Source organism: Paenibacillus sp. HJGM_3 (assembly GCF_045062745.1).
Lineage (GTDB): Bacteria > Bacillota > Bacilli > Paenibacillales > NBRC-103111 > Paenibacillus_AA.
The window spans coordinates 115,344-171,993 of the sequence record NZ_JBJGED010000004.1 but is presented as its reverse complement, the minus strand read 5'-3'; the positions used below and the strand labels follow the sequence as shown (position 1 = coordinate 171,993).

The 56,650-nt window shown below is 58.9% G+C and carries 52 protein-coding genes and 1 pseudogene (2 of these 53 only partly in view); 17 read left to right on the top strand and 36 right to left on the bottom strand.

All coding sequences use genetic code 11. From position 1 onward, the window contains the following. The 9 genes from ACI5FR_RS06470 to ACI5FR_RS06430 form a co-directional block, all read right to left on the bottom strand. Positions 1-1,876, bottom strand: the 5' portion of a protein-coding gene (locus tag ACI5FR_RS06470) for a polysaccharide lyase family 8 super-sandwich domain-containing protein (RefSeq protein ID WP_405451896.1). Its footprint begins 1,307 nt before the window's first position; the window shows 1,876 of its 3,183 coding nt (coding positions 1-1,876); it begins with the start codon at positions 1,874-1,876; the stop codon falls past the left edge of the window. Between the two features lie 98 nt (positions 1,877-1,974). After that, a complete protein-coding gene (locus tag ACI5FR_RS06465; protein WP_405451893.1) occupies positions 1,975-5,304 on the bottom strand; it encodes an FIMAH domain-containing protein in 3,330 nt (1,109 codons plus the stop codon). 293 nt (positions 5,305-5,597) lie between these two features. Continuing rightward, positions 5,598-6,152: a DinB family protein gene (locus tag ACI5FR_RS06460; RefSeq protein ID WP_405451890.1), complete on the bottom strand. Its 555-nt coding sequence runs from the start codon at positions 6,150-6,152 to the stop codon at positions 5,598-5,600. A 115-nt stretch (positions 6,153-6,267) separates the two neighbouring features. After that, on the bottom strand, positions 6,268-7,413 hold the full coding sequence (locus ACI5FR_RS06455) for an ABC transporter permease (RefSeq protein WP_405451887.1): 1,146 nt from the start codon (positions 7,411-7,413) through the stop codon (positions 6,268-6,270). Between the two features lies 1 nt (position 7,414). Next, positions 7,415-8,533, bottom strand: a complete 1,119-nt coding sequence (locus ACI5FR_RS06450) for an ABC transporter permease (RefSeq protein ID WP_405451885.1) — start codon at positions 8,531-8,533, stop codon at positions 7,415-7,417. Positions 8,534-8,551: 18 nt separating this feature from the next. Beyond that, entirely contained in the window at positions 8,552-9,496 is a 945-nt protein-coding gene (locus ACI5FR_RS06445; protein WP_405451883.1) for an ABC transporter ATP-binding protein, read from the bottom strand. 142 nt (positions 9,497-9,638) lie between these two features. Beyond that, positions 9,639-10,742, bottom strand: coding sequence for a sensor histidine kinase (locus tag ACI5FR_RS06440; RefSeq protein WP_405451880.1), 1,104 nt, complete (start codon positions 10,740-10,742; stop codon positions 9,639-9,641). Position 10,743: 1 nt separating this feature from the next. Continuing rightward, positions 10,744-11,400 (bottom strand): response regulator, encoded by a 657-nt coding sequence (locus ACI5FR_RS06435; protein ID WP_405451877.1) that lies wholly within the window; start codon positions 11,398-11,400, stop codon positions 10,744-10,746. Next, positions 11,397-12,044, bottom strand: a complete 648-nt coding sequence (locus ACI5FR_RS06430) for a TVP38/TMEM64 family protein (protein ID WP_405451874.1) — start codon at positions 12,042-12,044, stop codon at positions 11,397-11,399. The genes ACI5FR_RS06435 and ACI5FR_RS06430 overlap by 4 nt, the downstream gene beginning before the upstream one ends. Positions 12,045-12,251: 207 nt before the next feature. Between ACI5FR_RS06430 and ACI5FR_RS06425 the strand changes: the two genes are divergently transcribed. Further along, the gene (locus ACI5FR_RS06425; protein ID WP_405451872.1) at positions 12,252-13,283 is read left to right on the top strand and encodes an agmatine deiminase family protein; all 1,032 of its coding nucleotides are present in this window, start codon (positions 12,252-12,254) and stop codon (positions 13,281-13,283) included. Between the two features lie 25 nt (positions 13,284-13,308). After that, positions 13,309-14,184, top strand: coding sequence for an N-carbamoylputrescine amidase (gene aguB, locus ACI5FR_RS06420; RefSeq protein WP_405451870.1), 876 nt, complete (start codon positions 13,309-13,311; stop codon positions 14,182-14,184). A gap of 58 nt (positions 14,185-14,242) precedes the next feature. On the opposite strand, the gene ACI5FR_RS06415 is transcribed toward aguB, so the two are convergent. The 3 genes from ACI5FR_RS06415 to ACI5FR_RS06405 all read right to left on the bottom strand — a co-directional run bounded on the left by ACI5FR_RS06415 (position 14,243) and on the right by ACI5FR_RS06405 (position 16,678). Next, a complete protein-coding gene (locus tag ACI5FR_RS06415; protein WP_405451867.1) occupies positions 14,243-15,154 on the bottom strand; it encodes an NAD(P)/FAD-dependent oxidoreductase in 912 nt (303 codons plus the stop codon). A 78-nt stretch (positions 15,155-15,232) separates the two neighbouring features. Then, positions 15,233-15,637, bottom strand: coding sequence for an RrF2 family transcriptional regulator (locus ACI5FR_RS06410; RefSeq protein WP_405451864.1), 405 nt, complete (start codon positions 15,635-15,637; stop codon positions 15,233-15,235). 258 nt (positions 15,638-15,895) lie between these two features. Continuing rightward, entirely contained in the window at positions 15,896-16,678 is a 783-nt protein-coding gene (locus tag ACI5FR_RS06405) for a lipase family protein (RefSeq protein WP_405451861.1), read from the bottom strand. Between the two features lie 98 nt (positions 16,679-16,776). Between ACI5FR_RS06405 and ACI5FR_RS06400 the strand changes: the two genes are divergently transcribed. Together ACI5FR_RS06400 and ACI5FR_RS06395 are read left to right on the top strand one after the other, a co-directional pair. After that, positions 16,777-17,436 (top strand): Crp/Fnr family transcriptional regulator, encoded by a 660-nt coding sequence (locus ACI5FR_RS06400; RefSeq protein ID WP_405451859.1) that lies wholly within the window; start codon positions 16,777-16,779, stop codon positions 17,434-17,436. Between the two features lie 18 nt (positions 17,437-17,454). Further along, positions 17,455-17,571, top strand: a pseudogene (locus tag ACI5FR_RS06395) (helix-turn-helix domain-containing protein); the annotation flags it as partial. A gap of 20 nt (positions 17,572-17,591) precedes the next feature. Here the strand turns inward: ACI5FR_RS06395 and fdhA are convergent. Further along, on the bottom strand, positions 17,592-18,806 hold the full coding sequence (gene fdhA, locus ACI5FR_RS06390; RefSeq protein ID WP_405451856.1) for a formaldehyde dehydrogenase, glutathione-independent: 1,215 nt from the start codon (positions 18,804-18,806) through the stop codon (positions 17,592-17,594). 201 nt (positions 18,807-19,007) lie between these two features. On the opposite strand from fdhA, the gene ACI5FR_RS06385 reads away from it, so the two are divergent. The 4 genes from ACI5FR_RS06385 (at position 19,008) to ACI5FR_RS06370 (ending at position 23,105) form a co-directional block, all read left to right on the top strand. Beyond that, complete coding sequence (locus ACI5FR_RS06385; protein ID WP_405451854.1) at positions 19,008-19,940, top strand: DMT family transporter; 933 nt, start codon at positions 19,008-19,010, stop codon at positions 19,938-19,940. Between the two features lie 77 nt (positions 19,941-20,017). Then, positions 20,018-21,670 (top strand): GAF domain-containing sensor histidine kinase, encoded by a 1,653-nt coding sequence (locus ACI5FR_RS06380; protein WP_405451851.1) that lies wholly within the window; start codon positions 20,018-20,020, stop codon positions 21,668-21,670. Further along, positions 21,667-22,329 (top strand): response regulator, encoded by a 663-nt coding sequence (locus ACI5FR_RS06375; protein ID WP_405451849.1) that lies wholly within the window; start codon positions 21,667-21,669, stop codon positions 22,327-22,329. Before ACI5FR_RS06380 ends, ACI5FR_RS06375 begins: the two co-directional genes overlap by 4 nt. A 149-nt stretch (positions 22,330-22,478) precedes the next feature. Then, positions 22,479-23,105, top strand: a complete 627-nt coding sequence (locus ACI5FR_RS06370; protein ID WP_405451846.1) for an FMN-dependent NADH-azoreductase — start codon at positions 22,479-22,481, stop codon at positions 23,103-23,105. Positions 23,106-23,240: 135 nt separating this feature from the next. Here ACI5FR_RS06370 and ACI5FR_RS06365 read toward each other — a convergent pair whose 3' ends face one another. From ACI5FR_RS06365 to ACI5FR_RS06330, 8 genes are all read right to left on the bottom strand, one after another. Further along, the gene (locus ACI5FR_RS06365; protein WP_405451844.1) at positions 23,241-23,564 is read right to left on the bottom strand and encodes a hypothetical protein; all 324 of its coding nucleotides are present in this window, start codon (positions 23,562-23,564) and stop codon (positions 23,241-23,243) included. A 2-nt stretch (positions 23,565-23,566) separates the two neighbouring features. Further along, positions 23,567-24,763, bottom strand: coding sequence for a hypothetical protein (locus ACI5FR_RS06360; RefSeq protein ID WP_405451842.1), 1,197 nt, complete (start codon positions 24,761-24,763; stop codon positions 23,567-23,569). 558 nt (positions 24,764-25,321) lie between these two features. After that, the gene (locus ACI5FR_RS06355) at positions 25,322-25,966 is read right to left on the bottom strand and encodes a hypothetical protein (RefSeq protein ID WP_405451840.1); all 645 of its coding nucleotides are present in this window, start codon (positions 25,964-25,966) and stop codon (positions 25,322-25,324) included. A 569-nt stretch (positions 25,967-26,535) separates the two neighbouring features. Beyond that, complete coding sequence (locus ACI5FR_RS06350) at positions 26,536-27,825, bottom strand: TolB-like translocation protein (protein ID WP_405451837.1); 1,290 nt, start codon at positions 27,823-27,825, stop codon at positions 26,536-26,538. Positions 27,826-27,900: 75 nt separating this feature from the next. Next, positions 27,901-28,623 (bottom strand): amino acid ABC transporter ATP-binding protein, encoded by a 723-nt coding sequence (locus tag ACI5FR_RS06345; RefSeq protein ID WP_405451835.1) that lies wholly within the window; start codon positions 28,621-28,623, stop codon positions 27,901-27,903. Then, positions 28,616-30,049, bottom strand: a complete 1,434-nt coding sequence (locus ACI5FR_RS06340) for an ABC transporter permease subunit (protein ID WP_405451832.1) — start codon at positions 30,047-30,049, stop codon at positions 28,616-28,618. Before ACI5FR_RS06340 ends, ACI5FR_RS06345 begins: the two co-directional genes overlap by 8 nt. 97 nt (positions 30,050-30,146) lie before the next feature. After that, entirely contained in the window at positions 30,147-31,418 is a 1,272-nt protein-coding gene (locus ACI5FR_RS06335; protein WP_405451829.1) for an MFS transporter, read from the bottom strand. 63 nt (positions 31,419-31,481) lie between these two features. Continuing rightward, entirely contained in the window at positions 31,482-31,907 is a 426-nt protein-coding gene (locus ACI5FR_RS06330; protein WP_405451826.1) for a MarR family winged helix-turn-helix transcriptional regulator, read from the bottom strand. 191 nt (positions 31,908-32,098) lie between these two features. Between ACI5FR_RS06330 and ACI5FR_RS06325 the strand changes: the two genes are divergently transcribed. Then, entirely contained in the window at positions 32,099-32,962 is an 864-nt protein-coding gene (locus ACI5FR_RS06325) for an AraC family transcriptional regulator (RefSeq protein ID WP_405451823.1), read from the top strand. Positions 32,963-33,017: 55 nt separating this feature from the next. On the opposite strand, the gene ACI5FR_RS06320 is transcribed toward ACI5FR_RS06325, so the two are convergent. From ACI5FR_RS06320 to ACI5FR_RS06290, 7 genes are read right to left on the bottom strand one after another with little or no spacing between them, the layout of a single operon-like run. Further along, positions 33,018-33,644: a nitroreductase family protein gene (locus tag ACI5FR_RS06320; RefSeq protein ID WP_405451820.1), complete on the bottom strand. Its 627-nt coding sequence runs from the start codon at positions 33,642-33,644 to the stop codon at positions 33,018-33,020. Positions 33,645-33,681: 37 nt separating this feature from the next. Beyond that, on the bottom strand, positions 33,682-34,719 hold the full coding sequence (locus ACI5FR_RS06315; RefSeq protein WP_405451817.1) for an ABC transporter substrate-binding protein: 1,038 nt from the start codon (positions 34,717-34,719) through the stop codon (positions 33,682-33,684). Positions 34,720-34,767: 48 nt separating this feature from the next. After that, on the bottom strand, positions 34,768-35,100 hold the full coding sequence (locus tag ACI5FR_RS06310) for a 4Fe-4S binding protein (RefSeq protein ID WP_405451814.1): 333 nt from the start codon (positions 35,098-35,100) through the stop codon (positions 34,768-34,770). Beyond that, the gene (locus ACI5FR_RS06305) at positions 35,097-36,719 is read right to left on the bottom strand and encodes an FAD-dependent oxidoreductase (protein WP_405451812.1); all 1,623 of its coding nucleotides are present in this window, start codon (positions 36,717-36,719) and stop codon (positions 35,097-35,099) included. Before ACI5FR_RS06305 ends, ACI5FR_RS06310 begins: the two co-directional genes overlap by 4 nt. 44 nt (positions 36,720-36,763) lie before the next feature. Further along, positions 36,764-37,618: an ABC transporter permease gene (locus tag ACI5FR_RS06300; RefSeq protein WP_405451809.1), complete on the bottom strand. Its 855-nt coding sequence runs from the start codon at positions 37,616-37,618 to the stop codon at positions 36,764-36,766. Positions 37,619-37,633: 15 nt separating this feature from the next. Continuing rightward, a complete protein-coding gene (locus ACI5FR_RS06295) occupies positions 37,634-38,464 on the bottom strand; it encodes an ABC transporter permease (protein ID WP_405451806.1) in 831 nt (276 codons plus the stop codon). Continuing rightward, positions 38,430-39,218 (bottom strand): ABC transporter ATP-binding protein, encoded by a 789-nt coding sequence (locus ACI5FR_RS06290; protein WP_405451803.1) that lies wholly within the window; start codon positions 39,216-39,218, stop codon positions 38,430-38,432. The genes ACI5FR_RS06295 and ACI5FR_RS06290 overlap by 35 nt, the downstream gene beginning before the upstream one ends. A gap of 274 nt (positions 39,219-39,492) precedes the next feature. Here ACI5FR_RS06290 and ACI5FR_RS06285 point away from each other — a divergent pair, with 274 nt between their 5' ends. The 5 genes from ACI5FR_RS06285 to ACI5FR_RS06265 all read left to right on the top strand — a co-directional run bounded on the left by ACI5FR_RS06285 (position 39,493) and on the right by ACI5FR_RS06265 (position 45,281). Next, the gene (locus tag ACI5FR_RS06285; protein WP_405451800.1) at positions 39,493-41,058 is read left to right on the top strand and encodes a catalase; all 1,566 of its coding nucleotides are present in this window, start codon (positions 39,493-39,495) and stop codon (positions 41,056-41,058) included. A 161-nt stretch (positions 41,059-41,219) separates the two neighbouring features. Continuing rightward, positions 41,220-42,740 carry a spore germination protein gene (locus ACI5FR_RS06280; RefSeq protein ID WP_405451797.1) on the top strand — a complete coding sequence of 507 codons (1,521 nt, stop codon included), beginning with the start codon at positions 41,220-41,222 and terminating at the stop codon, positions 42,738-42,740. Further along, a complete protein-coding gene (locus ACI5FR_RS06275) occupies positions 42,737-43,939 on the top strand; it encodes a Ger(x)C family spore germination protein (RefSeq protein ID WP_405451794.1) in 1,203 nt (400 codons plus the stop codon). The genes ACI5FR_RS06280 and ACI5FR_RS06275 overlap by 4 nt, the downstream gene beginning before the upstream one ends. Before the next feature lie 6 nt (positions 43,940-43,945). Continuing rightward, on the top strand, positions 43,946-44,155 hold the full coding sequence (locus tag ACI5FR_RS06270; protein ID WP_405451792.1) for a hypothetical protein: 210 nt from the start codon (positions 43,946-43,948) through the stop codon (positions 44,153-44,155). Between the two features lie 13 nt (positions 44,156-44,168). Then, on the top strand, positions 44,169-45,281 hold the full coding sequence (locus ACI5FR_RS06265; RefSeq protein WP_405451789.1) for a GerAB/ArcD/ProY family transporter: 1,113 nt from the start codon (positions 44,169-44,171) through the stop codon (positions 45,279-45,281). 108 nt (positions 45,282-45,389) lie between these two features. Here ACI5FR_RS06265 and ACI5FR_RS06260 read toward each other — a convergent pair whose 3' ends face one another. The 3 genes from ACI5FR_RS06260 to ACI5FR_RS06250 all read right to left on the bottom strand — a co-directional run bounded on the left by ACI5FR_RS06260 (position 45,390) and on the right by ACI5FR_RS06250 (position 47,774). After that, entirely contained in the window at positions 45,390-46,736 is a 1,347-nt protein-coding gene (locus ACI5FR_RS06260) for a DEAD/DEAH box helicase (RefSeq protein WP_405451786.1), read from the bottom strand. Positions 46,737-46,910: 174 nt separating this feature from the next. Beyond that, positions 46,911-47,420 (bottom strand): SRPBCC domain-containing protein, encoded by a 510-nt coding sequence (locus ACI5FR_RS06255; protein WP_405451783.1) that lies wholly within the window; start codon positions 47,418-47,420, stop codon positions 46,911-46,913. Between the two features lie 3 nt (positions 47,421-47,423). Further along, positions 47,424-47,774 carry an ArsR/SmtB family transcription factor gene (locus ACI5FR_RS06250; RefSeq protein WP_405451780.1) on the bottom strand — a complete coding sequence of 117 codons (351 nt, stop codon included), beginning with the start codon at positions 47,772-47,774 and terminating at the stop codon, positions 47,424-47,426. A gap of 196 nt (positions 47,775-47,970) precedes the next feature. Between ACI5FR_RS06250 and ACI5FR_RS06245 the strand changes: the two genes are divergently transcribed. After that, a complete protein-coding gene (locus ACI5FR_RS06245; protein WP_405451777.1) occupies positions 47,971-49,011 on the top strand; it encodes an LLM class flavin-dependent oxidoreductase in 1,041 nt (346 codons plus the stop codon). Positions 49,012-49,098: 87 nt separating this feature from the next. Further along, positions 49,099-50,016: an aldo/keto reductase gene (locus tag ACI5FR_RS06240; protein ID WP_405451774.1), complete on the top strand. Its 918-nt coding sequence runs from the start codon at positions 49,099-49,101 to the stop codon at positions 50,014-50,016. Between the two features lie 67 nt (positions 50,017-50,083). Here ACI5FR_RS06240 and ACI5FR_RS06235 read toward each other — a convergent pair whose 3' ends face one another. After that, a complete protein-coding gene (locus ACI5FR_RS06235) occupies positions 50,084-51,544 on the bottom strand; it encodes a DHA2 family efflux MFS transporter permease subunit (protein ID WP_405451772.1) in 1,461 nt (486 codons plus the stop codon). A 120-nt stretch (positions 51,545-51,664) separates the two neighbouring features. Here ACI5FR_RS06235 and ACI5FR_RS06230 point away from each other — a divergent pair, with 120 nt between their 5' ends. Then, positions 51,665-52,204, top strand: coding sequence for a PadR family transcriptional regulator (locus ACI5FR_RS06230; RefSeq protein ID WP_405451769.1), 540 nt, complete (start codon positions 51,665-51,667; stop codon positions 52,202-52,204). Between the two features lie 70 nt (positions 52,205-52,274). Here the strand turns inward: ACI5FR_RS06230 and ACI5FR_RS06225 are convergent, their stop codons facing one another. The 4 genes from ACI5FR_RS06225 to cysI all read right to left on the bottom strand — a co-directional run. Further along, on the bottom strand, positions 52,275-52,790 hold the full coding sequence (locus ACI5FR_RS06225) for a hypothetical protein (RefSeq protein WP_405451766.1): 516 nt from the start codon (positions 52,788-52,790) through the stop codon (positions 52,275-52,277). Between the two features lie 174 nt (positions 52,791-52,964). Then, the gene (locus ACI5FR_RS06220; protein WP_405451764.1) at positions 52,965-53,480 is read right to left on the bottom strand and encodes a GNAT family N-acetyltransferase; all 516 of its coding nucleotides are present in this window, start codon (positions 53,478-53,480) and stop codon (positions 52,965-52,967) included. A 32-nt stretch (positions 53,481-53,512) separates the two neighbouring features. Beyond that, entirely contained in the window at positions 53,513-55,657 is a 2,145-nt protein-coding gene (locus ACI5FR_RS06215; protein WP_405451762.1) for an ABC transporter transmembrane domain-containing protein, read from the bottom strand. Between the two features lie 151 nt (positions 55,658-55,808). Then, positions 55,809-56,650: the final stretch of an assimilatory sulfite reductase (NADPH) hemoprotein subunit gene (gene cysI / locus ACI5FR_RS06210; protein WP_405451759.1), read on the bottom strand. Its footprint extends 880 nt past the window's final position; 842 of the gene's 1,722 nt are visible here — the last part of the coding sequence; the start codon falls outside the window, past its right edge; the stop codon is at positions 55,809-55,811.

Sequence of the window (56,650 nt, the reverse complement as noted above, 5' to 3'; positions counted from 1 at the left end):
CCTTGACCATTCGTTTGATCCTCAACTTTTCGTCGGCAGGAGCCCCTTCCGCTACACGCAATAGCCCGACCACGATATTGCGGCCAACGGTGTGATCATTCGTGTTGGGACGGGCAATTTCTCTCCCGCGCACCATGTCCATAATGGCTCCCCGGTAGATGAGCGGTTCGAAGGAATCGCGGATCCAACGAAACACATGGTTCAGCTGCGGATCGGTCACCTCCCATGGGGAACCCTGAAGCACATACATTAAATCCCCTACGCGGCTAATCAGCGAGAGTCCGTAGCCTCCGGTGTAGGCAACCTGTGTATGTTGAATAAACGAGCCATCCTCGTAAAAGCCGTCTCCGCTCTTCACATACGGGAGCACGGGACTAACGGCGTCTCTACCCAAAGCAGCCTTCACGCTTATACTGCCGATGATTCCGCGCAATGCCGTCACCATCACCTTGTCCAGCAAGTTCGCTCCGGTTTCTTGGGCGTTGTTGATCGTCCGATAATAAGGCGTGGGCACGAATCGGTCCACCGCTCGCATATAATTCTGGATTTGCGTATCCGACAGCTTGTCATACATGAGCACGACCACGTCATTCAAGTTTTGGGGCCCGCTGATTTCCCAATGAAACCAGTTGTCGTATTCGAGCGATCGTTCATTGTAGCGGTTCGCATACATCCAGTCCAATCCGCCGACAATATCCGCGGCCAGCTGTTCGTTCCTATACAAGCTGGACCCCGGAGTGTTGTACGCCAGCGCCATCGTTTTCAACCGGCCGTACCCTACGACAATATCGCCCGAGCGGGTGGTGCTGTCTAGATTGCTCCATAGATAAGCCCGGTCCGCGGAACGGTTGAACGTATCCCATAACCCGGTTCCCTCCGGATTCGTTACACTGTTGACCAAGCCGTCCACATAATTTTTCACATTGGGATTGTTCAAATCAGGCGACGCGTCTCCGATGAGCTTATCGAACCATTTGTGCCGAAGCTCGGCGAAACGGGTGAACGTCTCCGCGGGCTCCACGAACACTTCGGTCTTGGCGGATAGCTTGCCATCCGGTGTCGAGATCGTAATCGTGGTTGATCCTTCCTTCAGCGCGGTTACGGTTCCGTTGTTCACTGCCGCGACCTCAGGATTGGAGCTGGACCAGATCACCGTCTTATTCGTGGCGTTCTCCGGAATGAAGATCGGGTTAAGTTGCACAACCTCATCTTGTTCTACCGCCAAATAACTCCGATTCAGAAGAAGACCTGTTAAGCCATAATAAGGGACTAGCTCCATCCCGTCGTACCACGCGCGGCCCGTACCGGTCTCATAGAAAGGTTCGATTTTCAACTTGCTGGCATTCGCGGGCACTTGGATCACGATCTTCTTCTGTACCCAATCCTGGCTCCCCGTCAACATGTCCGTATAAAGGATATTTCCCACCCTTTTGCCGGTTGCGTCCTGGAGCTGAACCCGGGTAAAAACACCGCCCGTAGAAGACTGAATGTTGTCGGTCTTCATCCAGACGCTGAACATATAGGTTTGGCCGGACATCACATTCACCGTTGCCGATGCCGCCCCCCGGCCCCCCGTGGTCGACTCCAGCCGGAGCGCATGGCTACCCTCTTGGTAAACCGCCGTATCCACGGTTGCCTTCAGGCTTCCCGCTGCATACCACTCCGACCATCCCGCCGGCTCCACATTGCCCGTCCATTTATTCCGGGTCGTGACCAGCGTATCTTCAAATCCGCCATTCTCCATGATATTCTCGGCAACGGCTGTGCTCGTCTGAACGGTCCCCTCAGCCTCTGCCGATCTTGCATTCCAGAGCCCCGTCGGGAATCCTCCGATCATCAAGATCAGAATCATGACTAGCACCGTATTCTTCCGCATTGATCTTCCACTCCTTCCCGGAAATGTTGTTATTCCGTCCTCCTACCGGTTCAAAAGGCTGCCGAAAATTTCGGCAGCCCATTGGACCCGATTGCACCTTATTGTTGTTGCATAGAGTTCTTCCACTGCGTGATCAAAGCATTGGCATCCGAGGCCAAATCTCGTTTGACCTGCGCGGAGATGCGGCCGCTCAACGCTTCGTTATCCAGCGACTTCAGGAAATCCTCCAATTGTTTGATTCCTTGGTCGTAAAGCCCTTGATCCTTGAATTGCTCGGCCTGCCTCAACCGGTTCGTCAGTTGGGCGGCAAGCGGATGGTCGAGCTCTCCGTTCGATTCATAGGTCTGAATCAGTCCGGTCATCCACTCTGTATCCGTCGTCACCGTAATCGCGATTTTATTGGATTCGACGGTTACGCCGTTTAACGTCACTTTCACCCAAACGTTCGCCGTACCCGTCTCATAGACAGCAGATGTGACGCTGTGCGGGGAAATTACCGCAGGATTGCTGCTGAAGTACTCGATGGTTGCGCCGGTTAAATCCGCAGCTTCTCCGGTGTTCAACGTACCGTAGACGCCAAAGGTTACCGTCTCCGTCCGTTTAAGGCCGGAACGGTCGGCAGACAGGGTGACTTGCTCGAGTTCAACCGGCACCTCCACCGCAACTTTGTTGGTCTGAACGGTTACGCCGCCGAGGGTGACTTTAGCTGAAATCTGTGCCGTTCCCGGCATAACGGCGGTCATCGCCCCGTTTTGTACGGTTACTACATTCGGATTGCTGCTGACGTATTCGATGGACGCCCCAGCCAGAATGGCGTTCTTGCCGTTCACGAGCTTGCCGGTTACCGTAACCGGAGCCGTATTGCCTTTTCGCAACGACGCGGGCGCTTCCAGTGCCGCTTCCTTGAGCGGAACCCGCAGATGAACCAAGTACGCATCATTCGCTGTGGAGTAGTAGATGCTGCCGTCATCCGCCAACGTGAACAAATTGACGTAGCCGTTCACAAGCTGCTTGTATTCGAGCGTCTCCGGGTCGAATACGACCAGATATCGGCCGATCGTCGTATACAGAAGCCCGTCGTCACTCCATTTCATGTAATAGGGCCGCCACGTGCTGCCCGTTGCTCCGTTTTTGAACAGCGTGCTCTTCACGACCGTTTTCGTGGCCGGATTCATGGCAAACAGCGCATAGGCATTATTACCCGCCGCATCTTTGCCGTAAACAATGCCCCACAAAAGTCCATCCGGGCCGATGGACAGCGAACCGATCATGATCGGCGTTTGTACACCGGGCACCTTCAGAGCGAACTCTCCTGTTTTCTTGCCTTGGGCAACGTCGAATTCGAACATTTTAGCTTCTGTTGCAACAGGGTCGATACCGAGTCCGCCATAAATGGTAGTGCCGCCGTACAATTTGCCTTCTTGGTACGCGAGCCCGATGACGCTTTGGTCCTTTACGATATCCCGGTACACCGACCAGGTGCCGGCTTGCTCGTCATAGACCGTCAGCGCGCCCGCCAGCTGGCCGTAGTCGGCGATGGTTCCGATAAACAGCTTGCTGCCCGCCGAGGTAAAGGCAAACGGCCGGCTTTGTCCGTCATCGATATCATGGAGAATCCCCGGGTTCGTTTTGGCGTTGTAAGGCTGGCTGGGATCATACCGGTAAATGACGGCACCGCCGTAAATTCCGAAATACACCTTGCCATTCATGACGCCAATGCCCTCAATTTGGGCTGGCCCCAGCTCTTGACGTTCAAACGCGCCGGTCGCGGGATCGTAGATGCTCATGCCGGCCTGGTACCCGCCCATGTAGATTTTACCGTCGGGGCCTTTTTCCAGGCTTTGCACATTGGTCCCCTGTTTGCTGACGTTGAGCGGAATGTTCACAATCGAGTTGTCGGCCGGGTCATAGATGGAATAAGACACAGGGCTTTGGACGATAGCTAGGACGGTTCGCCCTGCCTTTTCCCCGCTGGCAAGCTTCATCCATTTGTAGCTTTTCACCCCGTTGTCGACCTTGACCCTTGGTTCAACAGGTTGGGTTTCATTCGTTCTCGTGTTATAGGTCCACAGTTCAGACGTATTCTTGTTGCGGAAATAAATCAAATCCGGATTAAAAGGTGAAGGGGAGGAAATCATCCCGTCAAAGGTGGCGGCGTCCTTCCAGCTCATCACCTTTTTCACGTCGTCGGTATTCTGTTCGTCCATAATCGCCAGGGAGGTTCCGTAAGCCATAAACAATAACCCGTTATAAGACCAGATGTTGGAGACGAACGTGTCCGCTCCCGTTGCGGGAGTTTGGATTTCCTGCTTCTCCAGCGTGTCCCTGTCGATGCGGATCAAGTGACCTACGGCACCGATGCCCGCATAGTAGTATTTATCTGTGACCCCGCCGCCCCGCACGTAGTCCTGGCCCGGATAGATCGTGCCCAAGTCTTGAAACGTCCCGGAAGCGATATCATACACGAACGCCTTGCTGTTCGGATACGTGGAGCCGAAAATTTTACCGTCGCTGCTCGCGTCCAAATCCCACACCCATTTGTTGGACGGGTTCAGCCCCAGATTCTCGACCTTCTTCTCTTTGGGGAGGTATCGGTAAAGAATCGCATTCTGCGTTCCCGAAAAATACACATTGCCGTCCGGACCCATCGTCATGGCCCACACGACATCCGAGCCCGGCAATGCCTCTTCGTGCTTCACTTCGCCGGTCAAGGCATCCAAGGCATAAAACATCGCGGGGGACCCGCTCGGCGCCACATAGATTTCGCCGTCCCCGACCGCTGCCGCGCCGGCATTGGAAGTGACGGTCGCAGGGCCCATCTTGACGGGAGCGCCGAATTCAAAAGGAAGCTGGAACGTTTTCTTCATCTGCACCGAAACCTCGTCATAATAAAGCGTGCTTTTCGTCGCTACCGAAACGTAAAGCAGAATCTCCGCCTTTGCTGCTGTGGCCGGAGCGACTCCTTCGGCGCTCAGTTGATTCCATTGCTTGAGGGGCGTTGTTACGGATGCGGTGGCGTCCGCTCCCGAGATTTGCCGGCCTGCGCTATCGTAAAAACGCAAATACATGATGGTGCCGCCCGACTCTAAGTACACATTGCTCTTGGCCGTATAGGTGCATCCAGGGGTAACCGCGAACCGGTCGCTCGTTACACCCAACGAGTTGGTGGTCGAGCTTTTGTCGATTTTGAGACTGGACGTTCCGTTGAGGCTTTTCTCCTTCGACACCTGAACGAGGTTTCCAGTCGTGTTTGCCGGACCGAAATAGCTCCAATTCGGAATTTTGGTCCCCGCGACGGGCTCTTCGAATCCCGGATTGGCTAAGGATGGAGAAAGGCACTCCGCTGCCGAGGCGGCGGATGAGAAAACCGGGACTAACCCTAGACTTAGACTTGCAATCAGCACAAGAGCAAATACTCTTCTGATCATTATGAGGGGTCTCCTTTTCTAAGGATCGTTTTTTCATTCTTTTGTAAGCGATTTCAATCTTGCGTGACGGATGGTTCATTTGCTGCTCGTTTGTTTTCCGCCTCGTTGTCCTCCTTCCTACCGGATCATATCCGGTTCATATCGTATGCCAAGTTCATCATAAAACGCTTCGAAATGACGCGTCAATGCTACTTTTGACCCACAAATGGAGCCCGCGCACACCGATTATTCGACACCACTCCAAACAAAAAAAAGCTTACCCATTTTAGGGCAAGCTTTCGGTTTGCGATGGATCAGCGTGGCGCTTCCATACCGAAGGCGCTGTATTCTTCCCTGGACGGGCCGTACATTCCGGCGAGCGGCAAACCCGCTTGACGCATCAACACGGTCATTTGACCGCGATGGTGCACCTCGTGCCGGATGAACACCTCGAGCGTTTGCCCGTACGTCCATTCCTGACCGAACATCTGGAACGACTTCGGCAGCATCTCGTCGGTCCACTGCTTGCGGACCGCTTCGATCAGCGCTGCGCTCGCGGCTGCATAAGTCTCCGCGATTACCGCGGCGGATGCAGGCGGCTCGCTCCCTTCCTCCGGAGAAGGGAATTCGAGTCCCGCCGAGTTGAGCAGGCCGCCGAACGGCACGATGTGCCAGGCGAGGAAGCCGAGCGTCCGGTGGCCCGCGTCGAATTCCTGCTTCAGGGACTCGTCGGTGAGAAGGTTCATCAGCTTCTGCGTGCTTGCGGATTCATTGCGGTAATCCTCGATGAATTGTTCGATGGTTGTGTACATAAAAGATAGCCTCCATTCGTGGGATAAGGATTCGATCAGCGTCGCCGCGATCTTCATGTCTCTACTATACCCCCTATCCACTGACAGCATTATGTCAGTGAAGATGGCTATCCATAAAAAAAACAGAGAATGTCTGCTCCTTTGAACTAGGGGCGACATTCTCTTAACTAAATCACCCAAACAGACGGGCGTCATTGTTTTTACTAAACCGATAGACGGCGAGCAGGAAGAATGCCAGGGCGAACGCCAGCAGCACGAGCAGGTTCAAGTATAGCCCCGAGAACGCCTCGCCTTGCTGCAGCCGGGTCAAGCCGTCGAGCAGCCAACGCTGCGGCAGGAACTCCCCGATTTTGCGCACGGTCTCCGGCATGATCTCGACCGGGAAGAAGCAGCCGGCCAGCAGGCAAGTCGGCGTGATAATCAGGTTCTGCATCGCGTTAGCCGCGCTCTTGCTCTTCGCGAACGCCACGATGGCGAGAGACAGACCGATCGCGGGCAAGGCGAACATCAGCATCAGCACGAACAGCTGCCACAGCGGAATGCCGGGATCGATGCGGAACACGTACCGAACCATCCCTAGCGTAATGACGATCTGCAGCGTCATGACGATAAAGTTCACGAGGACGTTCGAAGCGACGTACTGTCGGGCATGAATGGGCGTGGACAGCAGGCGGAAGTAGGTCCGCGACACCTTCTCGCTCAAGATGAGATCCGACAGGTTGACCGCCGAGAACAGCATGAACATGATCAGGAAGCCGATCGTCTGGTACGTCATCTCTTGGGTAGCCGAATCGTCCTCTACCGTAGTCGTCGTCAGCTTGAACGCGGACTGCCGGTACCCGGCATAGGCTTGATCGAACTGCGCGGCATTGCCGTTGGTCGTACGGCCGATCGCGGCGACGTTGTCGATATAGCTGTACAGGTAAGCTTTTACGAACGAGGTTACTTGCGCTCCCTTGATCGAGACGAGGTGGATGCCGGCCGGATTGCCGTCCCGCAGGCTTTGCGAGAACCCGGCGTCCAGTTGAACAACGCTGTCCAATTTCCCGGATGTCAATTGCTCTTCCGCCTCAGATGCTTCGATCACCTTCACCTTCGTGTGCTCTAGACCTTCCATGAAGCTAACGGTGTCCGCGGCCAACACATTCGAGTCGTGGTTCACTACCCCTATGCGGACGATATTCTCCTGGCCGCCTCCGTACAGGAGGAGCGACACCAGGATGCCGATGATCGGCAGGCCGAAGTACAACAGGATGCTGCGTTTGCTGGAGAAGGCTACCTTGCGGACATTACGCATGAGCCATACAATATCTTTCATCTTAGAGCCCTTCCTTTCTGCGCATGGAGACGATAGAGACGAGCAGGAACAGCGCGGCGAGCCCGAGGTTCAGGAGGATCGCCTGGAGCCCGGCCGAGAAATCATTGGAATAGACAATCTGCGTCACCGCCGTATTCGTCCATTGCAGCGGATTCAGCTTGCCGATCAGGGCGAAGATCCCTTCCGCATCCCCCATGGGGAAGTATGCTCCTCCCAGGAACGAGGCGACTTGCACGAACACCATCACGATCATGCGGGCGCCATTCTCGGCGATGTAGCTCAGGCCCAGGCCCAGGCTGACCGCCATGATCACTTCCGTCAGGAACACCGCGAACACTTGCCCCAAATGATCGCCCCAATAAGCGTTGAAGGCGTATTTGCTGAACAGCACGATGACGAGGATGCAGAGGAAGTTGACGGCCAAGCTGCCCAGCACTTTCCCTGTGAAAATCTCCGTCTTGCTGATCGGGGCGGCGATCAGGCGTTCGCCGGTCTTCCGCTGCCGTTCTCCTGTAATCAGGTGGCTGGACCCCATGGCGGCATACAGCGCAATCATCGTAGTCATAGCTATTGCGTAGTAGTCCATCGAACCTGGCTGTTTCGTTGAATTGAGCGAAGCTTCCTGAATGTAGGTGCGGTTGCCAGGTCCCGTGAACACCGCGGCCGCCGCCTTCGGATCGAGCTTGGCGAGCTCGGCCGCCACATTATATTGATCGATGAACGTGCTCAGCATCGCTTGCACGATATTGCTTTCGACCGTGCTTTGTGCGCTTCCGTACAGATGCGCGCCTTGCTCCGTGATTTCCAAGTACCCCGTCGCTTTATAAGTCTCCACTTCCTTCAGGGCGTCCACGTCCGGTCCAACCGCCTTGAAGTGCACGCCGGACGATTCGACTTCCCGGGCGAATGCTTGGAAGTAAGGCGAGAACGATCCTCCGTTGTCCTTGTAGAGGACTGTCATGTCACCGATCTTGATCTGCGAATGCGAATCGAAGGCGTTCGAGAGCGCCGAACCCAGCACGAGCATCAGGACGATCGGAAACAACAGCATGAAGAAGAGGGTGCGCCGGTCCCGAAAATCGGTCTTAAAGCCATTCTTGGCAATGTTCCATATATTCATCACGTTCGCGACCTCCTCCTATTGCGCCGTATCCCGCAGATTGCGTCCGGTCAGCGTCAGGAACACCGTTTCCAAGCTGGGCGCCTGCTCCTCGACCGATCGGATCTCGATGTTATTCGAAATCATGTATTGAATGATTTTGTTCAAGTTGCTGACGGCGACACTGGAATTGATCTTGACGCGATTCTCTTCCACGTCCACCGCGTTGACGCCAGGAATGGCCTGGAGGCGGCCCGTGTCGATCGCCTCGGTCGATTTGACCTCGAGCCAGACGTCCTTCGTGTTCGTGATAATCGCCTTCAGCTGCTCCTTCGTCCCTTCGGCGATGACCTTGCCGTGATCGACGATGGCGATGCGCGTGCAAATCTCCTCGACTTCCTCCATGTAGTGGCTCGTGTAGATGATCGTGCTGCCCATCTCGTTCAGCTTCTTCACCGAGCCCAGGATGTAATTCCGCGACTGCGGGTCGATGCCGACGGTCGGTTCGTCCATGATGATCAGCTTCGGCCGGTGGGCGATGGCGCAAGCGATGTTCAGTCTCCGCTTCATCCCGCCGGAAAAGTTCTTCGGGTAGCTCTTCGCCTTGTCGGCGAGCCCCACGAACTCGAGCGCTTCCTCGACGCGGTTGTTCAGCTCGGCCCCCCGAAGCCCGTACAGCCCGGCGAAAAATTTCACGTTCTCGTACGCCGTCAATTGCTCATAGATCGCGATATCTTGGGGAACGATACCGATATTCATTTTGGCGAACCGGCTGTTCTTCGCGATGTTCTGGCCGAGCAGCAGGATCTCGCCGTCGTCGATACGCAGCAGCCCTGCGATCATATTGATCGTCGTGCTCTTGCCGGCGCCGTTTGCGCCCAGGAACCCGAAGATTTCGCCCTCGGCCACAGACAGCGACATTTGATCCACCGCGATAAAATCATCGAATTTTTTCGTTAGCTTCTTAATATCCAAGACGTTCATGGAGCTTCCACCTCTTCGCTACTGGTTATGACGTAAGTATAAAAGAAAAAGACGAACCCGCGTCAGTGCAGAAGTTCATCTTTTGCGTATGAGAAATTTCATGTTGTGGGAATGAGAATGCGGGAGCCGGTTCATGAAGCGTTCATGAGATAGGAATCAATGTCGTGACGGAGAACCCGTTGGTGCCGTCCACGATGAGCGTACCGCGTACGGTAGCCGTCCGCTCCTCCATGCCGAGGATACCGAGTCCTTTCTTGATCTTGGCCGCGCTCTTGCCGTCATTGTGCACGACCGCCTTGATGAACTTGTTCAGCACATGGATCTCGACCGAGATCGTCCGCGGCTCACCGTATTTCATCGCATTGGTCAGCGCTTCGGTGACGTTCTCCTGAATGATCTTCCAATGAATCGGCATAATCTGTTCGAGATCGCCTTTATGGACGAGCGTAGCCTGCACCTGATTCCGGGCGGCGAACTCATTGATGAACAGCTGCAGTCGGCTGATGCCGAGCTGCTCGAGCGGCGGCTTCATGTTCTTGAGTGTCATCCGGATTTGCTCGAGCCCTTCCTTCGACAGCTGAATCGCGTTCTGCAGCAGCTGCGTCGCCTGCTCCTGATTCGTGGCCATGAGCCGCTTGGACGCTTCCATCTGGATCAAGGCTCCCGCCATCGTATGCCCGACCTGGTCGTGAATTTCTTGGGACACGCGGTTGCGCTCCTCCAGCTTGATCGTGTACTCCGACTGCTGGATGTACTCCTGATTCTCATTCAGGTTTTTGGTCAGCCTCTGCATGTCTCTTCGCAGCGTGGTCGCGATCTGCTCCCAGCGGCTCACCCGCGCCGAATACGTCTCCGCCATTTTGAAGATGAGGGAACAGAGCGCCGCCATAACGGCGTACAGCGCCATCTCGTCCGTAGGCAGGAATATGACAGGCAGCAGCGCCGATAAAAATACGATCCCGCTTCTCGAGAACCATGCCGAGGCGAGCTCGCAGATGTTGATCGGCAGGAGCAGGATGAACAGCGGGTGAATGTGCTGGTAGAACACGAGGACGAGCACCACGGAGACGAGGCTGATCGCTGTTTTCCACCTAGGCCGTTTCACAATGTATAGAGCCAGATTGAGGGAGAAATATAACAGCACGGCGAACACGACCCACGGCAAATCGGTCATCTGCAGCAGCACATACCGGAGCATAATGAAGAACAGCACGATCAGCTTCGTTATGATCATCCATAATTCCATGTCAATTCCTCGATGAATTCCCTTTCCCGGTGAGATAGTAGATCGCGATCTGCGTGCGATGCTCGAGCCCCGTCTTGCCCAGGATGGAAGTAATGTAGTTCGCGATCGTGCCCTCCGAGATGAATAGCTGCTTCGAGATTTCCTTGTTCGACAAGCCTTGGGCGATCAGTGCCATTATATCCTGCTCCCGGTCGGTGAACAGGCTTACGTCGATCTTGGCGGCCGGCTCCGGTTGCTTCTCTTCGGCCATGCCTACCATGAGCTTTTCGAGCACAGCGTCCTGCAGAACATTGTTCCCTTTATGCACGCTAATAATGGCATCGCGGATCCGCTCTGGATCGTTGTTCTTGAGCAAATAGCCCTTCGCGCCGTTCTTGATCGCGCCCCGGATGTAGTCGTCCTCGTCGAACGTCGTCAGGATGAGCGCCCTAGTCTTCGTCTCCTCCGTCAGCCGTCGGGTCGCCTCCACCCCGTTCATATTGGGCATACGGACGTCGAGCAACGCTACGTCCACTTCATGGGCCAGGCAATAATCGACCGCTTGCTGCCCGTCTTCGACCGTAGCGACCACTTCGAATTCGGTGAAGGTGCCCAAAATAATTTTCATCCCTTCCCGAATGAAAGAGTTATCGTCGGCGATCAGTACTTTAATCGTCAATGGCGGTTTCCTCCTGCTTGTTCGATTGTACTTGGTTCCTCAAGTAAAGGGTCCCTCCGGGAGAACCGGGCTTCGATGGCGCGAACGAGCCACAGGGACACCCCGACGAACGCGACCACATAGAGCAGCTCCCAGGGATTGCGTACGAATCGCGCCAAGTCATGCCCGATATAGGACACGAGCAGCACCATGATGCCCTTGCCGACGAGGACTGCGAGCAAGAATGAGCGCAACGGCATACGGGCGAGTCCGGCTGCTATGTTGATAATGACGAACGGTCCGACCGGAAACAGACTGAGCAGGAACACGTAGCTGAAAGCATTGCGCCGTATCCACCGCATGCTCTTCTGCACCTTCGGCTTTTCCGCCCACCGCCGCAAGTACCGGTGCTCCGAGACGCGCCGTACGACCAGGAACGTCACGAGACACCCGGCCACCATCCCGATCCAGGAGTACAGGAAGCCGAGCCATAGACCATATACCGCCGCGTTGACGCCTACGATCAGCAGGGTCGGCAGAGGGGGAATAAACGATTTGAGAAAGGTCAAAGCGATCCCAGGCAGCGGCCCGAACGATCGGAATTGATCGAGCACGTCTCTGAGACGCTCTTCCGTCATATAGGACATAAGGTCTGGGATGTCCATGCTTAATATTGCACCCGATTCCGTATCCCTTCCGGGAGTTCATAAATGGTATAGCTCTCCACCTTAGCATATCACAAATCTTCCGGCCCGTGACGTCCCGTATGGAGGGGAGTCCCGGTTGAGAATCGACGGGCATATAAGGTATGATGGTGAAGGGTCCGGGCCGCGCCCGGCTCTAATGTTACGACGAAGCGAGAGGATCCTTCCATGAAGCCAATAGAATTCAATTATTCGATGCCCCCTGAATGGGCTCCGCATACACGCACGTTCCTATCTTGGCCGGTTCAAGCGTCCATGGTGTTCCCGGACGATTATGAGGCCGTGTCCCAGGGCTACGCCGAGATCGCCAAAGCCATCGCCGAATTCGAGCCGGTCACGCTGATCCTGAATCCGGATGATGTGGGGAAGGTGCGCGCTTACTTCCCTGATACGCCGAATGTGGAGCTGCTGCCGATCGCTCACAATGACGCCTGGTTTCGGGACAACGGCCCGACGTTCGTTCTGGACGGGAACGGCCAGCTCGCGGGCGTGAACTGGCGCTTCAATGCGTGGGGCGGGAAGTACGCGCCCTGGGATCTGGACGACGGCGTGGCCCCGCAGGTACTGGAGCGTTACGGCGTACGCCGATTCGACGCCCCGCTCGTTATGGAGGGCGGCTCGCTGCATGTGGATGGCGAGGGCACGCTGCTCACGACCGAGGAGTGCCTCTTGAATCCGAACCGCAATCCGGACTTGTCCCGCGAGCAGATCGAAGCCTACTTGAAGGACTATCTGAACGTGAGCCGTATCATATGGCTGAAGCGCGGTCTCGACGGCGACGAGACGGACGGCCACGTCGACAACATTGCCTGTTTCGCCGCGCCCGGCAAGGTGCTCATCCAGGTATGCGACGACCCGGAGGATCCGAATTATGCGATCACGCAGGAGAACCTGCGGATTCTGTACGATGCGAAGGACGCGCAAGGGCGGCACCTCGAGATCATTCCGATCCAGCAGCCGCCGATGGCCACCTTCGACGATACTCGGCTGACGCTCAGCTACCTGAACTTTTACTTCGTGAACGGCGGCATCGTCCTGCCGGTGTTCGGCGGCACGGCCGCTACGACGGACCGGCTAGCGGCGAAGGTGCTGCAAGAATGCTTCCCGGACCGGCGCATCCGCACCGTGAACGGGATGGCGATTATCAAGGAGGGCGGCAACGTCCACTGTACGACGCAGCAAATGCCTGCGGGGAAATAATTCAATGTGGAAATGAGGGAATCGGATGCGTAAAGTCACCGTAGCGGCCACTCAGATGAGCTGCTCGACGAATATAGAGGAAAATATTGCGAAGGCGGAACAGCTCGTACGCCAAGCCGCCGCTCAGGGCGCACAGATCATCCAGCTGCAGGAGCTGTTCGAGACGCCGTACTTCTGCCAAAAGGAGAAATCCGACTACTACGTCTACGCGACCGAGCTGGAGCACAACAAGGCGGTGAACCACTTCCGCGGCATCGCGAAGGAGCTGCAAGTCGTGCTGCCGATCAGCTTCTACGAGAAGAAGAACTATGCGCGCTATAACTCGCTCGCCGTGATCGACGCGAACGGCGAAGTGCTGGGCCGCTACCGCAAGAGTCATATCCCGGACGGGCCGGGCTATGAGGAGAAGTTCTACTTCAACCCGGGCGACACCGGATTCAAGGTGTGGAACACGCGCTATGCCAAGATCGGAGTCGGCGTCTGCTGGGACCAGTGGTACCCGGAGGCCGCCCGCTGCATGGCGCTGATGGGCGCGGAGCTGCTGTTCTACCCGACCGCGATTGGCTCCGAGCCGCAGGACAGCGGGATCGACTCGAAGGACCACTGGCAGATGTGCATGCGCGGCCATGCCGCGAGCAACCTGATGCCGGTGGTCGCTTCGAACCGGGTCGGCGTCGAGGAGGACCTCGACTCGACGATCACGTTCTACGGCTCCTCGTTCATCGCGGGGCCGCAGGGCAACCTAGTCGCGGAGGCCGGCCGCACGGAGGAGACCGTGCTGGTGGCCGAGTTCGACCTCGATCAGCTGGAGGTACAGCGTATCGAGTGGGGCATTTTCCGCGACCGCCGGCCCGATCTGTACCGCATCATGACGTCGTACGACGGGGAGCAGATGATTTAGCGGCTCGCCGCCGCACGCCAAAAGGACCGCCTGGGCGGTCCTTTTTTTGGTTAGGCAATCATAGCCGTGGCTGCCACTCTTCTTCAATCAGGTCGGCCATAACGCCCATCGCCGCTTTGCTGCCGGAGGCTGCGGCATAAATCAATTGGGAAGGCATCACATAGGCCGAGTCCCCCGCTGCGTATACGCCGGCCGCCATGGTCCTGCCCATCGGATCGATAACAATCCCTCCGTTTTTTTCCGTTTTATACCCCAACGCTTCATCGAACTTGGCATTGGGTATCTGAGTGGGGTCGACAAATCCTCCGCTGCGCTCAATCTGCGTGCCATCGGTAAAATGCACCCGCTCCAGCAAACCGTTCCGACCGGAAAAGGCGGCGATCGGAGTATCCACGCTTCGGATGCCCCTGGATGCCAGCTGCTGCCGCTGTTCGGGAGTTAGAATATCGCTCCCGTTGGTGCACACGATGAGATCCCTGCTCCAATTGAGCAGCAGCTTGGTCTTATGGAATACGCCCGGATGCTCCGAAACGAGCGCCAGCGGTTGATCCCGCAGCTCCCAGCCGTCGCAGAACGGGCAGGCGAACAAGCTTTTCCCGTAAAAGTCGCGTATCCCCTCTATCTCGGGTAACACCTCCCGAAGCCCGGCAGCCAAAATCAGCTTGCGGGCGTGTATCTGCTCGTTCGAATCGCTGTAAAGGTTGAAGCCATGCTCCGTCCGCTGAATATCGATTACCTCGTTCTTCCAATGCCGGACCGAAGGGTAGCTCAGCACCTCCTCGTACGCGATGCGTCGAAATTCTGAAGGCTGGATCCCGTCCCGAGTAATGAATCCGTGGGAGGCGTGGGTCACCCCGTTCCTCGGCTGGCTGTTATCCAGCAGCGCTACGCTCCGTCTCGCTCTGCCGAGCACCAACGCCGCATTTAATCCCGCCGGCCCGCCGCCGACAATGGCACAATCGTAGTTCATAAGATCAATCCCTTCGTTTTTTGGAGACTTTATAGATATATAATATCTGTAATTAGACAAAGCTTTGAGTACTCTTTCTTAATTTCCAGATGATGTAGCTTGAGCAGCAAGCTCGCTTAATTTGGTGTTCTTCAGATGTTGCTCCATCGCATCCTCGGCCGTCAGCATTACCTGATGGATCAGGCATCGGGAATCCTCGCTGCCGCAGCATTCAAACAGAGAAGCGGTGCCTTCTACCGCATGAATGATGTCGAGAAACGAAATATCCTCTTTTCTGCCCTTCAGCCGGTACCCGCCGTTTGCACCCGAAGCCGACTCAATCAGCCCCGCTTTCACCAGCTTCGTGAGGATTTTGGAGAGGTATGTGGGGGATACGCCCTGCTTGTCGGCAAGCTGCTGTACGCCAACCGGTCGGTCCGGGGCAAAAGCAACCAAATACAGCATTGTGTGAAGGGCATAGTTCGTCGCTTTTGAGTATTTCATCTTTCCTGCCCTCCAATCGTAGATAATATATATCTATAATAGCCGTAATTTCTCCATCAGTCAAACTTGGAAAATTCAAAGACCCAGCCCGAATATGCGGGCCAGGGCGAAATTTGCGGGAGTAACCCAACGCCAAAACGGGTACTCCCCGTCCCGCCAACATAGAAAAATATTCCTCGCGAACCCACCAAACCCTTACTCCGCCAACCAAAATAAGCTATACTGAATTTAAAATATAGGTCTTTAGCCCCATAATCCCTACGGGCAAAATCCCGGGTTCGCGGCGCACATCGATTTGGCATAGGCTGGATCGAGGCTGGCCAAATGCTCGAAGTACTGCGCAATCACGTGGTTCTCCACGAGGGAATCGTCCTGGAATTGCAGCGGCTGCGCCTCCCGGACTTGCATGTAGTAGTAGACGGTGTCGTCCTGCGGAATCTTGAACACCGCGGGCGGGAGATGGGGCACCACATCGTTCTTGTTGGCGATGCGGTAGCTGCTCGGAACCGAGCCGGCGAAGCAGCGGGCAAAGCCCGGATCGCCTACCCGCGGAGAGCCGTACGTATACAGGCGCGGGGCCATGAACGCCGTATTCGCCGCTACGTCGATCGAGCAGAGAGCCGCCAACGCGCCGCCCAGACTGTGCCCGGTGACGTACAACGGTTTGTGAGCCGGCATCCGGTTGAGCGCCGACAGCACTTGCGCCCGCATCGAGCTGTAGATTTGCGTGAACCCGCGATGGGTCCAGCCGGCATCCTTCACGTACTTGTACTTAACCTGCCGCGCCATCGCGTTGGCCATCCAATCGGCGGTCGAGCTCGTGCCGCGAAAGGCGAGCACCAGCCGGTCGTCCGACTCGAGCAGGAAGCCGAACCACTCCTGAACGCCGTGAAACGACAGCCCTTTAAACGCCTCCACGAGGCGGTAACCCTGAGGGACGACGAACGAGCCGTCCGCATTCTCGAACTGTGTATATGTCTGCCCGCTCACCGCCGCCAGGAAAATCGCCGTTTTCAAATCATACGCCAAACGTTGCCGCATCCCGCTCGCTCCTCCCACAGATGCCTTATCCTATGAGCGGAAGCCGGGCTCTGTGCCTATCCCAATCCCTTATGTCCCGACAGGAGGAGCTTCTTTCCATGATCGAATCGCTGCGTGTCATTCCGCTGTTTTCCAACTTGGACGATTTTCAGCTCCAGAGCATCGCCAACAAATGCACGACCCGGACTTATAAAGCCGGTACGATCCTGTTTCGCGAGAACGAGCCGGGCACGGTGTTCTATCTCGTCGTGTCCGGCGCGGTTAAGATCTACACTTCCAACCGCCAAGGCGAGGATAAAATCATGTCGATCCTGACCGCCGGAGACAGCTTCGGCGAGCTTGCCCTGTTGGACGGAAAGCCGCGTTCGGCGACCGCGCAGGCGATCGAGGAGACGACGGTCATCTCGCTCGCGCTCCGGAGCTTTCAGAGCTTGCTCAAAAACCATTTCGACATCAACCTGAACATCCTGAAGCAGCTCAGCAGCCGATTGCGCGAAACGAACCAGCAGGTGCATGACTTGACGTATATGGATGCTAAACAACGGGTCGTGAAAAATTTGGTCAAGCTCGCGAACGACCATGGCAACCGGATCGGCACATCGCTCGTGCGCATTCAGATCAACCTGAACTATGATGAGCTGTCCCAACTGGCGGGGGTGTCGAAGCCTCTCGTGTTCCAGGTGCTGAATGAGCTCCAGACGAAGCGGATCCTCACCGTGTCGGGCAACAAATTCCTGCTCGATCTAACCCAGGTTTAACCCGCGGGCTGCATGCATGTGGGGTTCGAGGATGCGGCTTATTTCGCGAGGGTGTTCAAGAAGCTGGAAGGGATGACGCCAACGGCGTATCGCAACGGCGGAGTGCGGACTAAAAAACCGCTGACGCCCGGCTAGCAGGCGCAGCGGTTGAGGGGTTAGCGTACCATGCCGTGCGGGTCGATGACGAACTTCTTCGACACGCCGCGGTCGAATTCCGTATACGCGTTCGGAGCTTCCTCAAGCGAGATGACCGTCGCGTTGACCGCCTTCGCGATCTGGGCGCGGCCGCTCAGAATCGACATCATCAGCTCGCGATGATACTGCATGACCGGCGTCTGTCCCGTGACGAACGTATGCGATTTCGCCCAGCCGAGCCCGAAGCGGATCTTGAGCGTCCCGACCTTCGCATCGGCGTCGATGGCGCCGGGATCTCCCGTCACGTACAGCCCCGGGATGCCCAGACGACCGCCGGCCCGAGTGACCTGCATAATCGCGTTCAGTACCGTCGCCGGTGCTTCCGTATGATCGTGCCCGTGGCCGTGCGCTTCGAAGCCTACGCAGTCGACGGCGCAGTCGACCTCCGGCACGCCCAGGATCGCTTCGATCTGCTCGCCCAGGTCGTCGTGCTCGGCGAGGTTGATCGTCTCGCAGCCGAAGCTGCGCGCCTGCTCGAGCCGTGCCGGGTTCAGGTCGCCGACGATGACCACGGCGGCCCCGAGCAGCTGCGCGGAGTGCGCCGCGGCGAGCCCTACCGGACCGGCACCCGCCACGTAGACAGTCGAGCCCGGCCGGACGCCGGCGCTCACCGCTCCATGATAGCCGGTCGGGAAGATGTCGGACAGCATCGTCAGATCGCGGATCTTCTCCATCGCCTGGTCCTTGTCGGGGAACTTCAGCAGCTGGAAGTCGGCGTAAGGCACCATTACATACTCGGATTGTCCGCCGACCCAACCGCCCATATCGACGTAGCCGTAGGCGGAGCCGGGCCGATCCGGATTCACGTTCAAACAGACGTTCGTGTTGCGTTCCTTGCAATTGCGGCATCGGCCGCAGGCGATGTTGAACGGCACGGAGACGAGATCGCCCTTCCGGATGAACTCGACGTCACGCCCCACCTCGATCACCTCGCCGGTAATCTCATGACCGAGCACCAGCCCGGCCGGGGCGGTCGTCCTGCCGCGCACCATATGCTGGTCGCTGCCGCAGATATTCGTCGTCACGACCTTCAGGATGACGCCATGCTCGCATTTTCGCCCGACATTCAGCTTGTTCACGCCAGGGCCGTCCCGCAATACCAAATCCGGATAAGCGATATCGCTTATCTCCACCTTCCCGGGCTGAACATACACAACCGCTCGATTCCCAACCATTCCACTCGTGCTCCTTTCAAAATGCCGATTTTTGAAAGCGCTTAACAGGTTCGATGTGGGCTCCCTTATGTATGTGTTTCTCTGGCTCAAGTATAGCACCGCCCGCTTCCGTCTGCCTAGTCGAGTTAAGCAGGAATCGAGACGCCGGGGACCGAATATTTTCATGAACAAATGGACCGGCGCCCCGGAGAAGGAATGTGAATGGTGAAACGCGATGGTAGCCGTTGGACCCGAAATCCCTATGTGCTCATGCCCCTCCTGCTCCTCGCGTGGGGATCGTTCGCCGCTACGAACAAGCTGCTTTTGGCGAGCATGGACAGCTATCTCGTCCTGTTCTACATGTACGGATTTGCCCTGATCGTGTTCCTCGCCATTCTGATGGTTCAGGGCAAGCTGAAAGGGTTCGGTTCCTGGAACGGACGCGACTTCGGGCTGTTGGCGGGCTGCGGGACGCTCGCTTTCCTGTACGACTTTCTATACCTCCAAGCATTGGAACGATTGCCGGCGGTCGAGGCCTCGATGCTGAATTACTTGTTCCCGATCTTCATCGTGCTGTTCGCGATTCCGATCCACAGGGAACGATTCACGTGGAATAAGGCGCTCTCGCTTGCCCTAGGCTTGCTGGGTAGTGTGCTGCTGATCACGAAAGGAGACTGGGCGAGCTTCACTTTCACGAACGCAGTCGGCGATGTGCTGGCGATTTTTGCGGCCGTTTGCTGGGGACTGTTCACGAATCTGGTCAAAATGAACGAACGGGACGCCGCCTTAAGCAACCTGTTCATCACCTTCGTCGCTTTCGTCTGGACGGCCGGCGCCATGTGGGGAAACTCGTCTTTGTCCGTCCCGTCGCTGCCGAATCTCGGCGGTCTTGTGTGGCTAGCGGTAGGCAACATCGTGCTGGGCTTCCTCCTCTACTTCCAGGCGCTGAAGCACGCGTCCGCCTCGCTCGTGGCCAGCTTCACCTTTTTCACGCCGTGCGTGACGCTGCTCTTCATCCTGGTGATGGTCGGAGAGCGCCTGTCATGGATCGATCTCGGAGCTTTTCTGCTGATCTTCATCAGCGTCCCCATCCAACAAGGGCTTCCTCTTCCCCGCCTCCTCCCGGAGCGGCGGGTGCCCCGCAACGGCAAGTAGCCCCGGTCCCCCGCATTGCGCCCCTTCCCCATGGAGACTATAATGCTAAGTAATCTCTCCGGAAGGAGGCGTCTACCATGCCCCGCGAGATTCGAGCCCAAGAGCTGTTGGCGTTGAAGGAAATCGCCGAGCTGCTCAATACGACGAATGACCTGAATCAAATGCTGAACGATGTGCTGGTCAAGCTCCTTGCCATCACGGGGCTGTCGACCGGCTGGATCTACTTGAAGGACGAAACGCACGACATCGTCTGTACCGCCGACCACAATCTCCCGCCGGCACTCGCCAGCCGGGACAAGGCGGCTATGTGCGCAGCCGGCTGCTGGTGCGTGGAGCAGTTTCGCGAGAACGAGCTTCATCGGGCCGTCAATATCGTAGAGTGCACGCGCATCACGCATGCGGCCTCGCACGACCTCGGGTGTACCGCCGGTATCACCCACCACGCGACGGTGCCGCTTCATGCCGGCTCGGATCGATTCGGCCTCTTGAATGTGGCGCAGGCCGGCAAAGATCACTTCTCCAAGGACGAGCTGGCCCTGCTCGAGGCGATCGCCCTCCAGATCGGCACGGCCATCAAGCGTGCCCGGCTATTCTACGAGCAAGAGCGCCATGCGCAGCATTACGCGTTACTCGACACGTTCACGCAGCAGATCAATGCGATTCAGAGCCTCGATGAGCTGCCTCTCAACGCGGTCACGCAGCTGAGCGACATCTTCGGCTGGCCTTTCGTGGCGCTGTTCTTGCACGAGCAGAATACGTTGTCGCTCCGGGCGCTCCATGTGAAAGGACAATCGTCGAAGGAATGGCGGTCGATCGCACCGAATTGTTCCGGCGCCGCGGGAGCGGCCTTGAGCGACAATCGACTTGTCCGAGCTTCCCTCTCGGAGGATATGATCCACGAGCTCTCGCCGGGGATCCTGCCGCCGCACGCGTCCGCCGCCATACCGCTTCGCATCCGCAACCGCGCGCAAGGCGTGCTGCTCTTAGGCAGCGACGTTCCGCACCATTTCGAATCATACCAGGAAGAGTTCCTCTACTCCCTCGCCGATCACATCTCGCTCGTCATCGAGAATACCCGCGTCTATGAACAGCGCCGGGAGCTGACCCGGATCGAGGAACGCAATCGCGTCGCCCGGGACTTGCACGACTCCGTGCTGCAGAAAATATTCTCGCTTTCTTTCCTGGCGAAGGGGGCGCAGCACGTACTCGCCGATCAAGCCCCGGTCGTGCGAGAGTCGCTGTACGAGATTCAGCGCTTGTCGCAGGAAGCGCTGAAGGAGATGCGCACGCTGATCTGGCAGCTGCGGCCGACCGGCCTCGAGCATGGAGTGATTGTAGCGCTGCAGCAGTATGCGGCTAGCCTGGGTCTGAAGCTCCTCACGGAGTCGGAGGAGCGACGGGCGCTGCCTCGCGATGTGGAAGAGACGTTGTGGCGGGTCGGGCAGGAGGCGCTCAACAACGTGAAGAAGCACGCGGGAACGAACGAGGCCGCAGCCCGCCTCCATGTCACGGACACGATCGCCCAATTGGACATCCGGGACGAAGGGAGAGGATTCGCCGTCGAGATGCGCAGAGGGCCGATGTCCATGGGTCTGCTCTCGATGCGCGAACGGGCGGAGCTGCTTGGCGGCGAGCTGTCTGTAGAGAGCGGGATCGGGCGGCCTACGGTCGTGACGGTCCGCATTCCCTTCGATACGGAAGCCCGACTACCGGGGAAGGGGGACTTATGAAGATTCGAATCTTGCTCGTGGACGACCATCAAATCGTGCTTAAAGGCTTGGCGTTCTATCTTGGTACGCAAGCGGACTTCGAGCTCGTCGGCGAAGCCCACAACGGCCGGGAGGCGATCGAACAAGTCGAGAAGCTGCACCCCGACCTCGTGCTCATGGACCTGAACATGCCGGAGATGGACGGGATCGAGGCGAGCTCGATCATCGCGGAACGGTTCCCGGACGTGAAGGTACTGGTGCTGACGAGCTTCTCGGAACCCCGGCACATCTATGGCGCGCTGCGAACCGGCGTGATCGGCTATATGCTGAAGGACGCCGAGCCGGAACAGCTGGCGCTGGCCATTCGCAGCGCGCATCAAGGCAATGTGCAGCTGCACCCCGAAATCCGTAGTGCGCTTGTCGCTGAGCCGGACCCGCTGCCGCAGCAACCGACGGCTGAGCCTGCCGGCGGGCGGGCCGACGGCTTCGAGGCGCTCACCCCGCGCGAGCTCGAGGTGCTGCGGCTCATCACGAAGGGGTGCAGCAACAAGGAGATCGCACAAACGCTCGTCGTCAGTGAGAAGACTGTCAAGTCCCACGTCAGCAGCATTCTCAGCAAGCTCCATCTCACCGATCGGACGCAGGCAGCGCTATATGCGGTGAACATGTTCCCGGCTTGATCTATACGGTCTTCCATCCGAGGTCGTACGACCGGACCTCCTCCTAGAGTCGTCCCGGCGTTTGCAAACTTACATCCATTTGCCGATGTGTTCGCGAAGGGATTGCTGTAGCATGAAGGTCAGATCTTATCACATTGGAGGGAAATTAGATGAGCCAAGTTTTATTCGTCAAAGCGAATGACCGCCCGATCGATCAGGCCGTCAGCGTCAAGCTGTATCAAGCCTTTCTAGATAGCTACAAAGCGAACCACCCGGAGGACGTCATCACCGAGCTGGATCTGTTTCAGGTAGAACTGCCGTACATGAATTCCGATATGATCACCGGGAACTTCAAAGCGGCGAAAGGGTATGAGCTGACCCCTGCCGAGAAGGAAGCCTCCGAGGTGGCGTCCAAATATATCGACCAATTCCTCGCCGCCGACAAAGTCGTGTTCGCCTTCCCGCTGTGGAACTTCACGATTCCGGCCGTGCTGCACACCTACATGGATTATTTGTCCCAAGCGGGCAAAACGTTCCGGTATACGGAGAACGGACCGGTCGGTCTGATTCCGGACAAGAAAATCGTGCTGCTGAACGCTCGCGGAGGCGTCTACTCCGAAGGCTATGCGGCCGGGATGGAAATGTCGGTCAACTATGTGCGCAACGTATTCGGCCTGTTCGGCGTGAAGGACATCACGACCGTTGTCGTAGAAGGGCACAACCAGTTCCCGGACCGGGCGCAGGACATTATCTCGCAAGGATTGCAAGAAGCGGAGAAGGTAGCCGCCGGGTTCTAAGACAATATTATTGAGTAATCCCAAGTAATACTTAGTATGGTTAAGTCGCGCTTAGTCATTCTTAACCTTACGCAGCAAGGCCCGGTACCGCCTGATGGTCAGGTAATACCGGGCCTTGCTTGTTTGTTCATGGGATCAGATCCAGGATTCGATATCGGCGTCATCGATTTCGTCCTCTTCGAGGAGATCTCCCGGTTCGGCCGCATCCGGCTCCATCCCGGCGGCCAGCTCGGACTGTGCCAGTCCAGCATAGGCCGCCGTGCGGAGGTCGACGTTCCGTGCGGACGGGATGACCGCCTGCAGATTGCGCACGCCATGCCGCGCGACCTCTTGTTCAATCAAGAACCGCAGGGAGTCCATCAGGTTCGACTGCGCATTGATCCAGTTCATGATGGCGGGGTCTTCCGTCTTGCGCGTCTTCAAGCTGATGTTCTCGCCCGGCTGCTTCGTTTTCTTCATGCTTAGGCGGGCTGCGCCGCTTTCGTCTTCAGCGCTTCATAGATTTTGCCCCGCACGAAGGCGTCCAGTCCCAAGGCGTTCATCTGCACGGCGAACTCCTTCGGAATGTACAGCAGCTTCATCTCCCGCTCCTTGCACAGCTCGTCCAAGAGCGGGTACAGCATGGAGCGCATCAGGATGCTGCCTCCCCCATAAACGCACAGCAGGTCGATCTCGTTGCGGGCCTTGGTGAGCTGCCGCTTCACGTTTTGCACGATTTGCCGTACCTGGCTCTCCATCGGCCTCTTCAGCGTCTTGATGGCGCGGGCATGGTACTTGTGCTTCGGATTTTTGATCACATCGCTGAAGAACTGCCGGGGGCTGTTCGGCAAGTGGATCAGCCGGTTGAACTCGTCCAGCGCCTCCTCGATGGCGTACCCGGCTCCATGGTGGCTGCCGTGCACGAACTGCCGCAGGAACTTGTTCCCCTCCGTGATCGGATATTCCGTCGAGCCGTCCCCGATATCGATATGCAGAATACGCTTGTCCCGGAAAAAGCTGCCGTTGAACTTCTTTTCGATCTCATACCGCTCTACGAACTCCCGGAAAATGTCGCCTTCCCGCCAATTCCCGTCCGCGTCTTTTTGCAGCGCGAAAATGACCGGCGTGGCTTCGGGCACCACCTTCGTATACGCGAAAACGATTTTCACGCCCACTCGTTGAAGTCCCAGGTGTACCGTGACATGATGGGAGCCCGCCATGAACCTGCGCTCGAACTTGGCCGACGTCTCGTCGTTATGCTGCGTAACCGGCAGCGCCGTGGCCATGTCCACATCGACTTCGATGTGCTCCGGAATGCGCTTCTCCTCGTCCACGGCCTTCTGAACGGCGGCGGCCGCGATCTGCGCCAGCGTATTGACGACCGGCAGATCCATGTCGCTCTTCATGTCGATCCCAATCTGGAGGTTATCGAGAATTTCTCCGCTCTCCAGCGCGAACTTGCCAACATAGTACATCCCGGGGCGGGCCGCCGGGGAATCGATCGTCACGACCAGCTGATCCTGCAGCTGCTTCACGAAGCTGTCCGGGGCCTGCTCCTCGTCCCAGGGGAGCTCGTCCACTGTACAATTCACATTAGGTTGTTGAATGAGGCGTCCGTCGATGATCAGGTCGTGCTCGCTGTTCCCGTTGTCGTTACCTACAAAAAAGTGGTAGTGCATGCGCCAATCCTCCTTGTTTGTAATATGTAACTAGGTATTACTGTGACATACAAGGTAGGGTCGCACAACCCGCTGATGGTACCAAATCACTGACAAGCCGGGGTCGAAATATGTTGGTTTTCCTCATGTCAAAAACCCCCAGATCCGCATTGGAGCAACGATTCTCGGGGTTTCGGGTTTGGGCGGCGCGGGCAATGGGGACGGTCGAGGCAACGGATGCAACGGGGGCTAGTGAGCGCCAGCGCGAGCCAGCGAGTGCCAGCGAGGGCCGGCTGGGGCCAGCGAGGGCCAGCGAGTGCCAGCGAGTGCCAGCGAGGGCCAGCGAGTGCCAGCGAGTGCCAGCGAGTGCCAGCGAGGGCCAGCGAGTGCCAGCGAGGGCCAGCGAGTGCCAGCGAGGGCCAGCGAGTGCCAGCGAGTGCCAGCGAGTGCCAGCGAGTGCCAGCGAGTGCCAGCGAGTGCCAGCGAGTGCCAGCGAGTGCCAGCAAGAGCTAGCGAGGGCCGGTCGGGGCCTGCGAGTGTTGTAGCAGGGCCGGCCGTGACCTGCGAAAGCAGACGAGCTTACCGCTGTGCGGCTTTGAGCAGCGCCTTGGCGGCTTTGCGAACGGCCGGCTTCGCATGGTCGGCGTACTCGTGCGCCGTCTGCAGCGCCTCCAGCGCGAGGTCGGGCGCCGCTTGCACCGCGTGGCACAGCCCGGACAGGGCACGGCCCGCATGTTTGCCGTCTGCGGCGCGAAGCGCTTCCCGCAGCACGGGGTACGCTTGCCGGGCGGTGGCTTCGCCGGCCCGCGCCATGTTGCCGACCGCGTCGACGGCGTAGTCGCGGACGATCGTGCTCGCGTCGCGGCGGATGAGCTCCGCGAGGGTCGGGAGCGCGCCGGCCATCAGGTCCGGCACCCGCTCCGCCGTGAGGGCGAGCGCGTGCATCGCCTCCCAGCGCACGCGTGTCGCCTTGTGCCCGAGCAGCGGGAGGAGCCGAGGCGCATAAGGCGCCACCCGCTCAGGCTGCCGCTCGGCCACCTTCGTCAGCACCTCGCAGCAGTCGCCCAGGAGCGCCGCGTCTTGTCCGGCGGCGGACTCTAGCGCCGCCGCCACTTCCTCGAGCCCGGATCCGGAGGACTCGGCCATGATCCGTTCCGCGACGGCTACGTTCCCCTGCTGCGTTTTATCCCCGATCTGCGTTGACAACCGGTTGCTTAAGCTCATTACTTTTCCCCTTTTCGTGTATGGTCGGATGTGCTCAGTTTACCATAAGTTGGCGATCTTGGGAGGGGCGCGTGCGAGAGCGGGTGCGCGCTCTAGAGTAACTTTTTTACTTTATAGCCCTGCCGTCCGCCGGTTTCCTCTCTCGAGAGTAACTTTTTTACTTTACAGCTCACCGTCGCCGGTTTCCACGCTCTAGAGTAACTTTCTTACTTTGCAGCCTCGCCGTCCGCCGATTTCCGCGCTCTAGAGTAACTTTTTTACTTTACAGTCTCGCCGTCCACCGGTTTCCGCGCTCTAGAGTAACTTTTTACTTTACAGTCCTGCCGTCCGCCGGTTTCCTCTCTCGAGAGTAACTTTTTTACTTTACAGCTGTCGCCGTCCGAGGGTTTCCACGCTCTTGAGTAACTTTTTTACTTTACAGCCTCGCCGTTCGTAATCCCGTTCAGTAACACGATTTTTCGGCTTAATCCCATCCATCGTACCGAATCCCGTTCAGTAACACGATTTTTTCGGCTTAATCCCACCCAACCCTACTCCCCACCCAAAAGCAAACCCGGCCAAAGGCCGGGTCATTGTTCGCGAGCAGGGTGGGCGTAATCCAACACGGTACTCCAATTCCACTGCTCATAATAGTTGGCGCCGAGGTCCAGGCTCGGGATCCACACTCGATCATGGTCGCCGTCGACCTCGGACAGCCGGACTTCGGCCGTCTGCCGGTTGGAGCGCACCCAGGCCAGATGGTCCACCGTCACCAAGGTCGGCTGATAGTCCCCATGCCGGTCCGACGGGTGGGTAACCGGGTCCGTCCGGCCTTTCGTCAGCTCGATGTCGACGAGCGATGGGAAAGGACGAACCGCCGGCCCATAGTTAGTCGGCTTCATCTCGCGTGCCCGGCTCACGATAATATGATTCGGCCCATCCCACGCGAAGCCTTGATCCACATAACCTGTCGGGGTATAGTGGATCGGCGTCCCATTCGGAAGCTCGACCACCTTGAGCCGCTTGTTCGACGAGGCTTCCCGGCCGACGCCTCCGATATAAGCCAGCTTCTCCCCTTCACCCGCCCAGGCGAACCATTGCTCGTTACGCACCATGTCATCGATCTTCCGGAACGTCTTCCCGTCGGAGGACAGGACGCACAGGGCGTTGCTGTCGGCCGACAGCGAAGCCGTGGGGGTCGCGAGGAACGCGATCCAGCGCCCATCCGCCGACCAGCGGAAGATGCTCGTGCCGACGGCGAGGAACGCATCGGACGGCTTGGGCAGCGTGTACAGCAGCTCCTCCGGCCCGGGCTCGCCGATAGCCGAGAGCGGCAGCTTCAGGATGCGCACCGGCGTCCAGCCGCTGTCCGGCAGCAACTTGGATGCCGAGGACACGAGCATTCCGCTGCCATCCGGCAGCCAGGAGTAGTTGCCGATCTCGCGAGCCGCCTCTACATGCTTATCCGGCTGGTCCGGGTCCGCCGTGAACAGCTGCTGCTCGTTCCGGAAGGCGAGCCGATTGCGGTCAGGCGCCCACTGGAAGCTCCTCCAGCTCCCGCCCTTCGGCGAGACGAGATGACTCTCGCCCTTCGACACATGCAGCACCCATAGCTCTTGCTCGTTCTCGCCCGCGGAATAGGCAATCCACTGGTTGTCGAACGACCATTTCGGATTGTGGACGGATTGGCCTTTCGTCATCGGTTTGGCGGACTCGCCGGTCTGAACCCATAAGTCCCCGCCCTTGACGAAGGCCGCCTGCGGCAGGGGCGTTTTGTTGTCGCCCGTAGCCGCCCTTCCCCTACCAGGCCCCGCGATGGAGAAGACCAGGGCGATAACCACGCCGATGATCCAGCCTTTCGTTCGAAGTTGCCTCCACATAAACCGTTGCCTCCTCTTGCTAAATATTCCATCTCTCTTTTACGCAAAGCGAAAAGTCGCCCCCGTCAGCTGAAGCTACAGCACCCGCTCCAAGAAGCGCGCCGCCCGCTCGCTTTGCGGTTTCGCGAAAAACTGATCGGGCGCCGCCCTCTCCATAAGCCTGCCTTCGTCCAGGAAATAAATGACGCTCGCCGCCTCTCGGGCGAACTTCATCTCGTGCGTGACGATGAGCATCGTCATCCCGGAGGTGGTCAGGTCGCGGATGACGGCGAGTACCTCCTTCACCATCTCCGGATCGAGCGCCGACGTCGGCTCGTCGAACAGCATGATCTCCGGCTGCATCGCCAGGCTCCGTGCGATGGCGATCCGCTGCTTCTGTCCGCCGGACAGCCGGGACGGGTACGCGTCGGCCTTGTCCTTCAGCCCGACACGGTCCAGCAGCTCCATCGCCCGGTGGGTCGCCTCCTCTCGGGAGAGCCCCTTCACGCGCATCGGGGCAAAAGTAATGTTGTCCAATACCCTCATATGCGGGAACAGGTGAAAATGCTGGAACACCATGCCGATCCGCTGCCGGACTTGAGGCAGGTTCACGCCCCGGTCGGTAATTACCGTCCCGTCCACCGTAATATGGCCGGATGTCGGCGTCTCGAGCAAGTTCAGACAGCGCAGGAACGTGGACTTGCCGGAACCGGACGGGCCGATCACCGCCACAACCTCGCCTCGCTCTACCGTCGTGGTGATGCCGCGGAGCACCTCGTGTTTGCCGTACGTTTTCGTTAAGCTCTGGACTTCAATCACTGACACGCAGCCTCCTCTCGAGCAGCCGGGCGCAAGAGGTGAGCACCAGCACGAGTACGTAATACACCGCGCCTACGAACAGCAGCGGCTCGAACGCTCGGAACGTCTGCGCCTGCACGACGCCCGCCCGCCGCATCAGATCGGCCACGCCGATCACCGAGACGAGCGACGATTCCTTCACGAGCGCGACGAGCTCGTTCACAATCGCGGGCAAGATGTTCTTGATCGCCTGGGGGAACAAGATGTGAGCCAGCGTCGTTCCATACGGCAGCCCGAGCGCCATCGCCGCCTCCCGCTGCCCCTTGTCCACCGCGAGCAGCCCGCCGCGGATCGTCTCCGACAAGTAGGCGGCCGAGTTCAGGCCGAACGCGAGCCCCGCCGCCATCAGCGGCGAAATGTCGTAGCCGATCAGCTGCGGGGTGGCGAAGTACAGAATCGACAGCTGCAGGAGCAGCGGCGTACCCCGGAAGACCGACGTGTACACCGTCGAGAACCATTGCAGCGGGCGGATCGTGGAGATCTTGAACAGCGACAGCACAGTGCCCCAGATCAAGCCCCCGAGCGCCGAGACAAGGCTGAACAGCAGGGTCACCCCTACGCCTCGCAAGAGATAACCGACGTACCCGTCCAGGACGCGGAAGTCCAGGAACCCGCCGCGGCTCTTCACCGGCGTCTGCATCGCCCCGAACCACTTGTCGATGATCGCCTGCAGCTCGCCATTCGCCTTCATCGCCTGCAGCTGCGTGTCGAACGCTTCCCGAAGCGGAGATCCCTTCGGGAACGCAATTGCGTAGCCCTGATCCCCTGGGGACGGCTCGAGCATCGTAAAGCTCAAGTCCGGGTTCGGCCCGGTCAACTCGATCGCCACCGCATCCTCGATGACGGCGGCATCGAGCCGGCCGGCCTTGAGCTCCTGGATGAGGTCGGAGATTTTGTTCAGCCGCACCTTCTCCGAGGCGGCGATTCCGGCTACGACCTCATCCTGCACGGACCCGAGCTGCGCCCCGACACGCTTGCCCGCCAGTTCATCGAGCGAACTGTACGGCTTGCCCTGCGGCGAGACGATCGTATTCCGGGCGACGTAGTAAGAGCTCGAGAAGTCGACGCTCGCCTTGCGCTCTTCCGTGACCGACATCGCCGACATGACGAAGTCCACGCGCTTTGACTGCAGCGCGGCGATTAGGCCGTTGAAGTCCATGCCGGACACTTCCAGGTCGTAGCCAAGCTTCCCCGCGATCGCCCGGGCGATGTCGAGATCGAGTCCGACGACTTGCCCGCTGCCGGTCGCATCGATGCTTTCATACGGCGGGTAATCCGGAGATGTGCCCATAACGAGCTTGCCCTTCGTCCCGGCTGCCGAGGCAGTCGTGGAGATACAGATCGTCAAGGCGAGAATAGCGGCAGCCATGCGTCTTGCCCATTTCAATGGTAAACCCTCCTAGCGGCATTCCTGCTAGCAGTAGATTTCCATAAATGGCCATCATTCATGCATGCATGCAAACGGACCGCACCGAATCACGATGTCAGCCTTGGCTCACGGCCGCCGCCCGCAGCTTCGAGATCCGCACGGCCATTGCCGCAGCGAGCATGCATACGATACCCGCCGCCAGGAAAGGCACCGTGTAGCTGCCTAGCCACTCTCTCAAGACGCCGGCGCCGTAGGCGGCCGTCGAAGCGCCGATCTGGTGGGCGACCACGACCCACCCGAAGATCATGCCGGCCTTCTCCCGGCCGAATTCCTGGGTGGCGAGCCGGACGGTCGGAGGCACGGTCGCGATCCAGTCGAGGCCGTAAAAGACGGTGAATATCATCAGCGACGCCGGGCTGGAATCGAGCGCATAGGGCAGAAACAGCAGCGAAAGGCCGCGAAGGCCGTAATACCAGAACAGCAGCCAACGGCTGTCGAACCGATCGGACAGCCAGCCCGACATCGTCGTGCCCACGAGATCGAAGATGCCCATGAGGGCGAGCAGCCCGGCGGCCGTCACCTCGGGAATGCCGAAGTCGCCGCAGGCGGGAATGAGATGCGTCCCGATCAGCCCGTTGGTGGAGAAGCCGCAGAAGAAGAACGTCCCGGCGAGCAGCCAAAAGGTCTTATTGCGGAGAGCCGACTGCAGGGCACGCAAAGGGGAGAGGATCAAATTGCCCGTGAACGGCTTGGGCTGGACTAGCTCCTCCGTCCCATAAGGAGCGGCCCCCACATCGTACGGGTGATCCCGCATCCAGATCGCCACGACGAGAAGAACTAAGACTATGACAGCGATCGCGATCCATACCGCCGTTCTCCATCCGGCCTCCACGGTCACCTTGGCGAGCAGCGGCAAGAACAACAGCTGGCCGGCGGCCGCACTGGCAGTCAGCATCCCGACGACCAAGCCGCGGCGTTTCACGAACCAATTGTTGCTGACCGTCACCCCGAGCACATTCGCCATCATACCGGTGCCGAGCCCAGCAACGAGTCCCCACAGCAGCTGGAACTGCCACAAGTGCTGCATGAACGGAGTGATCGACAGGCTGCCCGCCAATACGGCGAGCGACAGCACCATCACCTTGCGAATGCCGAATCGCTGCAGCACCGCCGCCGAGAAAGGGCCGACCAGTCCGTACAGGAAAATGCCGACGGAGACGACGCCCGAGATGCCGCTTCGCGACCAGCCGAACTCCTCCTCGAAGGAGAGCATGAACAAGCTCGGCATGGAGCGAATCCCCGCTGAGGTGAGGAGGGTGAAGAAGGCGAGAAGCACGACGAGCCAGCCGTAAAATAGTTTTTTCGGGGCCTTCACATCCGTTTGCATTATGAGGTCACTCTCCCAATTTTGTTTGTACATACAACAATATTTCTACAGAAAGCGCAGCCGTTACTGCCGCTCCAGCTTTTCGCTCGATTGTTCCGTTTCCAGGGTCAATCGCTGCGCCAGCTCCGGTCCGAGCAACGCTTCATACCGCTCTTTCAAGCTCTTCGAGGCTTGGCGGATCGTACCCTCCAGCGCGCGGCTCTTCTCGGTCGGATAGACGTGCACCGTCTTGCCCTGCCCCTTGCGCTCTACGAGCTGCTTGCCCTCGAGCTTATCGATGAATCGCGTCAGCGTGGAGGCGGTAACGGACAGCTTCTCGGACAGCTCCTTCTGGGAAATGCCGGGCTCCCCATTCACGAGCCGGATCAAGTAGCCGTACATCGGAGTCAATCCAGTCGGCGCGAACTCTTCCTCCGCCAGCTTCGTGATCGCCCGTCCCAGCCGATTCGCCGTGAAGAACAAGCAGTTGTGCAGGAATGCTTCGTCCATTTCGATCTCTCCTTCCGCTAACGTTTGTATGTACAACTAATATATCCGCAGGCCGAGTCTACTGTCAACCATTTGTTTCCGGTATAATGAAAGTCAAACAAACACGGCCTGCACCTGTTCGCAAAGAGCACGGCAGGACAGGACGGTCCTACCCGACGGTGATACGATGAGAACCATTGGAGGTGATGCGGATGGACGCGCTGATACGGATGCAAGAGGCGATTGACGCCATGGAGCGCCTAATGGAGGAACGGCTCGATATGGAAGAAATCGCGAAGGTCGCTTACATGTCGCCGTTTCATTTTCAACGTATGTTCCATATGATTACCGGCATGACGGTCGCGGAGTATACGCGGAAACGAAAGCTGACCATGGCGGCGCAGGAGCTCGCCCTCACGTCGGCGAAAGTGGTCGAGATCGCGCTCAAGTACGGCTACGATTCCCCGGAGTCGTTCACCAAGGCGTTTCGCAAAATTCACGGGATCCCTCCGTCCGAGGCCCGTCAGCCCGGCGTCCCGCTGAAGGCGTTCCCCCGCATCTCCTTCCACTTATCGCTGGAGGGAGATCAAGATATGGATTATCGCATTGTGGAGAAAGAAGCGTTTACCGTGGTAGGCAAATCGATCGAGGTGACATGCAAGGACGGGGAGCAGTCGAGGGAAATTGCACGGCAGTGGCAAGCGTGCCACGCGGACGGCACCATCGCGAAGCTAGGCTCCGTGGCGGCGGGCGGCCTGCTGCTCGGCGTATGCCTCGACATGAAGCCGGAGACCGGCGACCTCACATATATGATCGCGGCCGAGGCTGACCCCGCCAAGCTCGGAGCGGGGTACAGCCAGCGTACGATCCCCTCCTCGGCCTGGGCGGTCTTCACCGCTGTGGGACCGGTGCCCTGGTCCATCCAAAGTATGTTCGGCCGCATCTTCCAGGAGTGGTTCCCCGGTACCGGCTTCGAGCATTCAGGCGCGCCTGAGATGGAGGTCTACCCGCCCGGGGATACGACGGCGGACGATTACCGGTGCGAGATTTGGATCCCGATCGTGAAAAAGGCTTGACGGCCTGCACAGACAAAACGCCCTGGGCAACTACGCTGCCCAGGGCTTCTCTACATTATGGGGCTGTGTCCGGCCAAGCCCCTTCAATCAAGCTGTCGGCCAGAGGACGGCGGCTGTTCGGCACTTCCCGGTCCCGGAACGACTCATGGAGCGTTTCCTTCTCGCCTCGATACCCGAGTGCGACGACGGCATGAAGCTCGACGTCGTCCGGCACATGCAGGATACGGCGCGCGATCTCCCGGTCGAAGCCGCCGACGGCACGCGTCGACAAGCCGAGCAAGGCCGCCTGCAGCGCCAGGATGCCCCAGGCCGCGCCCGTGTCGAACGCATGAGCGCCGTTCGGCTCGCCGTTCGCGTTCAGCTTGTGGGAAGCGAGCAGGATGAGGACAGGCGCGCGATCCGTCCACAGGCGATTCGTAGGCCGGATGAACGCCTGAAACCGTTCCCGCTCCTCCCGGGTGCGGGCAACCACAAAGCGCCAAGGCTGCAGGTTGCTGGAGGATGGCGCCCAGCGGGCGGCCTCCAGTACGGTATGCAGCGCCTCGTCGGATACGGCGCGATCGGAGAAGGAGCGAGAGGACCAGCGGTTCAGAATCCAGGGGCTGACCGGATAATCGGCGTGCCGGTGGGCTTGCACTTCTTCGAGCAGGCGTTCGGTCAGATTGACAGATGGTAGGCTCATAGCATATTCGCTCCCTCTTTGCTAAAAATGAACTGCGTTATTTCAAGATCCAGGCGTTCAAATCGAAATCCTTCTCCGCCAGCTTCTCCTCGACCAGGAACTTCTTCGTGCCGTCCAACAGCTTGACGCCGTCCTCCGTGAACGGGGTATCCTTCAATTGGCTGATCGGGGACACTTGCTTGTTCAGCTCCACGGAGTAACCGTTCAACTGCGACAGGAAGGCGTAATATTCGTCCGGCTTCGCCTTCAGGTCGTTCAGCGCCTTCAGCCGCGCCTCGTTCCATATTTTCGGGAAGTCCGGGAACTTCTTCAGGTACTCCTCGGAGACGACCGTCGCGCTCGTGCCGATCAAGTTCGGATGCTTCGTCGCGTCGTCGAGGAGCGGATAGCCCTGCTCGATCTGCTTCAGCGCGAAGATGGCGCTGTTGGTCATCGCGTCGACCTCGCCGCGGGCGAGCGCCGCTTCCCCGTCGGGCCGGAGCATATGGATGAACTTCACGTCCGTGATGTTCTGCTCCTTCAAGAGCCCCACGATATACCGATGCATGAACGACCCCTTCTGGATGGCGATCGTCTTGCCCTTCAGATCCGCGAGCGTCTTGGGTCCGTTCTTCTTGCCGATCAAGTAGCCGATGCTCTCCGTAGCCCCCTGGGTAATGAGCCTCGTCTTCGCGCCGGTGGACCGGGCCAGCATGGCGGGCGTATCGCCCAGGCTGCCGAAATCGAGCCGTCCGCTGATGAGCGATTCGCTCTGATCGGGTCCATTCGGAAAGCCGGTCAGCTTCACCTCGGTTATCCCGTGCTTTTTCAGCTCCTCCTGAATGATGCCCTTGTAAAAGCCCCAGCCTTCGGCGCCCCCGGGGAAATTCAGCTTATTCGTGCCGATATACCCGTAATTGAGGACTGCCGGCACCTGCGCTTTCCCCGCTCCGCCGCCGGCCGAAGAGGAACCGGTAGAGGGCGTAGTTTGCCCCCCTTCCGCGTTCCCGCAAGCTTGAGCCAGAATCGCGAGGCTGACTAGCGCTATGAATAAGACCAGTAGACGTGTACGACGAATGGTATGGTTTCCTTTCATTCATGAAGCTCCTTCCTAATCTCTTTCCCGATCAAAACCTGCCATCCCTTATGGAATGGCCTTCGTGGCCAATTGATACAAATACTCGTGGGAGGCGACCGGCTTCCTGCCCGGCCCCCAGCCCACCTTCTCCCGATAGCCGCCCAGCAGGCCGCTTTCCTCGAGGGCTTGCTCGGTTACGTGGTCGTTATGCTCCGGATCCGGAGCTACGTACAGCGCATCCGCCGGGCAGTACAGCTCGCACATGAAGCACGTCTGGCAATCGCTCTGCCTCGCGATGACCGGCACGCCGCTCTCGGTGCGGTCGAAGACGTTCGTCGGGCAGACCGACACGCACAGGTTGCAGGAGACGCAGCGCGACTCGCTTACGATCTCGATCATACGACACCCGCCTCCTTCTCCACCTCGGCTGTGCGTACCGAGACTTGGTCCAGGCCGCTCGCGATGAGGCGGAAGCGCTGTGCGGCGTCCAACTGCGGGAAGTCCTCGCGCTTGTGCATGCCGCGCGTCTCCGTGCGGGCCAGCGCCGAGCGGTACATCCAGCGGGCGGTGGCGGTCATCGCAGCCGCTTCGCGGGCTCTCGCGCCTTCCGCGTCTTCCGTGACCGCCTCCTGACGGATGTCGCTCCAGAGGGAATCCAGCCGCCCGAGCGAGCTCTTCAGCCCTTGCTCCGTCCGGAACAGATTCCGGTCGTACGGCGTCACCTCGTCCTGAACGGCCCGGACGTACTGCTCGGTGCGATCCGCCGGCCGGCCGGCGCTCCGGCTCGTGATCGGGCTGGACGAGACGCCGCGCAGGCTGCGCTTGCCCGCCTGAGGCCCCAGCCGTCGGGCATACCCGGCCGCCGCCTCACCGACGAATGAACCGGACGACATCGCCCACGCCGCATTGTGGCTGCCGCCGCCCGTGAAGCCGCCGCAGATCAGCTCGCGCGTCGCGGCGTCCCCCGCCGCATACAGCCCCGGCACCTTCGTTGCGCACGTCTCGTCGACAATATGAATGCCTCCTGTACCGCGCACCGTGCCCTCTAGCCGCAGCGTCACCGGGAACAGGTCCTTGAACGGATCGAGGCCCATCCGGTCGAACGGCAGGAAGAAGTTCGTCTGCCCGTACCGCAGCAGATGGCGGATCTCCTCCGGCGCCTGGTCGAGGCGAGCGTACACTTGCCGGTTCTGCAGCAGGTTGCGGGCGATGACCGAGCGGCCGCGCGTCGAGCCGGCGCCTTCGACGACCGTGCCGTCCTCGTAGTAGAAGGTCGCGTAACGGTAGTACGCCGTCTTCGTCACGGTGGAGAACGTCGGCGCGATCGCATAGGCATTGGAGAACTCCATGCCGGACAGCTCCGCGCCCGCTTCCGCGGCGAACAAGTACCCGTCGCCGGTCAGCACGTTCGTGCCGAGCGCCTTGCTCAGGAAGGCGCAGCCGCCGGTCGCGATAATGACCGCTCCCGCCCGCACGCTCCATGTTTCCCCGCTCTGCGTCCGCACCCCGGAGGCCCCGCCGACGCCATGCTCATCGGCCAGCAGCTCCAGCGCCGGGCTGTGGTCCAAGATTTTCACCCCGGCCTTGAGCACGAGCTTCCGCATCAGTTTCATGTATTCGGGTCCTTGCAGCCCTCTCTGGTACGGCGTTCCGAATTCATCCTTCGGGAACGGGTAACCCCATTCGCCCAGCTTGTTCATATTGTCGTACGTCCGGTCGAGCACCCGATTCATCCAGGCGTTCTCGGCGAGGTGCCCGCCCAGCGTAAATCGGCTCATCTTCGCCTCTTCGCGCAGCTTCTGGTCCGGCTTGACGTACCAGACGCCGGTGCCCGAAGGCGCCGTGGCCCCGCTCGTGCCGCAGTACCCTTTGTCGACCAGGACAACCTTTGCTCCGGACGAAGCGGCCGTTATGGCGGCCCATGTGCCGGCCGGCCCGCCTCCGATGACGAGGACGTCCGCTTCCAACTGAATGCCGTTTGCTAAATTCCCATTGCTCCCATTGCTCCCATTGCTCATTTGATATGCCTCCCAATTCAATTTTTGAAATAGAAATGCCAGGTTTACCCTTGATAGCTTTCCCGCCACTGCAGCCAGCGCCGCTCCAACAGCCGCACAAGCGAATCCACCAGCTTGCCGACTACGGCGAAGATGAGAATCCCGACGAAGATCACTTCGGTATTCGAGTTTTGTTTCGCAAAGTTGATCAGGAAGCCAACGCCCGCCTGGGAGCCGATGAGCTCCGCCACCACGAGCCCGAGCCACGAGAGCGAGAGCGATAAGCGCAGCCCGAGCAGAATGTTCGGCAGCGCCGCCGGCATCACAAGCCTCCATAGCCGCCGGGTGCGGCTGAACTCCAGGACGCGCGCGACTTCGAACAGCTTGTTGTCGACACTGCGAATGCCGAGAAACGTATGAATGTAGAGCGGGAAAAAAGCGCCCTTCGCGATAATCAGCACCTTCGACAGCTCCCCGAAGCCGAACCACAGGATGATCAGCGGGGCAAGAGCCAGGTGCGGGATCATCCGCAGCATTTGTACAGACGGGTCGAGCACGTTCTCCGCGCGCTGGGATAAGCCGACTACGAGTCCGAATGCGAGGCCGAGGCCGCCTCCGAGCAGGAACCCGAGCGCGGCCCGGCCGAGGCTGATCCCGAGATGATGCATGAGCTCCCCGGATCGCAGCAGCTCGAATCCCGCTTCCGCGATCGCGATCGGGGTAGGCAGGAACCGCTGCGAGACAAACCCCCAATCCCCGGCGATTTGCCAAACTACTGCGACTAACAGCGGCAACAGTCCGCCGAGCCACACATCATTCAGCCGCTCCCTCCCTCGAGCGCCGATTCGGCTGCGCTTGACGCCCGGGATCCGCTCCACCGGCCGGGCGAGCACATCCGCCTTGTTGTTGATCACGTCCATCCTCCTCCTTTCTTGTTAACCGCCTGGATAATGATCCCGCCACTGCAGCGACAGCCGCTCCAGCCAGCGAACGAGCGAGTCGGTCAGCTTGCCGACCGCCGCGAAGACGAGAATGCCGACGAAGACGATCGGCGTCTTGGAGAACTGCCGGGCTTCCGACATCAAGTAGCCGATGCCGGAGGTGGAGCCCATGATCTCCGCCACCACGAGGCCGAGCCAGGAGACGCCCAGCGAGATCCGAACGCCCAGCAGGATGTTCGGCAGAGCCGCCGGCAAGACGAGCTTCACGATCTGCTTGCCCCGGCTGAAGCCGAGCACACGGGCTACTTCGAACAGCTTGTTATCCAGATTCCGAATGCCAAGGAACGTATTGATGTAGAGCGGGAAGAAGGCGCCGGTCGCGATCAGCAGCACCTTGGACAGCTCGCCGATCCCAAACCAGAGGACGAACAGCGGGGCGATCGCCAGGTGCGGCACCATCCGGATCATCTGGACGGTCGGATCGAGCGCCTTCTCCGTCTTCCGGAACAGGCCGACCAGCGTGCCGACGATTAGCCCGGCTCCGCCTCCCAGGGCGAAGCCCGCAAGCGCACGCAGCAGGCTCACTTGCAGATGCTCGGCCAGCTCACCGGATGACGCGAGCTTCATCAGGGCTCCTCCGATCTTGAGCGGTGGAGGGAACAGCAGCGTCGAGAGGAGGCCGAGACTCCCGAGCAGCTGCCACACTACGAGCAGCGTCACGGGGAGCAGAGCGCCCACCAGGAAATAACGAAACTTGCGTTTTCGGTTGGTCATAGCTCTCGCCTCCTCGTCAGATGCCGGAGCTGTCGACCAGCTCCAGCTCATCGATTCGCTCGAACTCGCTCAGCACCTTGAGACGCAGCTCCTGGAACGAGACGCTCGCTTTGCGGCGGGGATACGGCAGATCGACGGGGACCACCTTGCGAATCTGGCCCGGACGGGGCTTCAGGATGACGATCCGTCCTCCCAAGTAGATCGCCTCGTCGATGTCGTGCGTGACGAAGATCATCGTCGTCTTGTTCTTCTGCCAGATGTCGATCAGCACTTCCTGCATGTGTGCCCGGGTGAATGCGTCGAGCGCCCCGAACGGTTCGTCGAGCAGCAGCACCTTCGGATTGCGCAGCAGAGCGCGCGCGATCGCCACCCGCTGGGCCATCCCTCCGGAGAGCTCCCGGGGGTACGCCTTCTCGAAGCCGGTCAGCCGGACGAGCTCGATCAGCTCCTCCACCTTCCGCTTCGTGTCCGCGTCTCTTAGCGATAAGTCGGCCGCGATGTTCTTCTCGACGGTGAGCCAGGGGAACAGCCGGGGCTCTTGAAAGATGAATCCCTTGTCAATCCCCGGCCCCGCTACCGGCCGGCCCCCGAGCTGGACGACGCCGTCGTAATCGACATCCAGTCCGGCGATAATCTTGAGCAGCGTGCTCTTGCCGCAGCCGCTCGGGCCGATGACGGTGATGAACTGCCCTTCCTTGATGCCCAGTTCAATGTTCTCCAGTGCCGGAACCGGACCTTTGCTCGTGTGAAACGTCTTGTTCAGCTGGCGGATGTCCAACAGAGGGGCCGCCGATGACGCACTCATAACCATTCCTCCTCTTCTCGATACCCCGGATTAAGCAAAAAAGGCATCCCTATCCTCCTGGATAGGAATGCCTCCGTACAAACGGTCGACTGCGTGCTTGCCATGCGGTTTTGGTTAATTCATATTATTCCAATAGGAATTATTGTATACATGGATTCTACACGGCGGCCTCCGATCTGTCAACGCCTATTTTTTATACGTGCATAATCGGTTCTCGCTGTTCTCATACTATGGCCGGAGTCCCACATCATGGATAAGGAGCCTGTTCATCCCTATGGAAAAAGAGACGCAAGCGCAAACGCTGACGAATCGGCAAGGCCATCCGATCTCAGATAACCAGAATATTCGTACCGTCGGCAACCGCGGTCCTTCGACGCTCGAGAATTATCATTTCCTCGAGAAAATCTCCCACTTCGACCGGGAGCGCATTCCCGAGCGGGTCGTGCATGCCCGCGGCGCCGGCGCTCACGGATATTTTGAAGCGTATGGCAAAGTGGGCGACGAACCGGTCTCGAAGTATACCCGGGCCAAGCTGTTCCAAGATGCCGGGAAGCGCACGCCGGTCTTCGTCCGGTTCTCTACGGTCATCCATGGCGGCCACTCGCCGGAGACGCTCCGCGATCCTCGCGGCTTCGCGACCAAGTTTTACACCGAGGACGGCAACTGGGACCTGGTCGGCAACAACCTGAAGATCTTCTTCATTCGCGACCCGCTCAAGTTCCCGGACATGGTGCATGCGTTCCGACCCGATCCGGTCACGAATCTGCAGAACCCGGAGCGGTTCTTCGACTTCGTCGCCAATTCTCCCGAAGCGACGCACATGGTGACGTTCGTTTACTCCCCGTGGGGCATTCCCGCCAACTATCGTCAGATGCAAGGATCGGGCGTCAATACATACAAGTGGGTCAATCAAGCGGGGGAAGCCGTGCTGGTTAAATACCACTGGGAGCCCGTGAAGCAAGGCATCAAGAACTTGACGGCGCAAGAGGCCGAAGCGATTCAAGCCAAGAACATTCACCATGCCACCCAAGACTTGTACGAAGCGATCGACCGCGGCGATTACCCGGAGTGGGAGCTGTGCGTGCAGATCCTGAGCGATGGCCCGCATCCGGAACTGGATTTCGACCCGCTCGATCCGACCAAGCTGTGGGATCACGAGCGGTTCCCCTTCCTGCCTGTAGGAAAAATGGTGCTGAATCGGAACCCGGAGAACTATTTTGCCGAAGTCGAGCAGGCGGCCTTCGGCACCGGGGTGCTGGTCGACGGACTCGATTTCTCGGACGACAAGCTGCTGCAGGGCCGGACGTTCTCGTACTCGGACACGCAGCGCTATCGCGTAGGGACGAACTACCTCCAGCTGCCCATCAATGCGCCCAAGACCCATGTGGCGACGAACCAGCGGGACGGCCAGATGGCATTCGTCGTAGACAGCGCGCCCGGCCAGAACCCGCACGTGAACTATGAGCCCTCTTCCCTCGGAGGGTTGAAGGAGGCTCCTTCTCCCGGTGCCGAGCATGAGCCGGCGTACAACGATAAGCTCGTGCGCGAGAAGATCAGCCGGCCGAACGACTTCGGCCAGGCGGGCGACACCTATCGCAAGTTCGAGCCGTGGGAGCGCGACGAGCTGGTGGCGAATCTCGTAGATGCACTGAAAATTTGCCACCCGGAGATCCAGTCGAAGATGATCGGCCATTTCACGCAGGCCGATCCGGACTATGGGCGTCGGGTGAAGGAAGGGCTCGAGCAAGCGAAGGCGGACTCGACCCATCTCGGCTCCTCCGCCGGTCGAGAGGGAGCCGAGCTGGCCGAACAGTCCGGCCGCCCTACGGACGGGTATTGATGGGAAACTCAGAAGATTCATAGAATGCACGAATAGGCCGTCCCTCGCCGGGATGGCCTGTTCGGGCCGAGGATGCGATTCGTAACCCTGCCGGTTCGAATAATTCAAGATTCGCGAGGCAATACTACTCCCCATCTTAGTAGGACAGGGTGGCATGCCACGTGAATGACAATCTTAAGCTGCACTCCGACCTGAAACTGAACCTCGACGGCATCCGAACCGGCGTAGGCGGGAGCGACGATCTGATCATCCGCGAGCTTCGGATCGGGCCCGATCACTCGGTTCTGATTGCGGTCCTCTACATAGACGGCTTGACCGAAGAGAAATCGATCCACCAATTCATCTTGGAACCGTTGATTGCTCACGGCACCTCGGAGGGCGAGCCAGAAGACTGGCCTCTTCTGGACCGGCTGAAAAATTCCGTGTTGACCGTCGGGCAGCTCCAGGAGGTGGACGGTCAAGACGCCGTCTTGGACGCGCTCATGAACGGGTATGTCGTCCTTCTCCCGGATGGTCATGCTCGCGGCCTTCAAATCTCCATGGCCGGCTGGGAGCAGCGCGCCGTTTCCGAACCGGTCAATCAGACGGTCATTCGGGGGCCGAAGGAAGCGTTTACGGAGAATATCCGGGTCAACACCGCGCTTATTCGCCGCATTATCAAAACTCCGAAGCTGCTGCTGAAAAATCAGAGGATCGGCCGTGTCACGCATACGAACGTCTCGATCATGTACATCGAAGGGATCGCCTCCGAGATCGCGTTGAATGAATTGACCGAGCGTCTCGCACGCATCGATACGGATTCGATTCTCGAAAGCGGCTATATCGAGGAATTCATTCAGGACGAGACTTATACCCTCTTCCCGACCGTCCAGAATACCGAACGGCCCGATACGGTGGCCGCTTCCTTGCTGGAAGGCCGCATCGCGATCCTGATCGACGGGACCCCGCATGTGCTGATCGTCCCGGCGCTGTTCGTCCAATTCTTCCAATCGGCCGAAGATTATTATCAGCGCGCCGACATCAGCACCCTGCTGAGGATGCTCCGATATTTATGTCTCTTCATCGCCACCCTGGTCCCGGCGCTTTATATTGCCGTTTCAACGTTTCATCAGGAGATGCTGCCCACACCGCTGTTAATCAGCTTAGGCGCTCAGCGGGAGGGGGTACCTTTTCCTACATTCATCGAAGCGATGGTAATGGAGGCCACGTACGAAATTCTCCGGGAAGCCGGAATACGGATGCCCCGGGCCGTCGGACAAGCCGTCTCTATCGTCGGCACGCTCGTCATAGGACAAGCGGCCGTGGAAGCCGGCATCATCTCCGCCGCCATGATCATCATCGTCTCGATCACAGCGATCTCCAGCTACGTCATTCCCGAGTTCGGCATGTCTATCGCAGTGCGTATCATCCGTTTCCTGTTCATGGGACTCGCCGCGGCGTTCGGAATGTACGGCATCTTCCTCGGCATCGCCGCGTTGATCCTGCATCTGAGCAGCCTGAGCTCCTTCGGCGTCCCTTACATGACCCCGATCGGTCCGGTAGTGCGAAGCGATCTGAAGGATGTTCTGGTTCGCGTCCCCCGTCCGAGCATGACGAAACGGCCGGGCATCTTCGCCAAGCTGAATCCGATTCGCGGCCGGCAACCATCGGCCGGGCAGGGGAAGAAAAGAGGCCGCCCGTGAGCCAGAAGCCGTTCCTATCGCTCCTGCTCGCCCTGATTCTCCTGACCCTTCCGGGCTGTTGGGACCGCCGGGAGATGAACGATCTGGCGATCACCGTGGCGATGGGCATCGACCGTGCGGACGGCGAGTACACGGTCACCACTCAAGTCGTTCAGCCGGGGGAAGTGACGGCGCGCAAGGCCGGCAACAGCGGGCAGACTCCGGTAACGATGTATCAGGCCAAGGGAGCGACTCTGTTCGAAGCGATTCGGCGAATGACTATGACGAGTCCGAGAAAGATCTATGGGGCCCATCTTCGCGTCGTTTTAATAGGAGAATCGCTAGCGAGGGAAGGCGTAGGTGAAGCGTTGGATTTGTTGTCCCGGGACTATGAGCTCCGAACCGACTTCTACCTCATGGTGGCCAAGGGATCGACCGCGGCCCAGGTCTTAAACATCTTCACCCCGCTTGATAAAGTGCCCGCCAACAAATTGTACAAATCCCTCCAGACGGCGGAGAAGGCGTGGGCCCCGGCGACGGCCGTCCCGCTCGACCAATTCGTAGCCGACTTGGTTAGCCGGGGCCGAAGTCCGGTGCTCAGTGGGGTTGTGGTGAGCGGAGATGCGGCTAAAGGGACCACCAAACAGAATTTGGATGCAATTTCTCCTCCCGCTCAGCTGGAAAACGCCTATATGGCGGTGTTCCGGAAGGATCGCCTGATCGGTTGGCTGAACGAAGAGGACAGTAAAGGCTATAGCTATATGGTCAATAAAGTGAAGAGCACGGTCGGTCATATCTCTTGTCCGCAGGACGGCCATATCGCGGTCCAAGTTATGCATTCGGAAGCCAAGATGAAAGTGACGTTTCAAGACGGGAAACCGAAGCTTTCGGTCAACCTGCATGTGGAACAGAATGTGGGAGAGGTTGAGTGCCGGATCGATCTGACCCGTCCCGAGACGATTGAGGATTTGGAGAAGAGATCCGAGCAGAGGCTGGAGCAAATCCTCTCCCATGCCCTGAAAACCGCCCAAACGCGATACAAGACGGATTACTTCGGCTTCGGCAATTCCCTGCACCGAAGCAACCCCGCGGCCTGGGAGAAGGTCAAATCCGATTGGGACCGGCGTTTCTCGGAGGCGGACTTCGAGATTAAGGCGGATGTCAAGATCGGGCGAACCGGTACCGTGACGAATTCATTTATGGAAGATCTGGAGGAGTAGAGAACAATGTGGGTGGTGAGTGCTGCCGTAGTATTGGTCGCCGGGGTATGCGCGGCCATCGATTTGCCGACCGTCAAAGCTTCTAAGCGGGATCTATGGGTTTTCACGCCCCTGCTGCTATTGGGAACGGCTTTAGGCATCGCCAAATCCCTGAAGGTGAACATCCCGAATCCGCTCGATTGGATTGCTTTCGTGTTTGGACCGTTTCTCAAGTAAGGAGGACCTCAAAATGCAGGATAATGGAAAAATTTCCCACAGACAATTCATCGTCCTCGTCTACCTCTATTCCGTCGGGACCACGATCTTGGTTATCCCCTCGGGACTGGCGGCTGCCAGCAAGCAGGACGCGTGGCTCGGGGCCGTCGCCGGCATTGCGATTGGCGCGATCATCTTGTTCCTGTATTTCGCCTTGTGGCGGTTATATCCCGGCAAATCATTTGTAGGGATTTGCGAAGCTGTCTTGGGGCGATGGCTGGGCTTTCTGATTGGGTTGATATTCTCCTTCTACTCCTTCATCGGGGCGGCGACCGTCTTGTTTTATGTCGGCGACTTTTTCAAAACGCAGTTCCTTCCGCAGACCCCGCTTGTGTTGATCAACGCCTTTTTTGCCTTTATTGTCGTGATGGGCGTCCGTTTGGGGCTCGAGACGCTTGGCCGCTCATCGGAACTGATGCTGCCGTGGTTCCTCTTCCTCTTCGTCGTCTTGCTGGCTACGCTCGCTCCGGAGATGAAACCCGAGAACATGCTGCCGATCTTCGAGACCGGCTGGATGCCGATGATCAATTCCGGGTTCGACGTTGCGGGAACGGCTTACTTCCCCATCCTGTTCCTGTTCGCCCTGATCCCGAACGTTCAGAACCCGGGCAAAGCCCGGATCGGGATGCTGCTCGCCGCGCTGCTCGCCGGGATAAGCTTCATGCTGATGACCTTGTTGTGCATTTGGATTCTAGGTGCAGATATTACGGCGAGAAGTATGTTTCCCAGCTATGCCCTGGTCAAAAAAATCAACATCGGCAACTTTTTTCAACGGATCGAGGCTGTCATGGCCGGATTATGGTTCGTGACGACTTATTTCAAAACGACGTTTTATTACTACGGCTGGACGTCGAGCTTCTCCGAGCTGCTCCGGTTGAAGAGCTCCCGGACCCTCACGCTCCCGTTCGGCATCCTGCTGGTCGTGTTCTCGATTGTCGTCTACCCCAACACCGTCTACATGCAGAACTGGGACTCCACCGTATTTCTGCCTTATATCATCACGATGTGCGGCGTCATTCCGCTCCTCCTCTTGATCGTGGGAGGGGTGAAGCGGATGATCAACCCGGACGCGTCCCAGCCTTCTTAAAACCGCTCCTTTGACAAAGTTGCAACCGCTTTCCAAAAGGGGGAGTGTAAGGACCCTCCCACGTGCTGGAGGGTCCTTGTGTTGTTCATGCTCCGGCGGACGAACGGGCTACCTTCTCCACCGTCTGTTCGACGGCTTGGCCTGGCCTTGGGCCGACTGCATGACCGGCGTTTTGCCCGCTCCCTCCACCTTGGCGGAGCCTTCGGACTTCGAGGAGCCTTCGGCCTTCCCCGTCGCTGCGGCCTTCCCCGCCACTACGGGCTTCGCGGCCCTTCTCCCTTGCGGAGTCGGTTCCTGCTTGGGGGCCGGTGCCATGTTCACCATCGGATACGGGTGATCCTTCACCTGGGGCACCGTCTTCTTGATCAGCTTCTCGATGTCCTTCAGATACGGCAGCTCTTCATATTCGCAGAAGGAGATGGCGACCCCGCTGTGCCCCGCCCGGCCCGTCCGGCCTATACGATGCACATAAGTCTCGGGAATGTTAGGGAGATTGTAGTTGATGACGTGGGAGAGCTCCTCGATGTCGATGCCCCGGGCCGCGATGTCCGTCGCCACGAGTACGCGCGTCGCCCCGCTCTTGAAATTGTTGAGCGCCGCCTGGCGGGCGTTCTGGGACTTGTCGCCGTGAATGGCCTGCGCCGTGATCTTCGCCTTGGTCAAGCCCTTCGCGACGCGGTCCGCCCCGTGCTTCGTGCGGGTGAACACCAGAGCCGAATCGATCGAGGGGTCTTGCAGCAGCAGGTTTAACAAATTCAGCTTGTTCTCCTTGTCCACCAGATAGACGGATTGCTGGATCCGATCCACCGTCGACGAGACGGGCGTGATCTCCACCTTGACCGGATTGACGAGCAGCGATTGCACCAGCTTGGCGATCTCCGGCGGCATCGTAGCCGAGAAGAACAGCGTCTGTCTCTCCGTCGGCAGCTTGGCGATAATCTTCTTCATGTCGTGGATGAAGCCCATATCAAGCATCCGGTCCGCCTCGTCCAGCACGAGAATCTGCACGTGACGCAGGTCGACGACGCTCTGGTTCATGAGGTCGATGAGTCTCCCCGGTGTAGCGATGACGATATCGGCGCCTCTCTCCAGCGCCTGCTCCTGCGCACGCTGCGACACCCCGCCCACGATCACCGCGCTCCGCAGAGAGGTGTACCGTCCGTACGCGCGGATGTTGTCGTCGATCTGGATCGCGAGCTCCCGGGTCGGGGTCAGGATCAACGAGCGGATCCGGCGCGGCGCGTTCGGCTTCACGGGCTGCTCGCTCAGCCGCTGGATGATCGGCAGCGCGAACGCGGCCGTCTTGCCCGTCCCCGTCTGGGCGCAGCCGAACAAATCGCGGCCTGCCAGCACGGAAGGAATCGCTTGCTCCTGGATCGGCGTCGGTTTCGTATACTGTTCCTCCCGCAGCGCTTTTAGGATGGCGGGAGCAATCTGCAAATCTTGAAATGTCATAAGGTCTCCTTCATGGTCGAGAACTCTATCTACCTATAAGCGTCGTCTCTCGAAACCGTTCCTATACGTCATACCATAGAACGGCGAGTAAGATCAATGGGCAGATTGGGATACCACACTTGGGAACAGAACAACGGGAAGCGATCACTCGCTTCCCGTTCGTGTATTTTAACCTTATTGAACCGATTGCAGATGCTCCTCGAGACGATCCCAAGTTTCGGTAATGCCCTGCTCCATGCCCATCTCGATTACGGACTTGAGCGCTTCGGCAGACTCATAAACCGCATGGCTGACGAGCTTTGTCTTGCCTTCGTGCTCCAAGAAGGTATTCGTGATCAGAGGAGCCGGCATGCCCTCGGCTTCGTTGCCCTCGGCGTCCGAGAAGTAATCCACATAGACGAATTTCTCGGATTGCACGATCTCCTGGTACACCCCTTTGCCCCAAGACTCGAACCCGTAGAACTGCTCTTGGTTCTTGTCAGTGCACTTCATGCAGTAATGCCAGACGCCGCCTGGACGAAAATCGATATTGCAGACCGTGAGCTCCCAGCCGCGAGGCCCCCACCATTTCTTCAAATGCTCGGCTTCGGAGAACGCCCGGAACACCAGCTCGCGCGGCGCCTGGAACACCCGCTCCAGCGTTAACTCCCGTCCGTCTACCTTCGTGATCATCGAACTCGCCATGACTTATTCCTCCTTGGAATCAATTGGTTTGGATTGGGGATTACTAAAATTCAGCTTTTGCATGTAGTGCTCCAGATGGTCCATCGAGGAATCCATGACACCGCGATAAGTGGACAGCCATTCATCCAAAGCTTGGAAGGGCTCCATCCGGAGCTGGTAAAGCCGACGGTTGGCATCAGCGTGAACCTCGACTAGCCCGGCGTTCAACAGAACGCGCAAGTGCTTGGAGACTTGAGGCTGCCGCAGCTGCAGGCGTTCGGAAATTTCCCCTACCGGCAGGGCGCCGTCGATCAGTAGCTCTACGATGCGTAAGCGATTCGGTTCGCTTAAGGCGTTAATGGTCGAAGTGTCCATGTGATTGTCCTCGATTCTTCACCTCACTTCGGGGCGACTCTTGTACTCCTCTCTTTAAAATACTGCACCAGGAATATTCCTGTCAAGGAATATTTTAAGCCACTAGCGAACTGCCGCGGCTTCCCTTATGATGGGAGTCAGGAGTAATCTGAATAGGAATAAGGAGGCGATCCCCCTGGCTGACCTTGCCGGAGCGATGGAGATTGGAATCAGTACTTTTCTGGAAACGACGCCTGACCCCGTGACAGGCCAGATTATAAGCCATGCCGAACGGTTGCGCAATGCGGTCGAGGAGATCATCATCGCCGACCAGGCCGGGCTGGACGTCTACGGGATCGGGGAGCACCACCGCCCGGATTATGCGGGCACCGCCCCTGCGGTTGTACTCGCGGCCGCGGCGCCGGTCACCAAGCGGATCCGGCTCACGAGCGCCGTCACCGTGCTGTCCTCGGACGATCCGGTGCGCGTGTACCAATCGTTCTCGACCCTGGACGGCCTGTCGAACGGCCGCGCCGAGATTATGGCGGGCCGAGGCTCCTTCATCGAGTCGTTCCCGTTGTTCGGCTACAGCCTGGACGACTATGACGAGCTGTTCGAGGAGAAGCTGGAGCTGCTCCTCGCGATCCGCGCCTCGGAGAAGGTAAGTTGGCGCGGCGGTCACCGTCCGGCGATCCAGAACCTCGGCGTATATCCCCGTTCGGTGCAGAACCCGCTGCCCGTCTGGATCGCGAGCGGCGGGAATCCGGAATCCGCCGTGCGGGCCGGCACGCTGGGGCTGCCGATCGCCTTCGCCATCATCGGCGGCATGCCCGAACGGTTCGCTCCGCTGGTCGCGCTCTACAAGGAGGCTGCCGCCCGGGCCGGGCACGATCCCGCCAAGCTGCCTATAGCGACGCACTCGCACGGCTTCGTCGGCGAGACGACGGAGCAGGCGGCCGATCGGTTCTACCCGTCCACCGCCGCGCAGATGAACGTCATCGCCCGCGAGCGGGGCTGGCCGCCTTACAACCGCGCCACGTTCGACGCGGCGCGCAGCCTGAGGGGCGCGCTGTATGTGGGCGATCCCGAATACGTGGCGGAGAAGATTATACTGCTGCGTCAGAACCTGGGGATCACGCGGTTCTTCCTGCATGTCAATGTCGGTTCGATGCCGCATCGGGAAGTGCTGCGGGCCATCGAGCTGCTCGGCACCCGAGTCGCCCCGATCGTGCGGCGGGAGCTGGCTCGACGCTCCTGATTGAATCCGCCCGTCCGCTGTGTCACAATGGATAAGGGTACATAGCTGGGCTACTCATTCATTACGGAACAGGAGGTCCCATCCATCATGAGAACGATGAAACTGGGAACAAGCGCCTTAGAGGTGCCGGTCGTAGCGGTAGGCTGCATGCGGATTAAGTCGCTCGACAAAACCGAGGCCGATCGCTTCGTCCGGACGGCGCTGGAGGAAGGCGCGAACTTCTTCGACCATGCGGATATTTATGGGGCGGGCGCTTGCGAGGAGATCTTCGCGGATGCGATCGGGATGAATGCGACCATTCGGGAGAAGCTCATCCTGCAATCGAAGTGCGGCATTCGGAAAGGCATGTTCGACTTCTCCAAGGAACATATCCTGGAGTCGGTGGACGGCATCCTGAAGCGGCTGAGAACGGAGTATCTGGACGCTCTGCTGCTGCACCGGCCGGATACGCTGGTGGAGCCCGAGGAAGTGGCCGAGGCGTTCGATCAGCTGGAGCGCTCCGGGAAGGTGCGTCATTTCGGCGTGTCCAACCAGCATCCGATGCAGATCCAGCTGCTGAAGAAATCGGTTCAGCAGCCGATCGTGGCCAACCAGCTGCAGCTGAGCATCACGAACGCCACGATGATTTCCAGCGGATTCAACGTGAATATGGAGAACGCCGCGGCCGTGAACCGCGACGGCGGCATCCTCGATTTTTGCCGGCTGCAGGATATCACGATACAGCCTTGGTCGCCGTTCCAATACGGGTTCTTCGAAGGCGTGTTCCTCGGCAACGAGAAATTCCCGGAATTGAACCAAAAGATTGATGAGATCGCGGCGCGATATGAAGTCAGCAATACGACAATCGCGATCGCGTGGCTGTTGCGCCATCCCGCCCGCATGCAGCCGATCATCGGGACGATGAACATCGACCGGTTGAAGGACAGCTGCAAGGCGAGCGAGATTCAGCTCACGCGTGCCGAATGGTATGATATATTCCGGGCTGCCGGCAATATACTGCCTTAAGAGTGGGTACGCCAAGAACCCCCAACCGGCCTGAGCGGATCTCAGAGCCGATTGGGGGTTCTTGGCATTACGCCGCCAGCTTATCCTTCTCCCGAAGGTCCGTCACCTTCAGCTTTCGGACGAACAGCGCGAGCGGGAACGCCACCGCCGCGATCGCGGTAGCGATCAGATACACATCATTGACGCTCATTGTGAACGCCATCATGCCGATATGCTGCTGGTTCGTATCCCCGGCCATCGCCATCTCCTGCGCATGCTGCGCCGAGCGAGACGCGAGCAGCGTCGTGAAGATCGCGATCGCGAACGAGCCGAAGACGTTGCGCAGCCAGTTCGAGATCGACGAGGCGTGCCCGGTCAGATGACGAGGGATGCGCTCCATGGCGGCGTTGCTCGCCGGCATCATGACCATGGCGATCCCGAGGTTGCGCACGATCATCCACCAGACGATGTAGCTGTGCGGCACGTCGAGGCTGAGCCAGCTGAGCATAAGGGTCCCGAGGGCGAGCAGCGGGATCCCGATCGCCATCAGCACTCGCGGGCCGATCGATCCGTACAGCTTGCCGATGACCGGCATGATGAGCGCCATCACGAGGGAAGCCGGCAGCATGATGAGCCCGGTATCCATGGCCGACACCTGCTGAATACGCTGCAGGAACAGCGGCGTGAGCAAAGTGCCGGAGTACAGGCTGACCGTCAGAATGACGGTGATCAACAAGTTCAGGGTATGGCGTCCATAGGCGAACACTCTGAGATTCAGAAGCGGCGTCTCGGTCGTCAGCTCCCGCCAGATGAACGCGATCAGCATCGCCCCGCCGAAGACGAAGAGGGAGATGATGCCGGCCGATCCCCAGCCCCAGTTATGCCCTTGGCCGAGGGCAAGGAGCAGGGAGCTGCTGCTAAGAATAACGGTAAGGAGTCCGAAGCCGTCGAATTTCTTCGGCACGCTAAGCCGGTAATACGGAATGCACATCACAACGAGGACGATAGCGACAATCCCGATCGGGAGATTCATGAGGAAGAGCCACTGCCACGCAAAGTTCTGCAGCAGCCAGCCGGCGAGTGTCGGGCCGATCGCGGGCGCCATCATCGCGGCGAGCGACCAAAGCGCGATCGCCATCGCCTGCCGCTCCCGGGGAATGACCTGATAAATAACCGCCATCGACGCCGGGACGATGAGTCCGCTGAACGTCCCCTGCAGCGTTCGGAACGCGATCAGGGAATATTCGTTCCAGGCCACCGCACAGAGGAACGAGGCGAGCGTGAAACCGATCAGAGCGCCCGTGAACAGCCACTTGTAGCTGAATCGCTCCCCCAGGTAGCCGACGATCGGAGCGAACGTCCCCATCGCCAGCATGAAGCCCGTCATCGTCCATTGGATCGTGCTCAGACTCGTCTCGAAATGATCCTGCAAGATCGGCAGGGCGATCGTAATCGTGCTCGATGCCAGTACGCATAAGAACGAACCGACGAAGATGGCGATCATGATCGGCCAGAACCGGATCCTCGGTTGTTGCTCTTCTTGATCCATATAGATGCCTCTCTCTCCACTCCATTTGCTTATATGTATAGAATTACATATAATTTGAACCAACTCATTATACGCCCGTCCGGGTGATCTGTCAAAACTGACATATGGAGTCAAATTGCGATGAATACATTGGCCTACGGCCTGCTGAGCCTGCTCTCGCGCTCGGCGGATTCCGGGTACGACCTCATGTTGAAGATCAAGCCGTTCTGGCCGGCGAAGCACAGCCAGATCTATCCGCTGCTCGCCCAGCTCGAGAGCGACGGCCTCGTGCAGCACGTCCTGGTCGTGCAGACGGACAAGCCGGATAAGAAGGTGTACTCCTTGACCGACAAAGGCAAGGAGGCCCTTCGCGCCTGGCTAGGGGTGCCGGCCGACGATCCGGTGACGCGGGATGAGCTGACGCTCAAGCTGTATTGCATGGAGCAGGGCGATCCCGCAGATATCCGCCTCCTGCTCGAGCAGCGCGTGGCTTATTGCAACGAACGGCTGAAGTGGCTGCAAGCCAAAATCGAGGCCTATAAGAGCCCGCCGAACGCCTCGCCGCTCCCGGTCGTCCTTCTTATTCAGAAGGCACGCTTCTACTACCAATCCGATCTGGAGTGGGCGGAATGGGCGCTGCAGCAATTGCCAGAGCACGGAGAAGAGCCGCAACCCGACTGACGGCGGATTCCGGCTCATGAGCGCACAACGAAAAAAGCCGCCTCCACGGGCAGCAGGTTCGGTCGTATATTCAGATCGGTCGTACGGCCGGCGACTCCACTCGCCCTTGCCTTAGCCGCTGACTGTAAGCTTCCAGGGCCGAAAAGGGGATCCGGTAGCAGGTGAGGCTGCCCTCTTGCAGGGCGGACGCTCCCGGCAACGCTAGGAACTTCGAGAACAATCTCCGGTACTCCACCTCGCCAGTCGATGCCCAGAATTGGACTTGCTCGACTCCGGGCTCCTCTTCCTTCATGAGGGTTACAACCGCGTGCAGGCTGAGAGCGAACAACGGGGTTCGCCGGTAGACGGGGAGCAGATACGCTACCTCGACCTGGCAGATGTGCCGATCCTCGTAGTTGTTCGCCCCGGTTCCGCAGACGAAACCGGCGGCGCCGATCACCTCGAAGGACTCTTCCTCGAAGATGAGCAGCCCCTGCCCGAACAGGAGCGGGCTGCTGAGGAAACTAAGCTTGATCGCAAACGGATAAGGCAAGTTCAATTCCTGCTGATGTTCGATCAGAAAGTTGGCATAAGCCTCGTGATCCATTTCCATTCTGCATGGCCGATACAGAAATGACATTATTTCGTTGCGAGTTGGGTACGCAAGGAGTCGTTCAACGTCACAATTCTGCCGAAACCGCTGCCTTTTTTAATTTCATTCCTTGGAGGTATTAATGCCATAGCCCCTTCCCCCTTTCGTCCGATTTTCCTTACTCTTACATTATAAACGATCAAATTTTTTTAAGATAGCCACAATTTGGTTAATATTTTCACAAAACACCGTCATTTCACCGTACGGAGTGTCTTCCTTATAGCTAGGTTGAACGAACTTCCCATACAATCGGCACACCCGGAGATTGTCCGACATCGCTTTCAATCGAAGCTCCGTCGCTTCCGGATGCGCTTCCCGGACCCACCCTACAATATGCTGGAGGCTCTGGAGGAACAGGGTCGTCCCCCGATAAGCGGGGTCCAGGATAACGTAATCGATAAAGACCACGTGCCGGTCGGCGAATTGTTTCTCTGGGGTTCCATGATAATAGGCCCCGGCAACCACGACGCGGCCTTCTTCCGTCATCGCATAGTGCAAATACCCTTGCGTCATGTTGGTATACAGCTGTTCTAACATGTCCAGGGTCGTGAAGGCGGGATTAAAGTCGCTCTTATGCTTCAGCATGAATAAACTGATCTTCGCCAGTTCTTCATCGGCCGTGGCTCGTTGAAACGGAACCTTCATTGTGCGACCTCCTTCCCTTATCCAGTCGAGGGTTACATACGCTGTTCCAGAGAACGCTCTAAGAGCTGGTTAATTTGCGGATATTCCACGGTCAGCTGATGGAAGGCTTCCCGCCTCATGGCCAGCAGCACCGAAGGCCCTACGGCCTTCACAGTTGCCGTCCGTGGGATGCCCCGTAACAGTGCGATTTCGCCGAAGTGGTCGCCGTCCTCCAGCAGGGCGACCCGCTTCAAGCCCTCTCCCCCGGTGCGCCTCAGGATCTCGAACTGACCGCGCACGATGATGTAGAACTTGTGGCCTTCTTCTCCCTCGCGTACGATGACGTCGCCCTCTTGGCACACTTCCGTGGTGAACAACTCGGCGATCCCCTGCAGCAGTGGGAGCTCGATTCCTTCGAAGAACGGAAGCCGGGCCAGGCGCTCCCCTTCCACGCTCGCATGCAGCCCGTCGGAGGACAGCTGGAACCCATGCTGCTTCATCCACAGCCGGGCATAGAGGCCCTCCCGCTGCAGCAGCTCCGGATGGGTGCCGGATTCGACGATGCGGCCCTCTTGGAAGACGTAGATCTGATCGGCGCTTACCACCGAAGCCAGCCGGTGGGTGACTGAGAGGATCGTGGCGTGTGAACGGAGCTGCAGGATCAGCGCATTGATGTCCGCCTCCGTCACCGGGTCGAGCGCCGATGTCACCTCGTCGAGCAGTAGCAGCTTCGGCTGCCGGAGCAGCGCGCGGGCAATGGCGAGGCGCTGGCGCTCCCCGCCGGACAACGAGCCGCCCTCCGCATGCACCCACGTGTCATAGCCTTCCGGCCATTGGGCGATGACATCGTGAATTTTCGCCTGCTTCGCCGCCGCGATCATCTCCGCCTCGGTGACGTCGGTCCGGCCGAGAAGCAGATTGTCCCGAATCGAGGCGTTGAAGAGGAACGTCTCCTGGCTTACCATCGTAGCCACGCTGCGCAGCGAGGCTTCGCTGACGGAGCTGAGGGCATGACCGCCAATCGTGATGGTCCCTTGCCGGGGCTCATAAAACCGATACAGAAGCTGAAGCGCCGTACTTTTGCCGGAGCCGCTCGTCCCGACGAACGCGACATAGGTGCCTGCGGCAATCCGGACGCTCACCTCAGTCAGCTGATTCGCGGCCTCGGTATACCCGAAGGTGACCCGCTCCATCTGCACAGTGGGCGGAACGGCCCGCAGCTCACTCGGGTGATCCGGCTCCGGAGCTGGCGCCTGCTCCAGCAGCTCGCCTACGCGCCGGAAGCTTACGCCGGACTCGATCAGATTCGGGATCAGATACCCCATGTTGGAGCTCGACTGCCCTATGCTGATGAACAGCGTTAAGAACGCCATGAAGCCGCCCACGGTCAGCTCGTCGTGGAAGATCAAGTACCCGCCAAAGCCCATCATGATGCCGTTCAGCAGCAGCAAGGCCGTTAGCGGCAGTCTCGTCAGCAAGGCGTTGGTGACATGCAGCTTCAGGCCGAAGGCGAACATCTCCTGAATCTGCCTCCGCGCCCGCTCCCTGAACTGCGGCTGCTGATGCAGGCCCTTGATCGTCGCATGCCCTTTGGCCATCTCAGCGATCGTGTTGGAGAACCGCTCCTGGGCTCCCCTATAGCCCCGGTTGGCCGATTCCGCCCGGCCCTGTAACAACCGGGGGCCCACGTAAATCAGCGAGGAACCGACCACCATGGCGAGCGTCAGCTTCCATTCGATGGTGAACAGCATGCCGAGCCCGAGCAGGATGACGAACGTTTCCCTCAGGAAGAACGGCGTTGTGCTGCGGATTGTTCCCTCCATGGAAGCCATGTCGGAGTCGAACCGGGTGACCAGATCCCCTACCTGATAGCGTCGGAAGAAGGAGAAGGGCATTCGCTGCACATGCTGGAACAGCTCCATCCTCAGCTTCCGGATGATTTCGCCGCTGAGTCGGCCGGTCGCGTAGTCGCCGCTGGCGTTGGCCGCGATATTCAGGATTCCGCCGACGAGCAGGATTCCCATGATCAGGACGAACACCCGAAAGTCCTTGGGCGTTAAAGCGTTATCCACCATATATTGCAGGCTCACGGGTGTCGCCACCGCATAAGCCACTTCGATCAAGATGCTAAGAACGACAAGGGCGAGCAGGCCCTTATGAGGGGAAAAATGGCGCAACATAGCTCGTATGAACTGCAATGAGATCCCGCCTTCCAATACCCCTAGATTACCTCAGTTTCCTTGGACTGTAAAACAAAAACGACGGCCCGGCGAGGTTAAGTACTACCTCGCGGTACCGTCGCTGACTACTATCCGTAGCGTAATCGGTTTCCTACTGCTAACCGTGCAATTAATCGTGGAAATCCAGGCCCGAGCGAACTTCCTTCACGTAGCCGGCGCGAATGCAGAAGTCGCCGAAGTGTTCGCCATCGTTCCGTTCCTTCGCATAGCGGTTCAGGATCGGGCGCAGCTCGTTCAGGATATCGGCCTCGCCGATGTTCTCGCGATACAGCTTATTGAGCCGCTGGCCGGCGAACCCGCCGCCCAGGTACATGTTGTACTTGCCCGGCGCCTTGCCGATGAACGAGACTTCCGCCAGCATCGGGCGGGCGCAGCCGTTCGGGCACCCGGTCATCCGGATGACGATCTCTTCTTCGCGCAGGCCGGCTTCGTCCAGGATCCCTTCCAGCTTGTCGATCAGCGTAGGCAAGTACCGCTCCGACTCGGCCATCGCCAGGCCGCACGTCGGCAGGGCGACGCAAGCGAGCGAATTTCTCCGCAGCCCGGATTGGTTCGAGCCGTCCATCAGCCCGTACGTTTCGATCAGCTGCTCGATCTTTTTCTTCTTCTGGCTGGTGACGTTCCCGATGATGAGGTTCTGGTTCGGCGTGAGGCGGAAATCGCCCGTATGAACCTTCGCGATCTCGCGCAAGCCGGTCAAGAGCGGGTAGCCCTTCTCGTCCTTCACGCGTCCGTTCTGGATGAACATCGTGAAGTGCCACTTGTTGTTGCTGCCCTTCACCCAGCCATACCGGTCGCCATTGTGCTCGAACGTATACGCGCGGGCTTCTTGCAGCTTCCAGCCGATCCGCTGCTGCAGCTCGTCGATGAACCACTCGATGCCGCGATCGTCGATCGTATATTTGAACCGCGCGTGCTTCCGCACCGCCCGGTCGCCGTAATCCCGCTGGA

Excerpts from the sequence above, each read along its gene's own strand:
- ACI5FR_RS06240 (WP_405451774.1), top strand. The coding sequence starts at position 49,099 with ATGAGAACGATGAAACTGGGAACAAGCGCCTTAGAGGTGCCGGTCGTA.
- ACI5FR_RS06325 (WP_405451823.1), top strand. The coding sequence starts at position 32,099 with ATGGACGCGCTGATACGGATGCAAGAGGCGATTGACGCCATGGAGCGC.
- ACI5FR_RS06425 (WP_405451872.1), top strand. The coding sequence starts at position 12,252 with ATGAAGCCAATAGAATTCAATTATTCGATGCCCCCTGAATGGGCTCCG.
- ACI5FR_RS06440 (WP_405451880.1), bottom strand. The coding sequence starts at position 10,742 with ATGGAATTATGGATGATCATAACGAAGCTGATCGTGCTGTTCTTCATT.
- ACI5FR_RS06245 (WP_405451777.1), top strand. The coding sequence starts at position 47,971 with ATGGAGATTGGAATCAGTACTTTTCTGGAAACGACGCCTGACCCCGTG.
- ACI5FR_RS06370 (WP_405451846.1), top strand. The coding sequence starts at position 22,479 with ATGAGCCAAGTTTTATTCGTCAAAGCGAATGACCGCCCGATCGATCAG.
- ACI5FR_RS06445 (WP_405451883.1), bottom strand. The coding sequence starts at position 9,496 with ATGAACGTCTTGGATATTAAGAAGCTAACGAAAAAATTCGATGATTTT.
- ACI5FR_RS06380 (WP_405451851.1), top strand. The coding sequence starts at position 20,018 with ATGCCCCGCGAGATTCGAGCCCAAGAGCTGTTGGCGTTGAAGGAAATC.
- ACI5FR_RS06455 (WP_405451887.1), bottom strand. The coding sequence starts at position 7,413 with ATGAAAGATATTGTATGGCTCATGCGTAATGTCCGCAAGGTAGCCTTC.
- ACI5FR_RS06295 (WP_405451806.1), bottom strand. The coding sequence starts at position 38,464 with ATGAGCTGGAGCTGGTCGACAGCTCCGGCATCTGACGAGGAGGCGAGA.
- ACI5FR_RS06310 (WP_405451814.1), bottom strand. The coding sequence starts at position 35,100 with ATGATCGAGATCGTAAGCGAGTCGCGCTGCGTCTCCTGCAACCTGTGC.
- ACI5FR_RS06300 (WP_405451809.1), bottom strand. The coding sequence starts at position 37,618 with ATGGACGTGATCAACAACAAGGCGGATGTGCTCGCCCGGCCGGTGGAG.
- ACI5FR_RS06415 (WP_405451867.1), bottom strand. The coding sequence starts at position 15,154 with ATGAACTACGATTGTGCCATTGTCGGCGGCGGGCCGGCGGGATTAAAT.
- ACI5FR_RS06220 (WP_405451764.1), bottom strand. The coding sequence starts at position 53,480 with ATGAAGGTTCCGTTTCAACGAGCCACGGCCGATGAAGAACTGGCGAAG.
- ACI5FR_RS06320 (WP_405451820.1), bottom strand. The coding sequence starts at position 33,644 with ATGAGCCTACCATCTGTCAATCTGACCGAACGCCTGCTCGAAGAAGTG.
- ACI5FR_RS06225 (WP_405451766.1), bottom strand. The coding sequence starts at position 52,790 with ATGGATCACGAGGCTTATGCCAACTTTCTGATCGAACATCAGCAGGAA.
- ACI5FR_RS06285 (WP_405451800.1), top strand. The coding sequence starts at position 39,493 with ATGGAAAAAGAGACGCAAGCGCAAACGCTGACGAATCGGCAAGGCCAT.
- ACI5FR_RS06430 (WP_405451874.1), bottom strand. The coding sequence starts at position 12,044 with ATGGACATCCCAGACCTTATGTCCTATATGACGGAAGAGCGTCTCAGA.
- ACI5FR_RS06270 (WP_405451792.1), top strand. The coding sequence starts at position 43,946 with ATGTGGGTGGTGAGTGCTGCCGTAGTATTGGTCGCCGGGGTATGCGCG.
- ACI5FR_RS06255 (WP_405451783.1), bottom strand. The coding sequence starts at position 47,420 with ATGGCGAGTTCGATGATCACGAAGGTAGACGGACGGGAGTTAACGCTG.
- ACI5FR_RS06405 (WP_405451861.1), bottom strand. The coding sequence starts at position 16,678 with ATGCGGCAACGTTTGGCGTATGATTTGAAAACGGCGATTTTCCTGGCG.
- ACI5FR_RS06305 (WP_405451812.1), bottom strand. The coding sequence starts at position 36,719 with ATGAGCAATGGGAGCAATGGGAGCAATGGGAATTTAGCAAACGGCATT.
- ACI5FR_RS06335 (WP_405451829.1), bottom strand. The coding sequence starts at position 31,418 with ATGCAAACGGATGTGAAGGCCCCGAAAAAACTATTTTACGGCTGGCTC.
- aguB (WP_405451870.1), top strand. The coding sequence starts at position 13,309 with ATGCGTAAAGTCACCGTAGCGGCCACTCAGATGAGCTGCTCGACGAAT.
- ACI5FR_RS06375 (WP_405451849.1), top strand. The coding sequence starts at position 21,667 with ATGAAGATTCGAATCTTGCTCGTGGACGACCATCAAATCGTGCTTAAA.
- ACI5FR_RS06410 (WP_405451864.1), bottom strand. The coding sequence starts at position 15,637 with ATGAAATACTCAAAAGCGACGAACTATGCCCTTCACACAATGCTGTAT.
- ACI5FR_RS06355 (WP_405451840.1), bottom strand. The coding sequence starts at position 25,966 with ATGAGCTTAAGCAACCGGTTGTCAACGCAGATCGGGGATAAAACGCAG.
- ACI5FR_RS06265 (WP_405451789.1), top strand. The coding sequence starts at position 44,169 with ATGCAGGATAATGGAAAAATTTCCCACAGACAATTCATCGTCCTCGTC.
- ACI5FR_RS06465 (WP_405451893.1), bottom strand. The coding sequence starts at position 5,304 with ATGATCAGAAGAGTATTTGCTCTTGTGCTGATTGCAAGTCTAAGTCTA.
- ACI5FR_RS06400 (WP_405451859.1), top strand. The coding sequence starts at position 16,777 with ATGATCGAATCGCTGCGTGTCATTCCGCTGTTTTCCAACTTGGACGAT.
- ACI5FR_RS06290 (WP_405451803.1), bottom strand. The coding sequence starts at position 39,218 with ATGAGTGCGTCATCGGCGGCCCCTCTGTTGGACATCCGCCAGCTGAAC.
- ACI5FR_RS06235 (WP_405451772.1), bottom strand. The coding sequence starts at position 51,544 with ATGGATCAAGAAGAGCAACAACCGAGGATCCGGTTCTGGCCGATCATG.
- fdhA (WP_405451856.1), bottom strand. The coding sequence starts at position 18,806 with ATGGTTGGGAATCGAGCGGTTGTGTATGTTCAGCCCGGGAAGGTGGAG.
- ACI5FR_RS06250 (WP_405451780.1), bottom strand. The coding sequence starts at position 47,774 with ATGGACACTTCGACCATTAACGCCTTAAGCGAACCGAATCGCTTACGC.
- ACI5FR_RS06460 (WP_405451890.1), bottom strand. The coding sequence starts at position 6,152 with ATGAAGATCGCGGCGACGCTGATCGAATCCTTATCCCACGAATGGAGG.
- ACI5FR_RS06365 (WP_405451844.1), bottom strand. The coding sequence starts at position 23,564 with ATGAAGAAAACGAAGCAGCCGGGCGAGAACATCAGCTTGAAGACGCGC.
- ACI5FR_RS06230 (WP_405451769.1), top strand. The coding sequence starts at position 51,665 with ATGAATACATTGGCCTACGGCCTGCTGAGCCTGCTCTCGCGCTCGGCG.
- ACI5FR_RS06450 (WP_405451885.1), bottom strand. The coding sequence starts at position 8,533 with ATGAATATATGGAACATTGCCAAGAATGGCTTTAAGACCGATTTTCGG.
- ACI5FR_RS06385 (WP_405451854.1), top strand. The coding sequence starts at position 19,008 with ATGGTGAAACGCGATGGTAGCCGTTGGACCCGAAATCCCTATGTGCTC.
- ACI5FR_RS06360 (WP_405451842.1), bottom strand. The coding sequence starts at position 24,763 with ATGCACTACCACTTTTTTGTAGGTAACGACAACGGGAACAGCGAGCAC.
- ACI5FR_RS06350 (WP_405451837.1), bottom strand. The coding sequence starts at position 27,825 with ATGTGGAGGCAACTTCGAACGAAAGGCTGGATCATCGGCGTGGTTATC.
- ACI5FR_RS06330 (WP_405451826.1), bottom strand. The coding sequence starts at position 31,907 with ATGGACGAAGCATTCCTGCACAACTGCTTGTTCTTCACGGCGAATCGG.
- ACI5FR_RS06260 (WP_405451786.1), bottom strand. The coding sequence starts at position 46,736 with ATGACATTTCAAGATTTGCAGATTGCTCCCGCCATCCTAAAAGCGCTG.
- ACI5FR_RS06315 (WP_405451817.1), bottom strand. The coding sequence starts at position 34,719 with ATGAAAGGAAACCATACCATTCGTCGTACACGTCTACTGGTCTTATTC.